Genomic DNA, 57671 nt, shown 5'->3' on the forward strand with positions numbered 1-57671 from the left:
CACGCCAAGGCGCTTGACGCCGGAGTCGAGTGATAGCGCATCGATTTTCTCGTCGCTCGACATCAGCGAGAGCAGATTGTCGATGCGTTGCGCGGCGGGCAGCGCCGGATTCTGAAAAGGGTAGGTGCGCGCCTCGTCCGCGCAGGCCCCGCGCGCGACCAGCAGGCACACCAGGATAGCTGGCACTGTCTGTTTCAACCGGCTCATTTTGTTCGTCTCCATATCCAAAGTTGATGCATTGGCAGCGCCAATACAAACGATTGCGTGTAAATCCCAGTCGTCCACTTTTTGTCACCATCTTTACCCAAAATCGATCAAATTCGCCGCTAGACGTCGAATGCAAACGATTGTTGTTTTTTTAAATTCCGGTTGACGTGGCGATCACATCGTACCAGAATTGCGCCAGCCGTGGGAGCGTTTCCACACATTTGTCGACGGGCGAATGGCGGCACTTCGGGCGGCGCCAAGCGGGTTTATAAAAACTTTGACGACAGTGGGAGACAGACAAAATGAAGAAGCCGAACGGCACCCCTTACCCGATTTCCCGGCGGCGCGATCCGCCATTGCGGGCCACCCCCATCGCGGCGGCCTGCTCGGCTTTGCTGCTGAGCGGAGCCGCCTATGCCCAGCAGGGCGCGTCCGGCGCCGAAGCGCCGGTCAAGAAGATCGACGACAACGCGGTGGTGGTCGTCAGCGGCCAGCGCGCGGCATTGCAGTCGGCGCAAAAGCTCAAGCAGAACGCCGACGAGGTCGTCGATTCGATCGTCGCCGACGATATCGGCAAGCTGCCGGACCGCTCCGTGACGGAAGTGCTCCAACGCATCGTCGGCGTCACCATCGACCGCAGCATGCCGAACGACCCGCAACACTATTCGGTCGAGGGCTCGAGCGTCGCCATCCGTGGCCTCGGTTACGTGCGCTCCGAGCTCAACGGGCGCGATTCCTTCTCCGCCAACGGCGGCCGCGCGCTCAGCTTCGAGGACGTTCCCCCCGAGTTGATGGCCGGGGTGGACGTCTACAAGAATCCTTCCGCCGAGCAGATCGAGGGCGCGATCAGCGGCTTGGTCAATTTGCGCACCGCCATGCCGTTCGACTACAAGGGATTCAAAGGCGCCATGTCGGCGCAAACCTCCTATTCGACCTTGAAAAAGGGCAAGGCGACGCCGTCGACCTCGCTGCTGTTGTCGGACCGCTGGAACACGCCCTTCGGTGAGGTCGGCTTGCTGGTCGATTTCGCCAAGTCGCGCAGCGACACCCGCACCGACAATTTCCAGGTCGATCCGTACTACCCGCGCAACAATCTGGTCGAGGGCCGCACCGTCTGGGTGCCGCAGGGCGTGACGTGGCGCAGCATGGAATTCGAACGCGACCGCCAGGGCAGATACGCGGCTGCGCAATGGCGCCCGAACCGCGACCTGACCACCTCGCTGACCTACTTCAAGTCCAGCTATTTCATGACCTGGTCGGAGCAGGCGCTGCTGATGGCGAACACCTCGCCGTACACCGTCAAGGTCGCCAACGGCACCTACGCCCCCAACGGCGCTCTGCTGACGGGCACGCTATCGGACCCCGAGCACGGCGGCATCACGCTGAACCCGGACCGCCGCGTCGCCGACCGCGATTCGGCGACCACCGACATCGCCTGGGACATGCAATGGCGCGTGGCGCCGCAGTGGACCCTGCGCACCGATTACCAGCGCGTGCGGGCCAGGACGCGCGGCTTCGATTCCGACGTGGCGACCGGTTTGCAGATGCCCAAGGAGGGCCTGGACCTGACCGGCAAGCTGCCACGGCTGACCTTCGACGCCGCCGACCGCGCTGCCCTTGCCGATCCCAACAACTACTATTGGGCCTACACGATGGAGCACCTGGACAAGTCCACCGCCAGCAACAATGTGTGGAAAACCGATCTCCAGTACGACTTCGACCATTCGGTGCTGCGCGACGTCCGCTTCGGCGTGCGCGTGACCGACCGCCAGTCGAACACCCACAACTCCAATCCGAGCTACAACTGGCAAGGCGTCACCCAGCCATGGATGGTCGGCTGGAACACTTCCGGATTGGCCTACCTGGGCGATCCGCGTTTCAGCAATCAAACGTCGATCCACTCCTTCAACAACTTCTTCAACGGCTCGGTGTCCGTGCCCACCACGGTGTTCCCGAACGACGTCCTGGCACGCGGCTATCCGAACAGTTATACGACCTTGCACAGCTACCACGACATCCTGTGCGCGGAACAAGCGGCCGCGCAGGGCTGGGGCAATTGCGAACCGTGGAAAGCCGCCACCTTCGGCGACGATCCGGCGGAAATGAACAACGTCAAGGAAAAGACCAAGGCGTTCCACACCCAGCTGCGCTTCGGCTTCGACAACCTGAAGTACCCGATCGACGGCAATCTCGGCATCCGCTACGTCAAGACCAACTCGAACGCGGCCGGCTACATGGTGTTCAATCCGGGCGTACTCGACATTCCACCCGGCGGCGTCCTGGTCGGCGAGACGATACCGGACATCGCGCCCTTCACCATCAAGGGGGATTTCAAGAACTCGTACAGCAATATCCTGCCCAGCTTGAACCTGCGGTTGAAGGCCAGCGATAAGCTGCAGTTCCGGCTGGCGTTGGCCAAGGCCATGTCGCCGCCGGACTTCTCGCAACTGCAGGCTTACACCACCTTGTCGCGCGACATCAGCTTCCTGCGCGACACCGCGACCAATGTCATCACCGTCGACAACGTCGCGTTGAACGGCAACGCTTCGGGCAACCCCATGCTCAAGCCGACGACGTCCACCCAGCTCGACCTGACGGCCGAATGGTACTTTGCCCACGCCGGCTCGCTGACCCTCGCCGTGTTCAACAAGAAGCTGAAAGACATCATCGTCTACCAGCAGGACAGCGTGCCGCGCGCCGACGTCAACGGCCAGATGCACCGCTTCACGGTCACCTCGCCGGTGAACGGGGCCAAGGGCCACGCGCGGGGCTTCGAAGTGGCGTACCAGCAATACTACGACATGCTGCCGTCGTGGATGTCGGGGCTGGGCGTGCAGGCCAGCTTCACGTTTGTCGACAGCAAGCGCAAGCTCTACAACCCGGTCTATTCGGAATACTGCTCCGGCGGCGACGGCGCGGCCAACCTGAACTTGAACCTGAACGGTTGCGATATCGACGGCCGGGTGTTCGGCAACCTGCCGCTGCAAGGGCTGTCGCGCCGCAGCGCCAACCTGTCGCTGATGTACGAGAAGGGACCGGTGTCCGCCCGCCTCGCCTATAACTGGCGCTCGCGCAACCTGCAGGCGGTCAACACCTGGGGCGCCCGCGGCACCAACGGTCTCGACAGCAATCCCGCCAGCCCGACCTTCGGCGCCGACAACAATGCCTGGGGCTTGCCGTTGTGGGCCGAGTCCTATGGCCAGCTGGACGCCTCGTTCTTCTACAAGTTCACCGACAAGCTGTCGGTCGGCATCGAGGCGCAAAACTTGAACAACGTCACTTTCCGGCAAACGGTTCAGCAACATATCGGCGACATGCAGCACACCTGGTTTGTCACGGGACCGCGCTACACGGCGCAAGTGCGCTACACCTTCTAGCTTTGCCAACCCTGTTGTATCGAGCGGACCGCGTGATCGCGGTCCTGCAAAACCCGCATCCTTCAAATAAAGGAAATTCGCAATGACACGTAAACCGATGATCGTCCTGCTGGCCGCCGTGCTGGCCGCCTACGCCTTGCCCGCCGGCGCCGCCGATGCGCAGCCGTGGATGAACCCGGCACTCGGCGCCGACCAGCGCGCCGCGCTGGTGCTCAAGGAAATGAAGCAGGAGGAAAAACTCGCCCTGGTGTTCGGCTACTTCGGCAATGATTTCGGCAAGCACAAAAAGCATGCGGAGGCGCTGCCGTTCTCGGCCGGCTACATCGCCGGCGTGCCCCGCCTGGGCCTGCCCGCCCTGTTCGAGACCGACGCCGGCATCGGCGTGGCCAGCCAGCCGTCGGCCACGCCGCGCGAGCGCACGGCCTTGCCGTCCAACCTGGCCATCGCGGCGACATGGGACCGTCAACTGGCGTACGCCGGCGGCGTCATGATCGGCGGCGAGGCGCGCGCCTCGGGCTTCAACGTGATGCTGGCCGGCGGCGTCAACCTGGTGCGCGAGCCGCGCAATGGGCGCAACTTCGAATACGGCGGCGAGGATCCGCTGCTGGCCGGCACCATGGTGGCCCAGCAGATCAAAGGCATCGAATCGAACCACCTCATTTCCACCATGAAGCACTTCGCCATGAACAGCCAGGAAACCGGCCGTGGCGAGCTGGACGCGCGTATCGACAACGTCAGCGCCCGCATGTCGGACCTGCTGGCGATGCAGTTGGTCATAGAACAGGCCAAGCCCGGCGCGGTGATGTGCGCGTACAACCGCGTCAACGGCGACTATGCCTGCGAAAACGCGTACCTGCTCAACGAGGTGCTGAAGAAGGATTGGGGCTTCCCGGGCTACGTCATGTCCGACTGGGGCGCCGTGCACAGCACCGTGGCCGCCGCCAACAACGGCCTCGACCAGCAGTCCGGTTTCGAGTTCGACAAGTCCCCGTATTTCGCCGGGGCGCTGGAGGACGCCGTGCGTACCGGCCGGGTGCCGCAGGCGCGCCTGGACGACATGGCGCGGCGCATCGTGCGAACGATGTTCGACAAGGGCGTGGTAGACCACCCGGTGGCCGCCGGCGGCGCCATCGACGTGGCGGCCAACGCGGTGCGCAGCCGCGAAACGGCGGAGGATAGCCTGGTCCTGCTGAAAAATGCCGGCGATGTGCTGCCGCTGGCCAAGGACGTCAAGACGATCGTCGTGATCGGCGCGTATGCCGACGTCGGCGTGCCGTCCGGTGGCGGCTCGTCCCAGGTGTATCCCGTGGGCGGCAATGCCGTCAAAGGCTTGTTGCCCGCCACTTGGCCGGGACCGGTGGTCTACTTCCCTTCGTCGCCGTTGCAGGCGATCAAGGCGCGCGCGCCGAACGCGCGGGTGCAGTTCGACGCCGGCGACGACCCGGCCAGGGCGGCGCAGCTGGCCGCAACGGCCGACGCGGTGGTGGTCTTTGCCCAGCAGTGGATCGGCGAGGCGAACGATGCGCGCAGCCTGTCGCTGCCGGACCGGCAGGATGCGCTGATCGCCGCCGTGGCCGAGGCCAACCCGCGCACGGTGGTGGTGCTGGAGACCGGCGGCCCGGTGGCGATGCCGTGGCTGGCGCGCACGGCCGCCGTGGTGGAAGCCTGGTATCCGGGCAGCAGCGGCGGCGAGGCCATCGCCCGCGTGCTGTTCGGCGAGGTCAATCCGTCCGGCCATTTGCCGGTCAGTTTCCCGCAATCGGAGGCGCAGTTGCCACGGCCGGTGCTCGATGGCGATCCGACCCGGTTCGACCAGCGCTTCGCCGTCGATTACCACGAAGGGGCCGCCGTCGGCTATAAGTGGTACGACCGGCAGGGGCTCAAGCCGCTGTTCCCGTTCGGTCATGGCATGTCCTACACCCGGTTCGCCTATTCCGATCTGGTGGCGGAGCAGACGCGGGGGCAATTGACACTGCGGTTCAAAGTCACCAATGTCGGCAAGCTGGCCGGCAAGGATGTGCCGCAGGTGTACGTGGCGCCGTTGGGAACGCGCTGGGAGGCGCCGAAGCGCCTGGCCGGTTGGGACAAGGTGGCGCTACAGGCAGGAGAGAGCCGCACGGTGAGCATACAGGTCGATCCGCGCTTGTTGGGCATGTTTGACGGCAAGAGCAAGACCTGGCGCATCGCCGCCGGACAGGTCAAGTTCAGCCTGGCGCACGATGCGGGCGCGGCCGCCGAAGCCAGTGCCGTGCTGCGACTCAAAGCAGCCACGCTCGATCTGGCCGGCCGTCCGGCTGGACGGTGAGGTCCGCTTGAGATGCCGGTTGCCTTAGCCGGTACGCGGTGAGCACAGCGGTGGTCGGGTTATCCCGAGCGCCGCTGTGTCCGGTGGCAGTCGTGGCCATCCGATTGAATCTTAATGGGGTTTCCCGGCTGGACTCAACCCTTCGGCCAGCACGACCAAGCCTTCGGTCGATCCGACACGCAACTTCTTTGCCTCGGTGTACTCGGCGGAATAGTAGAAGCGCTCGGCCTCGGCCATGTTGGGAAACTCGGCGATGACAGTCACCGCCTGCGCGTTCCCCTCAAGCTTGCGCGTGTTGTTATCGAAGACGATGACCTTGACGGCGTACTTCGGGGCAAGCGCGTTGGCGGCATCCAGGTACCGCTGGAACATCGCCTGGTCACGGATCACGTAATTACCGATGAGGTAGGCGCGCGCCGTCGCCTTGGCTGAAGCGGCCGAAGCTGGCTGCGCTTCCTGCGCCTGTCCCGTGGCCGTGGCGAACGCGATGGCGACTCCGAGGACTGTGCGTGCAATGAGGTTGTTCATAGTGTTTCCTGTTGAGTTACTGGTTGATCCAGCACTCAGTATCCCTGTCGATCAAGAAATACGTTTGCCGTTTCCGACCGCGTTTTTGCCTGATCTAAGGTTTCCTCAGCAACATCAATCGTGACTATCAGCCCAAGCCCGCTTGACGCTGCGGACCCTTGCGCTTATATTAATGACTTATAAGTAAGTTAAATGAAAACCACCCATGCAAGCCTCTCAAGACACCAAGCCACGCTGGGAGCGGCGCAAGGACGCGCGGCCGCAGGAGTTGCTGGCCGCCGCACTGGAGCAGTTCGTCGAACGTGGCTATGCCGCCACCCGTCTTGAAGACGTGGCCAAGCGCGCCGGCGTGTCCAAGGGCACCCTGTACCTGTATTTCACCAACAAGGAAGAGCTGTTCAAGGCCGTTGTGCGCGAGAACATCGTGCAAGCCATCGGCGAGGCCGAGCAGGACGCGGCCGTGTTCGAAGGCCACAGCGGTGAGCTGCTGCGCACCATCCTGATGGCCTGGTGGGACGAGATCTGCACCACCCACCTGGCGGGCATTACGAAGCTGATGCTCTCCGAAGGCCACAATTTCCCCGAACTTGCCAAGTTTTACAACGAAGAGGTGGTCAAGCGCGGCAGCGACCTGATCACCAGCGTGCTGGTGCGCGGCATCGGCCGGGGCGAGTTCCGGCCGGTCGATCCGGCCGTCATGACGCCGGTCTTGATCGCTCCGGTGATGATGTTGATGATGTGGACCAACTCCTTCATGCCGGCCTGCGAGATGCCGGCGATCGATCCGCGCGCCTTCATGGACACCTTCATCGGCACCACCTTGGGCGGGCTGGAAGCGGTCGCCCCGTGAGCGGCCCCGTGGCGTTTTCCGTCCAAGTTGCCAATTTGGTAGGTTCATCCCCCTTAAACTGCAGACTGTCGCAATTTTCCGCGATATGGCCGTCAACTCGTTAATATGTGCCTCCATGCCAGTTCAACGATAAAATGACGGATTATTTAATCCCGACCGAGTCATAAGATGAATATCGAACAAGCCCGTTTCAACATGATCGAACAGCAAATCCGTCCTTGGGACGTCCTCGACCCGGACGTTCTGGAGCTGTTGCACGTGGTTAAACGTGAGAATTTCGTACCCGCCGCGCACAAGGCGCTGGCCTTCGTCGACGCCGAGATCCCGCTGCCAGGCGGCGAATCGATGCTGATGCCTAAGATCGAGGCGCGCCTGCTGCAGGATGTGAACCTGAAAAAGCACGAGAACGTGCTCGAGATCGGCACCGGTTCCGGCTACATGGCCGCGCTGCTGGCGCACAAGGGCCGCCACGTGACGACGGTGGAAATCTCGCCGGAACTGAATGCGCTGGCGGAAAAGAATTTGGCCGACAACGGCGTGACCAATGTGAAGGTCGAGCTGGGCAACGGCGCGCAGGGCTGGCCGAACGGCGCCCCGTATGACGTGATCGTCGTGTCGGGTTCGCTGCCGGTGCTGCCGGAGTCGCTGTTGCAGCAGTTGAAGGTGGGCGGACGCCTGGCCGTCATCATCGGCCAGGCGCCGGCGATGAAGGCGCAATTGATTACCCGTACCGGCGAAGCCGGCTACGACACGCGCACCTTGTTCGAGACCAGCGTCAAGCCGCTGGCCTCGGCGACGACGCCGTCGGCGTTCCAGTTTTAAGCGACGGGCGGCGTATGCAGCATATTACCGCTCCGGAACTGGCCGCGTGGCTGGCCGACCAGGCGCGTCCCAAGCCGGTGTTGCTGGACGTGCGCGAGAATTGGGAATTCGAGACTTGCCGCATCGACGGCGCGGTGCAGATCCCGATGAACACGATACCGGCGCGCATCGACGACCTCGATGAGGACGCCGAGATCGTCTGCATCTGCCACCACGGCGCGCGCAGCCTGCAGGTGGCCGCCTTCCTGGAGCGTAACGGCTTCGGCAAGACGGTCAACCTGACCGGCGGCATCCACGCGTGGGCCTTGCAGGTGGACCCGGCGATGCCGAAGTACTAGCGGCGATCGACGCGGCAGGCGCGGCGCCAGGGTGGCAGTGTTTTTGATTTGATCAACTTTTTTGACGACTCCAACGGAGAATGCAATGCAGAGACCCCTTATCGCCGTGCTGATCACCAGCGCCTTTTTGACGCTCAACGCACAGGCGGCCGATCTTCTTCAAGTCTATCAGCAAGCGCTCGCGAACGACGCCACGTACGCCAGCGCCCGCTCTTCGGTTGAAGCTGGTCGCGAGCGGATCACGCAAGGGCGCTCCGGCCTGCTGCCGACCATCAGCGCCAATGGTTCGAACACCCGCAACACGGGCGACTTCACGCCGTTCAATGTCGGCCAGGTGGACGTCATCGGCGGCGTGCCGGTCGTCGCCAACAAGCGCAACACGGATTTCCATTCCAACACCTATACCGTGGCGCTGTCGCAGCCGCTGTTCAACTGGGGCCTGTGGCAGACGTATCAGCAGAGCAAGTTGTCGCAGGCGCAGGCCGAGGCCACGTTCGCCCAGGCGCGCCTGGACTTGATCACCCGCGTGGCGCAAGCTTATTTCGACGTGCTGACGGCGCAGGACAACCTGACCTCGACCCAGGCGCAGAAGGTAGCGACCACCGAGCAGCTGGCCTCGGCCAAGCGCAACTTCGAGGTCGGCACTCAGACCATCACCGATACCCACGAGGCGCAGGCGGCCTACGATCTGGTGGTGGCGCAGGAGTTCGCCGCCATCAACGATCTGGACAACAAGCGCACCGCGCTGCAGGTGATCATCGGCCAGGCGCCGGGTGAACTGGCGCCGCTGCGCGTCGGCGTGACCATCGCAGCGCCGGAGCCGGCCGCCGTCGATCCGTGGATCAGCTCGGCCGAAGGCCAGAACTTCGCCGTCATCTCGGCCCAGCTGTCGCTGGAGATCGCCAAGCGCGAAATCTCGCGCAACCGCGCCAACCACTTGCCGACCGCGAACCTGATCGCCCAGACCCAGCACACCAGCCAGACCGCGTCCGGCACGCAGAAGGGCAACGCCATCGGCGTGACCTGGAACATTCCGATCTTCAACGGCTTCGGCATCACCAGCAAGGTGCGCGAAACCATCGCGCTGGAAGATAAAGCGCGCAACGACCTGGAATCGACCAAACGGCTGGCGTCGCAAAACGCGCGCCAGGCCTTCCTCGGCATGAACAGCGGCCTGGCCCAGGTCAAGGCGCTGGAGGCGGCGGAATTGTCGAGCAAGTCGTCGCTCGATTCGAACAAGCTCGGCTACCAGGTCGGCGTGCGGATCAACATCGACGTGCTGAACGCGCAGCGCCAGCTGTACGCGACCCAGCGCGACCTGTCGCGGGCGCGCTACGACACCATCATGAACGGCCTGCGCCTGAAGTCGGCCGCCGGCACGTTGAAGGAAGAGGATCTGGCGCCGGTCAACGCGTTGTTGGCGCGTTAAACCTCCCCATCTCTTTGAAAATGCCGGTTCGCCGGCTGAGCCGCTCAGTGGGATTGGGCGGCTTTTTCTTGTCTACCGATTCGGCGAAGTTGCGGGACGAACGTCGGAAGGACCTTTGGAGTGCTTGAACGCGCACAACCACCACCTTGACAAGCTTGACCTGCCTGACATGCCTGCATATACTTCATGCTCTATTGGAGGAATAGCCATGTCTTCTACGGTCCTCAAAAAAGCATCTGTGTCCTCCGCATACCCGACGAGCCTTTTCGAGCAACTGGCCGGCCTGTTCGCCTCCCCATCTACAGGCAGTAAACTGAAACTGAAGTCCAAACAGTTGGATGCTTCGTTGAAAGCTCTACAGGGCGCTCCGGCGGATGAAGTTGCCGCCGTGAGTCATATCCTGGAACAGATTTCGGCACGCGTGCTCGAGCTTAGCGAAAATACCGGGAGTCTGAACAACGCGCGCGGACGCGGTAAGCTGAAAACGTCGGTAGCGGAAGAGAAAACCGCTAAAAATGAAGATTCGATCGTTCGCAGCGTCTTAGCCGGAGGGCGAAAAGAGTCGGTAGAACCGACTGCGGAGCAACAGCAGGCAAACGCGGAGATAATGGCGAAGTTGCGCCGGGAGGCTGCCGCAGTGTGCCAGCGGCGTATCGAGTGCAAGGAGCTGCTGCCGCCAAAAGAGTTTCAGGAAGCCTTGGGCATTAGCAGGCAATCAATCAATGAGGCAGTAAAGGCGCGCCGCATGTTCGCACTCCTCGGCCCTGCCGGCGAAAACTACTACCCGGCATTCTATGCCGATGGCGATCTACACCGGCGTGACCTCGAAAAGGTTGCGAAAGTACTGGGGGACGTGCCGGCAGCGTCCAGATATCACTTCTTTACAAGCAAATCGACGTATCTTGGGGCTGCCACGCCGCTTGAGGCGCTCAAGAAAGGCCGGCTGGGCGATGTGTTGATTGCGGCGGCGGCTTTCAGGGAGCGCTAATTGTGGCCAGGCTGCTGCCGCCTGGCGCAAATTTTTCCAAGCTGCCTCTCGACATTCAATTACTGAATCCGTCGGTGTGAATGACAGCGTGGCCGTTGTGTTGTTCGAGCGGGATCCGAAAAACCCGCTCCCGCTAAAGCCATCAAGCCCAGTCAGACTGTGTGCGCATCCGGAGTTCGCGGCAAGCGCACATCACTTGCGGCTCAGCGGCACCTGAGGCGCAGTTATAACCCCGCGCCCTGGCCGTCGAAACTGCGCTCGATCAATTCGATCTTGTAGCCGTCCGGGTCGGTGACGAAGGCGATCACCGTCGAGCCGCCCTTGACCGGGCCCGGCTCACGGGTGACGGTGCCGCCGTTGGCGCGCACCGCCGCCGCCGCCGCGTAGATGTCGTCGGCCGAGATGGCGATGTGGCCGTAGGCGTTGCCCATGTCGTAGCTGGTGGTGCCGTAGTTGTACGTCAGCTCCAGCTCGGCATGGTCGGGATTGGAACCGTAGCCCAGGAACGCCAGCGTGTACTTGTACTCCGGGTTGTCACTGGTGCGCAGCAGCTTCATGCCCAGCACTTTGGTGTAAAAATCGATCGAGCGCTGAAGGTCGCCGACTCGCAGCATGGTGTGCAAAATACGCATCGTGGTCTTTCGTTGGTGAAGTGAGAAACCGGGATTCTATGCGTTTTGCCGCATCCCTGCTTGCCCCGGCGTCAGCCCTGCAATTGCGCGTCGAGCGTGATCTCGGCGTTGAGCAGCTTCGACACCGGGCAGTTCAGCTTGGCCTTGAGGGCCGCCTCGTCGAATTTCTTCTGGTCGGCGCCGGGTATCGTGGCCACCAGGTTCAGGTGCACCTTGGTGATGGCGAAGCTGCCGTCGACCTTGTCCAGCGTGACCGTCGCCGTGGTCGCCAGATGCTTGGCCGTGATGCCGGCCTCGGCCAGGATGCCGGACAGCGCCATCGTGAAGCAGCCGGCGTGGGCCGCGCCGATCAACTCTTCCGGATTGGTGCCGGGGCCGTCCTCGAAGCGGGTGTGGAAGCCGTATTGCACGCCATCCATGGCGCCGCTCTCGGTGGAGATCTTACCGGCGCCGTCCTTGAGGCCGCCGCTCCATACTGCCGATCCTGCGCGTTCGTTGCTCATGATGTTCTCCGTGTGTTGGTCTGTCGATGGGAGTGTCATCATGGCGGCAGTGTGCGGCCGAGTCCGTTCGCTTCCGCACACTGACGCCGCCCGCTAGCGCGCCGCCGTTTTGGCGGCGGCCGGCGCCACGCGCCAGATGATGTTGCCCACGTCGTCGGCCACCAGCAGCGCGCCGGCCTTGTCGACCGCCACGCCCACCGGCCGGCCCTGCGCCTTGCCGTCCTTGTCGAGGAAGCCGGACAGGAAGTCCTGCGGCGGCCCCGACGGCTTGCCGCCGCTGAACGGCACGAACACCACCTTGTAGCCGCTGTGCGGCTTGCGGTTCCACGAGCCGTGCTGGCCGATGAAGACGCCGCCCTGGTAGCTCTGCGGGAACAGCTTGGCCTCGTAGAATGCCAGCCCCAGCGAAGCCGTGTGGCCGCCCAGCGCGTAGTCGGGCGCGATGGCCTTGGCCACCAGCTCCGGCTTGGGCGGCTTGACGCGGGCGTCGACCTTCTGGCCGAAGTAGCTGTACGGCCAGCCGTAGAAGCCGCCGTCCTTGACCGACGTCATATAGTCGGGCACCAGGTCGTTGCCCAGTTCGTCACGCTCGTTGACGGCGGTCCACAGGGTTTTGGTTTGCGGCTCCCAGCCCATGCCGTTGGGATTGCGCAGGCCGGTGGCGAACAGGCGCGACTTGTTGGTGGCCAGGTCCAGCTCCCAGATCGCGGCGCGGCCTTCCTCGACGTCCATGCCGTTTTCGCCGACGTTGCTGTTCGAGCCGACCGTCGCGTACAGGAATTTGCCGTCCGGGCTGGCGATGATGTTCTTGGTCCAGTGGTGGTTCAAGGTGCCGGCCGGCAAGTCCATGACCTTGACGCCGGGCGCGGTGATGCTGGTTTCGCCTTCCTTGTACGGGAAGCGCACGATGGCGTCGCTGTTGGCCACGTACAGGTTGTTGCCGACCAGCGCCATGCCGAACGGCGAATTCAAGCCCTTGAGGAAGACCGTGCGGGTCTGCGCCACGCCCTTGGCGTCGAGTCCGCGCAGCAGGGTGATGCGGTTGGCCGACTCGGTCACGGCACCGGCCTTTTTCATCTGGTGCTTCATGACGGCGCCCTTGATGCCCTTGCTGTCGTCCGGCTTGGGCGGGGCGTTGGTTTCGGCCACCAGCACGTCGCCGTTGGGCAGGGTGTAGACCCAGCGCGGATGGTCGAGCCCGCGCGCGTAGGCGGTGACGGCGAAGCCGGCGGCCGGCTGCGGGGTTTCCTGCGCGGTCCAGCGGTCCACCGGGGCGACGTTGACGGTGGGGATCAGCGATTTGTTTGGCTCCGGTAGCGCCGGGTTGGGGCCGTAGCCGACCGGGTAGGAGGCGCTTTGCGCCAGCGCCACTTGGGGCGCCAGCACGGCGCCGAGGATCAGAAGTGCGCTTGCGGTGGTGTTTTTCATGATGATGTTGTGACCCTGATGACTTGAATTGTTATATTGGTTGTGTGGAGCGGACGCTGGTTTGGTCGCCCTTTAATCACGTTTGGTGTGCGGTTGCGGCCGCGCCGTGGCGTCGCGCGGCACCGGCGTCTTGATATGCTCGACACCAGGTTTGTTGCGCGCGTCGGTGTCGACCATGCCGCTGTCGACGTCGGCGGCGGCCTGTTTCCCAACGGTACGCGGTTCGATGTCCTGGTCGTCGGGCGACTCGTCGCGCTCGTGCGGCAGGCGATCCTGGCCATCGTTTTTTACTTTGGCGTCGGTGTTGATTTGTTTGTCCTTCATCATGTTCTCCCTCGTGTCGTTGTTGTAACGATATTAGCGAGTTGGTTTTCCGTCGGTCGCTAGATTGAATTTCGACAACATCGGCGGGAACTCGTTTATCATTTAGTCTACTTTTCCTCCACCAGGATTGATCGCATGAGCACTGCCGCACATTCCCTCCCGGACAGCCACGCGCCGGCCGGCCGTTGCCCCAACTGCGAGGCGGTGCTCACCGGCGCGTTTTGCGCCAATTGCGGCCAGGAGGCCCACCTGCACCACGCCAGCACCCGCGAATTCCTGCACGAGTTCATCGGGCATTACGTGGCGATCGAGGGCAAGCTGTGGGGCACGATGTCGCGCCTGCTGTTCCGCCCGGGCGCGCTGACCAACGAATACATCCGTGGACGCCGCGTGCGCTTCGTGCAGCCGCTGCGCATCTATCTCACGCTGAGCCTGCTGTTTTTCGCGGTGCTCAAGTTCACCGGCGGTTTCGAGCCGGTGCTGGAGGAGAAGGCGGCGAGGCCCGAGGCCGCAGTGGCGTCCGCTCCGGCCACCGTGGCCGATGCCGACTTGGTGAAAAGCAAGTCGGCGGCCGAGGCGGCCATCGCCGCCATGGAACAGGATCTCAAGGCCGGGGTGCCCGAGGTGAAGGAAAACAAGCCGGCCAAATCGGACAAGCAATTCGGCCCCGAACAGATCGACGACATGCTCAGCGGTTGGCCGCGCCTGAGCCGCCAATGGCACGCGTTCGACGCGCTGCCGCAGGAGCGGCAGCAAAAGGTGTTCGCCGACGCCTTCTATAAATACGCGCCGTACGCGATTTTCTGCCTGATGCCGGTGTTCGCGCTGTTCCTCAAGGTCTTGTACCTGGGATCGGGGCGGCGCTTCGGTGAACACGTGCTGTTCGCGCTGCACACCAACGCCTTCGCCTATTTCGTCTTTTGCGTCATGCTGCTGGTGAGCGTCGGCATCATCCAGTTCCTGCTGTGGTGCTGGCTGCTGCTCTATCTGCCGTGGGCGATGCGGCGGGTCTACCACCGCAGCCGCTTCGGCACTTTCTGGCGGTGGGCGGTGTTGATGGTGTCCTTCATGATCTGCATCTTCGTCGCGAGCGCGCTGAGCGCGGCCAGCGGCATCATGACTTTGCATTGAGACGGCAGCGGTTCAAATGCGGGCCGGTGCTTGCAGTCTGGCGGCCCGCACACTATACTGCGGAAAATACTGTCTAAACGTACAGTAACGGGTGGGCCGACGGGTGATGGCAGAAGCCGGCGTTATGGGTTACCCTGCTGCGTGTCGTCGATCCCACCTTTTTGCCGAGACTTTTATGACCGCCACGCACGCCGATTTTCAAACCATAGCACTGGCCGTGCGCCCCAACACCGACGGCATCGCCGACTCGGTGGGCAGCGTGGTCGACTTCCTGCGCCGGGGCGGACGCACGGTGGTGTTCGAGGAGCAGACCGCCGAGCACCTGACGGGCGGCTTCGAAGGCGTGCGCGTGATGAGCGCCAGCGAGATCGGCGCCGAATGCGACGCCGCCATCGTCATGGGCGGCGACGGCACCATGCTCGGCATCGCGCGCCAGTTGGCCCCCTTCGACGTGCCGCTGATCGGCATCAACCAGGGACGCCTCGGCTTCATGACCGACATCCCGCTCGAGGGCATGCTCGACGTGCTGGCCAAGATCCTCGGCGGCAGCTACAAGGCCGAACGCCGCACCCTGCTCGAGGGGCGGGTGCGCCGCGACGGCAAGGACATCCACTTCGGCCTGGCCGTCAACGACGTCGTCGTCGCGCGCGGCGCCGGCGCCGGCATGGCCGAATTGCGGGTCGACGTCGACGGCCACTTCATGTACAACCAGCGCTCCGATGGCCTGATCATCTCCACCCCGACCGGTTCCACCGCGTACGCGCTGTCGGCCGGCGGCCCGCTGCTGCATCCGAGCCTGGGCGGCGTGGTGCTGGTGCCGATCGCGCCGCACGCGCTGTCGAACCGGCCCATCGTGCTGCCCGAGTCGAGCCAGATCGTCATCGAGATCGTGCGCGGGCGCGATTGCAGCGTGAACTTCGACATGCAAACCTTCGCCAGCCTGCAAACGCAGGACCAGATCGTGATCCAGCGCTCGCCGCACGCGATCACCTTCCTGCATCCGGAGGGCTGGAACTACTTCAACACGCTGCGCGAAAAGCTCCACTGGAACGAGTATCCGTCGGGCGAAGGCAAACTCAATTAACCATTCTCCAGGCATCCATGCTCCGTACCCTGTCCATCCGTGATTTCGTCATCGTCGACTCGATAGAACTGGAATTTTCCCCCGGCTTCACCGTCTTCACCGGCGAGACCGGGGCCGGCAAATCGATCCTGATCGACGCGCTGACCCTGGCGCTGGGCGGTCGCGGCGACGCCAGCGTGGTGCGCGAGGGCGCGGCCAAGGCCGACATCACGGCCGATTTCGCCGTCAGCGAGCAGGCGCGCGACTGGCTCGCCGCCAACGAGTTCTCGGTGGAGGAGGGCGGCGCGCTGCTGCGCCGCGTGATCGACAACGCCGGCCGCAGCAAGGCCTACATCAACGGCATCGCCGCCACCGCCTCGCAGCTGCGCGAGCTGGGCGACATGCTGGTCGACATCCACGGCCAGCACGCGCACCAGTCGCTGATGAAAACCGAGGCGCAGCGCCTGCTGCTCGACGGCCAGGCCGGCGCGGGCGCCGACGTCAAGGCGGTTGCGGCCAGCCACAAGGCCTGGCGCGCGCTGGCCAAACAGCTGCAGGAATTCGAAACCAACGCCGCCAACGTGCTGTATGAGCGCGAACGCCTGGAGTGGCAGGTCAACGAGCTCGAAAAACTGGCCGTCAAACCGGGCGAATGGGCCGAGGTGACCAATGAGCAGAGTCGCCTGTCGCACGCCGCCAGCCTGCTCGAAGGCGCGCAGGAGGCGCTGGCGGCGCTGTCGGAATCGGAGGACCATCCTATCCTGTCGCAGCTGTCGTCGCTCAACCAAAAACTCGGCAAGCTGGCCAACATCGACACCGGCCTGCAGGCCATCGTCGACCTGATCGAGCCGGCGCGCATCCAGCTGCAGGAGGCGGTGTACGCGATCAACGATTACCTCGACCGCGTCGACCTGGACCCGGAGCGGCTGCGCCAGGTGGAGTCGAGGATGGAGGCGATCCATTCGGCCGCGCGCAAGTTCCGCGTCACCGAAGAAGATCTGCCGGCGGAGCACGCGAAACTGGCCGAGCGCCTGACGCAAATCGCCGACGCCAGCGACATCGAGGGCCTGCGCAAGCAGGAGGAAAAACTCAAGGCGGCCTACATGGACGTGGCCGGGCGCCTGAGCGCCACGCGCGCGCAGGCCGCGCGCCAGCTGGGCGAGGCGGTCACCAAGGCGATGCAGGAACTGAACATGACGGGCGGGCGTTTCGAGGTCGCGCTCAACGCCGGCGAGCCGAGCGCGCACGGCCTGGAGCAGGTCGAGTTCCTGGTGGCCGGGCACGCCGGCGTGGCCGCGCGGCCGCTGGCCAAGGTGGCGTCGGGCGGCGAACTGGCGCGCATCTCGCTGGCCATTTCCGTCATCACGTCCAACGCCACGACCACGCCGACCTTGATCTTCGACGAGGTCGACAGCGGCATCGGCGGCGGCGTGGCCGAAGTGGTCGGCCGCCTGCTGCGCCGCCTGGGGCAGGAGCGGCAAGTGCTGTGCGTCACGCACCTGCCGCAAGTGGCCAGCCAGGCCGGCCAGCACTTCCAGGTCGCCAAAGGAACTTTGGACAACGGCAAGACCGCCTCGCGCATCGACGTGCTCGACGCCAAGGCGCGAGTGGAGGAAGTGGCGCGCATGCTGGGCGGCCTGGAGATCACCGCCACCACGCGCAAGCACGCGCGCGAGCTGCTCGCCTCCTGATTCCGGTAACTTCTGCCTACTTCTAAATCACGTAGGGCGGATTAGCGAAGCGTAATCGGCCATCTCCGAGCCGTCGGCGGCGCATAGATGGCGGATTACGGCGTTCCGCCTAATCCGCCCTACGAGATTCTTCTTCCCAACCTTGCCCTAAAGACCGGCACCGCTGTCGCCGGTACGTTTGCGCCTCGTCAGCGCCGCCCCGCCGCGTGCGCCTAGAGTTGAAGGCAGCACCGGAGACGCGTTCCCGACGCGATCCGTGTGGCCGCAGTGCAAGCGCCTGCTTGCGCGCATCTTCTTGCAAGGAGAAGCCATCATGCAACTTCAATCGATCCGCAGCACCGGAGCGCACCGCCGCTTCATCGCCGCCGCCATCGCCGTCTTGTTCACGTCGCTGCCGTCGTGGGCGGCCGAGCCGCAAGCCAAGCCCATCGACCAGCAGCGCGCCAGCCTCTACACGGTGATCAACCTGGGGCCGGAGCTGGCCAACGCCGTGCTCAACGAGCGCGGCCAGGTGGCGTTCACCGGCTTCAACGCCCCCGATACCGTCAGCCGCTTCTTCGACGGCGAGCGCATCTGGCCGATCGGCCCGACGGCGGGCGGCTTCACGTTTGTGTCCGGATTGAACGACCGTGGCGTGGTGGTGGGCTCCACGAGGAGCGAGACGGAGATGGACCCGCGAGCGTTCTCCTGGACGCTGGCCGGCGGCATCCGCTTGCTGCCCGGCGCCGTGCCGTCGGCCGCGCTCGACATCAACGAGCGCAACGAGATCGTCGGCTGGGTCTCGGCGCCCGACGTGCCCGCGCGCGCCATCCGCTGGAATCCGGACGGCAGCACGACATTGTTGGGGCCGCTCCCCGCCTCGGTATCGGAAGGAACCGCCATCAACAACCGTGGTGCCTCGACCGGCTACACGACGGTGGCCAACGGCGACATCCACGCCCATGCCACGTTCTGGGACCGGAGCGGCGCCCAGACCGACCTGGGCCCGTTCGACGGCGGGGACGGATTCGGCCTGCGCATCAACGAACGTAACGAAGTGGCCGGCGTGTTCAACTACCCGGCCACCGGCCGCATCGAGGGTTTTTTCTGGAGTCGTGAGACCGGGACCGTGCGCATCGATGCCGGCCCCGGATTCGGACTGGGCGACATCAACAACCGGGGCGAGATCGTCGCCAGCGCCGAGATCGCCGGCCGGCCCCGGGGCTTCTATTGGACCTTGCGGCGCGGCATCGTGCCGTTGCCGCTCGGCTTAGCCACCATCAGCCAGGCGTACGACATCAACGACCGGGGCGAGATCGTCGGCGCGACCGCCGCGGCCGAGGGCGCCCCCTGGCGCGCGGCGCTGTGGCCGTCGTACACCGCCGTGCCGATCGACTTGAACACGCAACTGTACCGGGCGCCGGCGGGCCTGGAATTGCGGGCGGCCTACCGCATCAACGAACGCGGCGACATCCTGGCGGACTCGAACGCCGGCCTGGTCTTGCTGCGCCCCGGCCGGCGCGGCACCGACGCGCCCGTGCTCGGCCCCATCATCGGCCTGCCGGCGGTGGTGGACCTCGGCCAGGATCCGACGATGACGCTCAATTTCTCAGACAGTAACACCGCGCAAACGCACACGGCCAGCGCGGTCTGGACGGACGGTTGCCCGTCGTCGTCGACCACGGTCGGCTCAGGCGGCGGCATCGGCCAGCTACGGCTGCAACATAATTTCTGCGCGGGGGGCTATCACACCGTCAAGGTGTTGGTCACCGATTCGGGCGGGCGCTCCACCGAAATCTGGCGCAACTTCCTGGTCGTGCCGTTCGCCGCGCCCGCGCTCGCCGGCCAAGGCACGCTGGCCGGTGCGGCGGCGGCCGGGGCCGGGGATCGGAGCACCGCGCTTCGCTTTGCGCTGTGGGCGCCGCTGGGCGAGGCGGCCGCCGCCGGCAAGCCGGTGGTCCGCTTCTCCGGTCCGTTCCAGTTCCAGGGCGAGACGGTAACGCTGGCGACATCGACCGACGCCCAGGCCCGGGTGGAGGGCACGGGCCGGCTCAACGGCCGGGACGGCTACCGCTTCGTCCTGGAGGCGGTCGATGGCGGTGCGGGGAACGCCGCCGCCGACCGGCTGCGGGTGCGGGTGACGCACCTCGACACCGCCAGCGGCGCCGAGGTGGTCGACTACGACAACGGCACGCCGGGCGCGGCCGCCGGCGCCGACCGCGCCGCCGTCGCGCAGGGCGGGCTGACGGTGCGCCGTTAGCGGCATCGAGGGTGTGGCGACCGGCGCGCTTGTTCCACGCGAGCCGGTCCCGTCGGCGCAGGCGCCCGCTTGCGCTAATCTTTTGCAAGGAAAATCCATCATGCACACTCCATCGATGTGCGGCATCGGCACGCGCCGGCGCGCCGCGTTAGTGGCGGCGTTGCTCGCGTCGCTGCCGTTCTGGGCCGGCGCGCAAACCACGCCGGCCGAGCCGAAAAACAACCAGGCGGGCCAGATGCACGCCGGCCTCTACACCGTGATCAACCTGGGACCGGAGCCGACCGCGGCGCTGCTCAACGAGCGCGGCCAGGCGGCGTTCACCGACGAAGATTTCCCCAACACTAGCAGTCGCTTCTTCGACGGCGACCGCATCCGGCCCATCGGCTCGCTCGGCGGCGGGTTTACGTCGGTGCTCGGATTGAACAACCGCGGCATGGTGGTGGGCGCCTCGACCGGGCCGGCCGAGACCGGTCCGCAGGCCTACGCCTGGACGCCGGCCGGCGGCATGCGCGCGCTGCCGGGACCGCCGCCGTCGGCGGCGCGGGACGTCAACAACCGCAGCGAGATCGTCGGCCAGGTGTCGGGTGCCGACGTCGCCTCGCGCGCGGTGCGCTGGAATCCGGACGGCAGCGTCACCCAGCTCGGCCCGCCGCTGGCGCCGTACGCCCAAGCCAACGCCATCAACCTGGTCGGCTACGCGACCGGCTTCACCAGCGGCGCCAGCGAAGATACCTTGCCGCACGCCGTCTTGTGGGACCGGGCGGGCGCCCAGACCGACCTGACACCGACCCCGGGCGGCTTGGGGTACGGCTTGCGCATCAACGACCGCAACGAAGTGGCCGGCATCATTGCCGACATGCCTTTCGCCAACTTCGATGGTTTGTTCTGGAGCCGGGCCACGGGCACGCTGCGGATAGCCGCCGGCGTCGACTACCGTCTCGGCGACCTGAACAATCGTGGCGAGCTGGTCGGCAGCGCCGAGACGGGCGGACAGCGCAAGGCGTTCCAGTGGACCCTGGGGCGCGGGTTGGTGCGGTTGCCGGTCGACGCGAGCCTGTTCAGCCACGCGGCCGATATCAACGAGCGCGGCGAGATCGCGGGCATGACCTTGCGCGCGACGGGCGAGGGCCGGCGCGCGGTGCGCTGGCCGTCGTTCACCGCCATGCCGGTCGACCTGAACACGCGCCTGTACCGGGCGCCGGCCGGCCTGGAGTTGCTGGAGGCGCTGGCGATCAATGACGGCGGCACGATCCTGGCGAACTCGAACGCCGGGTTGGTCATGCTGCGCCCCGGCCTGCGCGGCACCGATGCGCCGGTGCTGGGCCCGATCGCCGGCCTGCCGACCGTGGTCGAACTGGGCCGGGAACTGGCGCTGACGGTCAACTTCGTCGACAACGCCCGGGCGCAAACCCACAGGGCCAGCGCGATGTGGACCGACGGCTGCGCGTCGCCGGTGCCGACGGTCGCCGAGGCCGGCGGGTATGGCCAGGTGCGGCTGCGGCACCGGTTCTGCGCGGCGGGGGTGTACACCGTCACGGTGGTGGTCACCGATTCGGGCGGGCGCGCCACCGAGTTGCGGCGCCACGTCTACGTCGATGCGCCCGGACTGGCCGCGCTCAGCGGCGCGGGCGCGCTGGCCGGCGGCGTGGCGCCGGCCGGGCGCGGGCGCCACGGGCGTCAACAGGCGCCGTTGCGGTTCGCGCTATGGGCCCCGCTGGACGGAACGGCGCCCGCCGACGGCGCCGCCGCCGGCCCGCCCGTGGCCTGGTTCTCAGGCCCCTTCCACTTCCGCAGCGAGTCGGTGACGCGCGCCACCCTGACCGGCGAGGGGCGTGTGCAGGTGGCCGGCACGGGTCGGCTCGATGGCCGGGCGGGCTATCGTTTCGTGCTCGAAGCCGTCGATGGCGGCGCCGTGCAGGGCGCGGGGCTGGACCGCCTGCGGCTGCGGGTAACGCATGCCGACGCCGCCACCGGCGCCGAAGTGGTCGATTACGACAACGAGCCGGCGCGGCCGCTGGCCGGCGCCGATCGCACCGTCGTGGTGGAGGGCGGGCTGACGCTGCGGCGATAAGGGGAGAGCGGCAGATCGGGAGCTATCGTGGCGCTCGACCGTGCAGGTTTTTCGACTAGCTTGCGAGGGCAATGCATTCACCATACCGATTGAGGTAACTCAATTCAAGATGACTTTTCTCAATGAGGAACGCGCTATCATATGCACTTGCTAGAGAGGTGACGACATGAGCTCAGATACCGATCCCAAACCACCGCGTGAACCGCAGCGCGACCGGCCAGACCTTCCCAAAGAGCGCGGTAAACCCGAACGACGGCGTTTAAAGGCAGGAACCGAACTCGCCGCTTTTGGACGGCTCCACGGCGGCATCGATCTGAAAAACCTGCGCGATCAAACTCCGCCTGAGCCCGCAGAGGTTGAATGATCATCCTGGATACCAACGTCGTTTCGGAGCCGCTGAAGCCAAATGGAGATGTCCGCGTTCAACAATGGCTGGATCAGCAGCCGATTGAAACGCTCTACCTGACGGCGATCAGCCTTTCCGAACTTCTGTTGGGCATTAAATTACTTCCCGATGGCAAGCGCAAGAAGGCGCTGGATATTGGGCTGGGCGTTTTATTGGCGAGATTGTTCGGGCCTCGCATATTTTCTTTCGATAACACAGCGGCTGCAAGCTTTGCCTCATTGATGTGCGGCGCACGCGCTTTGGGCCGTCCCGTCTCGGTCGCGGATGGCCAGATAGCGGCAATTGCGTTCGTCCACGGGTTCTCGGTGGCCACGCGGGATACCAAGCCATTTGAAGCCGTGGGTGTGCATGTCATTAATCCCTGGATTGCTTAGACGGTAGGGGAGGCGGGCAACACAGCCCAGCGGGTTTCTTATCTATAATGGCGGCCTGTCCTATTCAAACCGCCATCGGCCCCCATGACCTTTTCCAAAGAACCTCCCTATAAGCACGGCACCGTCGGCCGCAGCGCGATCGTGCTGGTCAACCTGGGCACGCCCGACGCGCCGACCAGCTCGGCGGTGCGCCGCTACCTGAGGGAGTTTCTGTCGGACCGGCGCGTGGTGGAAATCCCGCGCGCGGTCTGGTGGTTCATCCTGAACCTGATCATCCTGCCGTTCCGCTCCGGCCAGTCGGCCAAGAAGTACGCCACCATCTGGACCCGCGAGGGCTCGCCGCTGAAAGTGCACACCGCCGCCCAGGCGATGTACCTGCTGGGCGCGCTCGGCGAGCGCGGCCACGAGAACCTGACCGTGGCCATGGCCATGCGCTACGGCTCGCCGTCGATCCCCGAGGTGCTGGCCAAGCTCAAGGCCGACGGCTGCGAGCGCATCCTGGTGCTGCCGGCCTATCCGCAGTATTCCGGCACCACCACCGGCTCGATCTACGACGCCGTGTTCCAGCACTACGGCTCGGTGCGCAACATCCCCGAGCTGCGCTTCGTGCGCAACTACCACGACCACGACGCTTATATCCGCGCCCTGCAGAACTCGGTGCTGACCCACTGGGAGGCCAACGGCCGTCCCGACAAGCTGGTGCTGAGTTTCCACGGCGTGCCCAAGCGTACCTTGATGCTGGGCGACCCCTACCACTGCGAGTGCCTCAAGACCGCACGCCTGCTGGCCGCCGCGTTGAAGTTGAAGCCGGAGCAGTACATGGTCACTTTCCAGTCGCGCTTCGGCAAGGCCGAGTGGTTGCAGCCGTACACCGCGCCCACCGTCGCCCAGCTGGCGCGCGACGGTGTCAAGCGCATCGACATCCTGTGTCCCGGCTTCATCAGCGATTGCCTGGAGACCCTGGAAGAAATCTCGATGGAGGTGCGGCACGACTTCGAGCAGGCCGGCGGCAAAGAATTCCACTACATCCCCTGCCTGAACGAGTCGCCCGACTGGATCGCCGCGCTGGGCGAGATCGCCGAGCAGCACATGATCGGCTGGCCGACCCAGATGTCGCCCGCCCAGCACGAGGAGCGCCGCAAGGACGCCGAAACCGGCCGCGCCGCCGCCTTGCAACTGGGCGCCGCCGACTAGGGCCGCGCCGGGGCGCAGCCCCCCAAACCGCTGAAAAAGTGACAACTACACCACACCCGCCCCGTTCCGCCATAATCAGCACTTGCGGTCGGTGAGTGCCAGCCTGTTAAAATAGCCAGCTGCTGGATCAGCCCGATGTCGCCCAGGCGCGGCGCGGGCGCGCGCCGGAGCTGACTAATCGGTGGGCAGAATAACCCTTGAAAACATAGGATATCGCCCCACTTGCAGCCAGTGCGGTAACAAAAGTAATGTCAAACAAATACGATAGTAGGAGTCTTTAGATGCAAGATCAGGAAAATCAAGCAGTACCTAATCCGGAAGCGGCCGCCGAGCCGGCCGCGCCATCGACTCCTGACCAGCAGCCTTCCCTGGAAGAACAGCTGGCCAGCACCGAAGCGCGCCTGGCGGAAATGCATGACGCCTTCATGCGCGCCAAGGCCGACGGCGAGAACATCCGCCGCCGGGCCCAGGAAGATGTTGCCAAGGCGCATAAGTTTGCGGTTGAAAGCTTCGCCGAAGCCATGGTGCCCGTCAAGGACAGCCTGGAGATGGCCCTGAAGGTCGAGTCGCCATCGATCGAGTCGCTGAAGGAAGGCGTGGAAATGACGCTCAAGCAGCTGACCGCCGCGTTCGAGAAAAACCGCCTGCTGGAGATCCAGCCGGCGCAGGGCGAGAAGCTCGATCCGAACAAGCACCAGGCCGTTGCCGTGGTGCCGGCGGACCAGGAAGCCAACACCGTAGTTTCCGTGCTGCAAAAAGGTTATATGATCGCGGACCGCCTGCTGCGTCCCGCCATCGTGACCGCCGCGCAAGCGAAGTAATGTCCGGGGCGGAAATTTATTTTCGCCGTCAGCCGAACTTAAGCACTTGAAAACATACAGCTTTTCCACATATTAGTACCATCTGAACTTAGCAAAGAGGAAGAAAAATCATGGGTAGAATTATCGGTATCGATCTGGGAACCACAAATTCCTGCGTTTCCATCATGGAAAATGGTCAGCCAAAGGTAATCGAAAACGCCGAAGGCGCGCGCACGACGCCATCGATCATTGCTTACCAAGAAGATGGTGAAATTCTCGTCGGCTCGCCGGCCAAGCGTCAGGCAGTGACCAATCCGAAGAACACCCTGTTCGCGGTGAAGCGTCTGATCGGCCGTAAGTTCGACGAAAAAGAAGTGCAGAAGGACATCGGCCTGATGCCTTACTCGATCATGAAAGCCGACAACGGCGACGCATGGATCGGCGTGCGCGACAAGAAACTGGCGCCGCCGCAAATCTCGGCCGAAGTGCTGCGCAAGATGAAGAAAACCGCCGAAGACTACCTCGGCGAAGAAGTCACCGAAGCGGTCATCACCGTGCCGGCATACTTCAACGACTCGCAGCGCCAGGCGACCAAGGACGCCGGCCGTATCGCCGGCCTGGACGTCAAGCGCATCATCAACGAGCCGACCGCGGCCGCGCTGGCCTTCGGCCTGGACAAGACCGACAAGGGCGACCGCAAGATCGCCGTGTATGACTTGGGCGGCGGTACGTTCGACGTGTCGATCATCGAAATCGCCGACGTGGACGGCGAGAAGCAGTTCGAAGTGCTGTCGACCAACGGCGACACCTTCCTGGGCGGCGAAGACTTCGACCAGCGCATCATCGACTACATCATCGACGAATTCAAGAAGATCAACGGCCTGGATCTGAAAAAAGATCCGATCGCCCTGCAGCGCATCAAGGCTTCGGCCGAGCGCGCGAAGATCGAACTGTCGTCGTCGCAGCAGACCGAGATCAACGAGCCGTACATCGCCATGGCCAACGGCGCGCCGGTCCACCTGACCCTGAAGATGACCCGCGCCAAGCTGGAATCGCTGGTCGAGGAACTGATCAACGCGACCATCGAGCCATGCCGCATCGCGATCAAGGACGCCGGCGTCAAAGTGTCCGACATCGACGACATCATCCTGGTCGGCGGTATGACCCGTATGCCGAAGGTGCAGGAAAAGGTCAAAGAGTTCTTCGGCAAGGATCCGCGCAAGGATGTGAATCCGGACGAAGCGGTCGCCGTCGGCGCAGCCATTCAAGGCTCGGTGCTGTCGGGCGAGCGCAAGGACTTGCTGCTGCTGGACGTGACGCCTCTGTCGCTGGGTATCGAAACCCTGGGCGGCGTGATGACCAAGATGATCCACAAGAACACGACGATTCCGACCAAGTTCTCGCAAGTGTTCTCGACGGCCGACGACAACCAGCCCGCCGTGACCATCAAGGTCTATCAGGGTGAGCGCGAAATCGCCGCCGGCAACAAAGGCTTGGGCGAGTTCAATCTGGAAGGCATCCCGCCGGCATCGCGCGGCACGCCACAGATCGAAGTGACCTTCGACATCGACGCCAACGGCATTCTGCACGTCGGCGCGAAAGACAAGGCCACCGGCAAAGAGAACAAGATCACGATCAAGGCCAACTCCGGCCTGACCGAAGCGGAAATCCAGAAGATGGTGAAGGACGCCGAAGTCAACGCCGAAGAAGACAAGAAAGTGAAAGAGCTGGCCGAATCGCGCAACCAGGCCGACGCGCTGGTGCACTCGACCCGCAAGTCGCTGACCGAATACGGCGACAAGCTGGAAGCGGGCGAGAAAGAGAAGATCGAAGCCGCGATCACCGAACTGGAAGCATCGATCAAGTCGGGCGACAAGGCCGACATCGACGCCAAGGTCGCATCGCTGTCGACCGCTTCGCAGAAGCTGGGCGAGAAGATGTACGCCGACATGCAGGCGCAGCAGGCTGCGGCCGGCGGTGGCGAAGCTGGCCAGGGTGCTCCGGGCGCCGGTGCGGAGCAGGCCAAGCCACAGGACGACGTGGTCGACGCCGACTTCAAAGAAGTCAAAGACAGCAAGTAAATTGTCCGCAAGAGCGCCGCTTCCCCTACGAAGCGGCGAGCGCCGAGCCGAGCGGCCGTGTAAGCGGTGCCGGCTCGGCTTTTTAGCGTAATCAGCACACAGTATAAATACAGCAAGGTCCCGACAAAATGGCAAAGCGTGATTTCTACGAGACACTTGGTGTCGCAAAAAACGCGTCGGAAGACGAGATCAAGAAGTCCTATCGCAAACTGGCGATGAAATACCATCCGGACCGCAATCCGGATAGCAAAGAGTCGGAAGAAAAATTCAAGGAAGTCAAAGAAGCCTACGAGATGCTGACCAATCCGGAGAAGCGCGAGGCGTATGACCGTTACGGTCACGCCGGCGTCGATCCGAACATGGGCGGCGGTGGCGGTTTTGGCGGCGGCGCAGGCGGTTTCGGCGACGCCTTCGGCGACATCTTCGGCGACATCTTCGGTGGCGGCGGCCGTGGCCGCGGCGCCGGCCCGCAGGTCTATCGCGGCGCCGATCTGCGCTACAACCTGGAGATCACGCTGGAGCAGGCGGCCCACGGCTTCGACACGACCATCCGCGTGCCGTCGTGGGACAAGTGCGACACCTGCCACGGTTCCGGCGCCAAGCCGGGCACCTCGCCGGTCACCTGCACCACGTGCGCGGGCCACGGCCAGGTGCGCATGCAGCAGGGCTTCTTCAGCATCCAGCAGACCTGCCCGAAATGCCACGGCACCGGCAAGATCATCCCCGAGCCATGCGCCGCGTGCGCGGGCCAGGGCCGCATCAAGCGTAACAAGACGCTGGAAGTGAAGATCCCGGTAGGTATCGACAACGGCATGCGCATCCGCTCTTCCGGCAACGGCGAACCGGGCACCAACGGCGGACCGTCGGGTGATTTGTATGTGGAGATCCACATCAAGCCGCACACGGTGTTCCAGCGCGAGGGCGACGACCTGCATTGCGAGATGCCGATCTCCTTCGCCAAGGCGGCGCTGGGTGGCGAGATCGAAGTGCCGACGCTCTCTGGTAAAGTATCGTTCACCATCCCCGAGGGCACCCAGTCGGGCAAGACCTTCCGCCTCAAGGGCAAGGGCATCAAGGGCGTGCGTTCCGGCTTCGCGGGCGACTTGTTCTGCCACGTCGCGGTCGAGACCCCGGTCAAGCTGACCGAGAAGCAGAAGGACATGCTGCGCGACTTCGAGAAGCTGACCACCGAGGGCGGCGCCAAGCACAGCCCGCAAAGCAAAACCTGGCGCGACAAGGTGAAGGACTTTTTTGAGTAACCGTTTTGTGTAACCCCGTCGTCACACAGGACGCGTAATATCGGACCGCCGTGCAGCCCATTTGTTGGGCGGCTCGGCGGTCTTCTTATGTACAAGAGGAGCATTCATGAGCGATCAAGACATCAGCAATTCCCCGTTGCGCGGCCTGTTGGAAAACAACCGCAAATGGGCCGAATCGGAAGTGGAACGCGATCCGGATTTCTTCAACCGCCTCGCCACGCAGGCGGCGCCGGAATATCTGTGGATCGGTTGTTCGGACAGCCGCGTGCCGGCGAACGAGCTGCTGGGCCTTGCGCCGGGCGACGTTTTCGTCCACCGCAATATCGCCAACGTGGTGGTGCATTCGGACCTGAACGCGCTGTCGGTGCTGCAGTTCGCGATCGACGTGCTGAAGGTGAAGCATGTGATCATCGTCGGCCACTACGGCTGCAAGGGCGTGCACGCGGCGATGACGGGCCAGCGTTTTGGCCTGGTCGACAACTGGCTGCGCCACGTGCAGGATGTCAACCAGAAGCACGAGCGCTACATGGGTGATGTGATGCCGAGCCAGGAGCGGTCGAAACGGCTGGTGGAGCTCAATGTGGTGGAGCAGGTGTCGAATGTCTGCCAGACCACCATTCTGCAGGATGCGTGGGACCGGGGCCAGGAAGTGACCGTGCATGGCTGGGTGTATGGTATCGAGGACGGCAAGCTGCATGATCTGGGCATGACTGTTACCGCCGCGCATGAGTTGGCGCCGCGTTCGGCGGTCAGGTTGGGTAAGTATGAGGATCAGCTGAGCTGACTCTGACAGTTAGCGATGACGCCTCGGATGGGCGTTGTCGCTTTGGGGTACCGTGCTGCGGATGCCGCGAACTTCCCCATACTACTTGGTGTTGTCATTGCTGGCCCCATTCAATACGCCATTTTCCATTAGATGAACAACGGGCGCCAAGGCTAGTTCAAAATCTGCCGTAAAAATACCATTCACCGTCTCCGCAGAACCACCTTCTGCGACACGCCTCGGCAGGTAATCAAACGCCATCTTCCTTTCCTGCGGCGTCATTCCACTGAAATGCATTTCATTGAGGCCGTCCAGACGCTCTTTATTGAACATCGAAAAACGGTCCAGGAAATCCTTATAGGAATTCATTTCATATAACGGTTTATGAAAACTGTAGAAGACCTAACCGTAACTTGCTGTGGCTAGGCTTGAGATGAGAGCACAACCACACGCACATTTATGCCCGTGCAAAGCGACCATGCGTCCGGCAATTAAGTAAGTCGTTGCTCCCTCGAGAATGATATTCACACCGTGCCCAGGTATGGGGCAGCTAACTTGATCGCCCATCCGGGCGATGCCTAAGCCTCCGATTCTGTGGGTGGGAGATGCTGAGATCACCGAGCCGCCATGTGAAGTGAAGTCTCCTAATCGAACAATAGGTAATGACATATTGATTCCTGTTTTGATATTTTTTGACTGCGTTCTCGTCACTGGTTAATTTGGAATCAAGGCGGATGCTTTGCCTTACCTGAAGTCTGGGGTTTGAAGTTTTTCCAGTCGCAACATTGCTGATTTCTTTTCTTTAACGTCATCAGACCTCAAAGATAAGTAAATAGACTTGTATAAGGGGTCTTCTGCGTCAAAATCTAAGCCGTGAACGACCATCAGTTTGGTGATCGCATTTGTGAGGGGAACTCGTTCCGCTTCCGTAAAAATCATGCTTTTTAGGGCGTCGACGAGGGCCGGTGTAATATGGTTTGTGGGTATGGCCGATGCGAATTCCGCTCTGATTTTAGGAAATTTGCTTTCGGAAAATTGGATGAATGAATTAACGTATTTTTCGTCGAACTCGGTTTTATTGACGTAGGACAGCATAAGTAATCTATTCCCTTCCAATGCTTCCTGCATTGCTGCGTAAGGGGAGATGGGGCAGGGTAACTCCAATGTGGTTTTGAAAAGCTCCACAGCTCTTAGGGGATCGATTAAGTAAAGTCCGGCTATGCAGTCTGTGGACAGCCAAAATTTTTCTTTAAGGAAATTCCATGCTTCTTCTCTCTCAGCTTGGTTAAGATCTGAAAAATAGCTATCATCAAGGCCCTGCAATCTTGCAGATCCTTTTTCGTCGAAAAAAGCATAAAGCCGTGCTAATTTTGGATTGGACGATGGAATCATAGGGGTTTGGTCTTTTCTAGTTTGAATAATGATTTAACATGGTTCTTGCTTAACGAAATAAAATCTCCGGTCGAACGATTCAGTTCGTACATATTTACTGCACTCACATCGCCCGACATCAATTTATCTTGTAAAGTGGTTTTTTCCACATGATGCCAAAGGGTTTCTGTGTTCCACATCTTTGTATGTGTCTGCACAACATTTACTTTTCCTAACGCGCCATCAGCATATTTTTGAGAGGCTCCCGACCATAAATCTTTCCCAAAAGGTGGATCCCCATAACGACTATCCCATGCATAACCGTCAAGCACGTCCCAATTGTCAATAATTCTTCCTCCAGCCGTGGTTTCTAACGTCACGCCGTTAATTTTCTCCGCGAATCTTTGTGCTGCTTTTGGATCGCCAGACCAAAAAACTGCACCATCTTTGGGTGACGAAACATCTAATCGTTTAATAACTTCATCCCATGTGTCATCAGGTTTTTTGGGTATGTATGGGAGCAAGATATTTTGGGCCGCTGTTTTCTTCTTCGCAGCGAGCGCTACCTCCCCTTTTTGTTCTGCTTCGCGTACCTCGTTAGATAGTTGGGTGATGCGTTCCCTATCTGCCGCCGCCGCAGCGTCGGCAACTGCTTGCTTCTTCGTATTAGTCCCATCATCAGGCGGCTTGACCCGATCAGGATTTTCTTTTAGCGGCGGATCGGGAACCGGTTGGGCAACTTTTGGCTTGGGTTTTGCGGCTGGCTTCGGCTTCGCTTCAGCCGCCAGAGCCGCGTCCTCCACCTTCCCCAGCACCTCGCCCGGCGTGTCCCTAACCCGCTGCTTTGCCGGGACCGCTGCCACCGTTTTGTCGGCCTGCACGCCACCGGACACCGTGTGCGCTTCCTTGGGCGCGGTCTGCGCCAACACCTTTCCCAGCCGGCCATCAAGTTCGACCAGCGCTTTCGGGATTTGTTTCAGCGCATCCTGCTGTACCGCGTAAAACTTCTTCTCCCACTCGACCAGCTTGGCAATGGCGGTCTTGGCGCTATCGAAGTACCGCAGACTTTCCAAGTGAACACGCAGCGACGTGACAATCTCCACCAGCTTAACGCTGATCTTGCTCAGCGCCTGAATCAGGGCTTTCTCGTACTGCGTAAATTTTACGGCACGCAAAAATTTTAAGATGTCACCCTTGATGAACTTTTGCAGAAAACGCACCAGTTCCACCAGCTTGGACGCCTCCTTGATCAACAGCAGCATGACCGCACGCAGCGCCGCGCCCAACTCCGAGCCGGCGATGCCGCCGACAATGGCGCCAACGCCTGCCGCCGCGACACCGCCCGCAGCCATCGCCAGCGGCAGCGCGATGACGATCAGGCAGGCACACAGCAACACCCACTCCATCAAGTCTTCGCGCTTCTCCGGATGCTTGGCCAGCCGCAGAACAACCGCGACCGCGTCGCGGACGCTGGTGACGATAACCACGCCCGGGAGAAAGCTCACCAACATATCGGCGATGACGGCCGACAGCGGACGATTGTCGGCAAACTCGCCAAAGAACACGGACTTGAGCCAGTCCATGCCGCCGACGACCTGCTCCCACGCGTCGTCCAGAATACCCTTTTCGTCCGGTTGCCGGGTCATGCTTGCCCCTCTTTTTTCGCGCCGCGCGGTGTCCAGTTCAGTAGCTCGTGTATGTCGTCGTCCAGTTCGGTACTGACAGTGGAACTCGCCTGCAATGGCTTGTAGTCATATTCAATCTTTACGCCAACGCCCGGTGGCACGTCGCTGATGCGGGCCACGCCCAGCGCGTCGAGCATGCCCTTGCGCACGCTTCCATCGCTCAATGTGGCTTTGTATGCGGCGCCCGCCAACGGTGCGCCCCAATCGGTCAGATGACGGAACTCGACATCGCTCTTCTGTAGCTCGGGTTTGGCCACATGCGGCATCACGTAGGACTTGGTCGCCGGTCCAGGCATGGTGTGCATCGACGCCTGCGCGCACCAGGTGCCGGGTGTGCCGTTGGTTATGCCGGAGCCGTTGATCTTGATAAATGAGCCGCCGGCGGAGATCGTTACTTCCTCTTTGGCATGGATTTCGATTCGCGACGTTGTCGACAACAGGCGCACCACCTTTTCGGCGATCAGATCGAGATCGTCGCTTTGCGCCTGGACTTCGACTTTGCCCTTGGCGGCAAAGAGTTTGATGCCGGCATTGAAGGCGAACAGGCTGATTTTCTCGGCGATGCTGGCAAGGAGGCTTTTGCCCGTCGCGATATTGATATCCGTGCCCGACGACAGCGTGACTTCGGCCCCCGCGTGCACATGCGTGCCTGTGGTGCTGGCCAGGCCGATACCTGCGGCCGACGCCGCCAGCAATATCGGCTCTTTGAACCGGTTGGCGCCATCTTGGCCGTCGCCTTCGTACCGGTCCTGCGTGGCATCGATGAATCGATTGAGCGCGTCCTGGCCGGCCAGCGCTTCCGCGCCCGCTTTCGAGGCTGTATCGGACAGGCTTTTGGTGAGCGACGCGCCCGCTTTAAGTTGCGTGTTGGCTTCAGTCGCATCAAGCTGGGTACCTTGCGGTCCCGGGCGGCCGAATGTGCTCAGGTACAGTCCCTTGTGCGTGACGACCGCGCCGAAATCATCGGTGCTGAGCGCAAACCCCGAGCCATAGAAGCCACCGCGTTTATTGCCGTGTTGGCTCACCAGATAGCCGAGGTTTAGCTGCGCATGGGCGTTGGTGCTATATAGCTGTGTCCTGTTTTGCGTGGTCGTGTCGTCGAACACCAACTGACTGAAACCGCTGCCTTTGTATTCCTTGGACTTGTAGCCCGACAGCCTGCCGTCCGTGTGCCAGTGGGGGGCCTGATCTTCGTTATACAGGCGCCCGGTGATGACCGGCCGGTCCGCGTCGCGATCGAGAAAAGTGACGATGACCTCCTGCCGGATGCGCGGCACGTTGACGCCGCCCCAGCCTTGACCGGCGTTGGGATAGCTGACGCGCACCCAGCACGAGGCGCGCTCGTCGCCGGGATTTTGCCGGTCCCAGCGAAATTGGACTTTGACGCGGTTGAGGTGGTCGGTATGGATCTCTTCATCCGGCGGGCCGACGACCACGGCGGTCTGCGGATGCAAAGTGGGCTTGGTATGCTCGAACGGGCTACGGAACGGTACTTTGCGGCGCTGGACTTCCATGCGGTTGTAACAGTGGCCGGTATGCTCGTTTCCGAGTCCCATGGAGGCTTTCGACGCATTCAACCGTGCCAGGAGGCTACCGGGGAAGTCTTTCAGCGTATTCGACAGCGGCAAATTATTTTCAATGCACCATTCCACCGCGATGACCAGGAACTGGCGGTCCTCGGGTGCATCAGGTTCATGCACCCGATGATCTTCGAAGGTGAACCACCCACCTGCTGGCAGAGAACGCACACCGGAAACGGCGGAGAACCGTTTCATGCCCGACTCCCATTGCTCCACCTTCAAGCGCGCCAGTTTGTCGCCGTGCTCCTGTTTTGAGTAGGTATAGGCGCCGGTGTATTCATAGACTTCCAACTGGACGGGCAGATCGCCATGCTCAGCACGAACGATGGTATTGCTCTGCTTGGAAACGTACGGTGCTTTGTAATCGTCGGTCCTGGTGGTGAGTTGACTGGGCGCCAGGCTGCGGTCCGCGCTCCAATGGGTGATCTTGTCCACTTCGTCTTCGGTGCCGCCTGCGTGGAAGTGAATTCGTTCCTGGGCGACCGGCCGGAGCTCGAACGCGGTATCGGTAATCACCAGCACATGCCCGGAACCGTCGGGCTGTTGCTCGTGATAGCTGTACCAGCCTTCTTCCTCCATTAACCGTTGGACGAAATGCCAGTCAGTCTCGTATTGCGTGCAATATGAACGCCGGAGCGCCGGCTCCCTCACATCGAAACGGAAATTCCCCTGCGCCTGAGGATGGACGTTAAAGACGTCGCGGAGGATGTCGTCGGCGGTTTTGTCTTGCCAGATGCGGGCATCTTTACGAAATTTCAGGAAGTGCAGCCACGGCGCAAATGACATCTGATAGAACGTGAGCCCGCCGTCGCTGCCCAGGCGCTTCATTGTGTGCACGTACCCGTGAACGGGAAGGTAACGCAGGTCCGTCTGTCGCACCCACAATGTGACAGGCTGCGCAAGGAGCTCTTTCAATGCGATGTCATGGCGTGTTGAGAAACAATCGACCGCGTATTCGTAGCCTCGGCCGAGGCGATCATGGGCGAGCACGCGTTGTGGCAGCAGGGTATCGTCGCCGAGCGGGGTGCTTAATTTGACGAGGCGATTGTGCTGTTCAAAAAGTGCGGGCTGCGGCGACAGGAGGGCATTGAGATCGGCCATAATGAACGGCTACCTTAGATGGACAAAGCACGGGCTGAGCATCGATTCTGCCCAGTACGCCAAGGCGTTGTCCATCGCCGTGTCCATCTTGCTTGCGGCCAGTCAAACGCGGCAGGCCGGGATCGGCGCAGCGGTCCGAATATCGATATCAGATAAGCCAGATTTCCCGGAAAGGCTTCCGGGCTGGGTGGAATGACCTGGGCGCGGGCGCGCCCGCTATGCGTCGCGAAGCGCCCGCGCGGCGTTCACCAGGTCTTTGGAAGGCGGCAGGCCGAACAGGCGGGCATATTCCCTGCTGAACTGGTTCGGGCTTTCGTAGCCGACGCTGAACGCGATCGACGTCGCGCTGCCCTGGCCGGCGATCAGTTGTGACCGCGCGTGCAGCAAACGGATGCGCTTCTGGTACTGCAACGGACTCAGCGCCGTCACCGCCTTGAAATGACGATGGAATGCCGACACGCTCAACGCCGCCATGTCAGCCAGCGCCTCGACCCTGATCTGTTCGGTAAAGTTGCGCCGTATCCAGTCGATGGCGACACCGATCCGCGAAAGCGCCGTGTCCGGCGACGCGACGTCGCGCAGCATCCAGCCGAGCGGCCCCTGCAGCACGCGGAACAAGATCTCGCGCTCGTAGGCGGGGGCGAGCACCGCGATCTCGTCCAGCCGGTCGATCAGCCGCAGCATACGAATCCAGGCGTCGAGCAGCTCGCCGTTGACCGGCGCGACCGAGAATCCCGAACCGGATAGCGTGCGGCAGACGTCCACCGGCAAGTCGCGGATCAGCGCCGCGACGATAGCGGGATCGAGCGTCAGGCTGACCGCCAGATACGGTTCGCCCGTCGCCGCCGGGTGGACGGCGCCGACGGCCGGGAGCCCCACGGACATGACGAAATAGGTCGCCGGGTCATAGTGGAAGGTCCGCTCGCCGACCGTCATCGTCTTGGACCCCGTCAGGATCAGGTTGATCATCGGATCGTAGACGGCGGCCAGCAGGTGCTCGGGGATTTCACCCTGCACCATGGCGACACGCGGAATGCCGGTCTCCGTGCGCCGGTTCTCGGCCCGGGAGGCCAGTCGCCTCAGTTCTTGCATTTGCTGTTCCATGGTCAGACACTAACAGAGGCCCCCTGGGCGTGCAACGCGAAAGCAGAAATAGGCAAGCTTTGAGGAGGATCGGGTGGGCGGGCCGTGATCGACGGTCGTACCATCAATCCCACCAGACAAACATGAGGGAACTCCATGCTCGACCACATTTTCATCTCCGTCAGCGATATCGATCGCTCGATCGCCTTCTACGAGCAGGCGCTCGCGCCGCTCGGCATCACCCATGCGCTGGACTATGACGGCAGGCAAGGCCCCGCCGGCCATCCCGATCTGAAGGGGTTCGGCGCGAACGGCCGCGTGTTCTTCTGGCTGCGCGAAGGTACGGTGGAAGGCCGCGCCGCGCACGTGGGCTTCGTCGCGAATGACCAGCGCGCTGTCGACGCGGCCTTCGCGGCGGCCATGGCCGCGGGCGCGACCGAAATCCACCCGCCCGGACCGCAGCTTCACTATGATCCGCGCTATTACGCGGCGCAGGTGCGCGACCCGGACGGCTACAGTCTTGAATTCGTCCACAAGGAATGGCAGCACATTGTCGACGCCTGAGGAGCAGCCATGAAAAAGCTTGTCGACACATTCATCCGGACCGCCAACGCCTTCGACGTCGACGGCGCGCTGGCCCTCTTCGCGTCCGATGCTGTCATCGAAGACGTTTCGGTTGGCGAGGCCTTTGTCGGCACAGATGGAATTCGCCTTTACCTCGAGCGCTTCTTCGTTGGCTATAAAACCTCCAGCCAGCTTCTGTCGCTCGAGCGACTGGATGATTTCGCGGCCATCGCACGCGTCGATTTCACCGGCGACTTTGGCCATGAGATCGGGTCCCTCAAGATCCAGGCCGACGCTGACGGTCTGATCGAGCGTATCGACGCGGATCTCGAATAGCGCGGTGGTGCCGATAACATCTGGCGCGCCGGCGATCCCGCTACTCTTTCTGTCATCCAGCGTTAACCGCATATGGATATCGGATAAGCTTCGTTTTGTTTATATGGCGGACGGCATAGACTGGGCGACTACTCATTTAATGGGCGTGTGCCATGTCTGCCGTTCTCCAATCCGCTTTTGACATCGAATTGTTCGATGCGCCGCTCGGCGCCGAGATCCTCGGCCTGGACCTGAGCCGTCCGCTGTCGCCGCGCCAGTTCCAGCGTATCCACAAAGCCCATCTCGATCACCACTTGCTGGTGTTCCGCGACCAGCGCATCACGCCACAGCAGCAGGTCGATTTCAGCCGCCGTTTCGGGCCGCTGCAAATCCACGTGCTGCGCAACTTCCAGCTGCCGTCGCACCCCGAGGTGCTGATCATCTCCAACATCATCGAGGACGGCCAGCCGATCGGCCTGGGCGACGCCGGCCACTTCTGGCACTCGGACCTGTCGTACAAGGAGAAACCCAGCCTCGGTTCCCTGCTGCACGCGCAGGAGCTGCCGGCGGAGGGCGGCGATACGCTGTTCGCCAATATGCATCTGGCGTGGGACACCTTGCCCGCCGCCCTGCGCCACGCGGTGCAGGACGCGCGCGCCGAGCATAGCTACCTGACCCAGTACGATGAACTGCGCCGCCGCAGTCCCTTCCGCCCGGCGCTGACGCAGGCGCAGATCGACGAGGTCAAACCCGTGACTCATCCGGTGGTGCGCACCCATCCCGAAACCGGCCGCAAGGCGTTGTTCGTCAGCGAGCATTTCACCACGCGCATCGTCGGCATTCCGGAGGACGAAAGCCGCGCGCTGCTGGCCGAATTGTTCGCCCACAGCGTGCTGCCGGCGCATATCTACCGCCACCGGTGGGCTCCGCATGATCTGGTATTCTGGGACAACCGCTCGCTGATGCACCTGGCTGGCGGCACGCCGGACCATCTGCGCCGCAAGCTCTATCGCACCACCATAGAGGGCGACGCGCCTTTCTGATATCTCCACATATTTAGAGGAATCCGATGTCCAGACTTACTTCCCGCACCCTTGCAGCCGCTGTCGCATCCACCCTTGTCCTGAGCCTTGCGGCCACTTCGAGCGCGCGGGCCGAAGGCAGTATCCGCATCGCCCAGCAGTTCGGCGTGGTCTACCTGCTGCTCAACGTCGCGCAGGATCAGCAACTGATCGAGAAGGAAGGCAAGAAGCACGGCGTCGACGTCAAGGTCGAGTGGAAGCAGCTGTCGGGCGGCGCCGCCGTCAACGACGCGCTGCTGTCCGGCGCGGTCGATATCGCCGGCGCCGGCGTCGGCCCGCTGCTGACGATCTGGGACCGCACCGCCGGCCGGCAGAATGTCAAGGGCGTGGCCTCGCTGGGCAGCTTCCCTTATTACCTGGTCAGCACCAATCCGCAGGTGAAGACGATCGCCGACCTGACCGCGAAGGACCGCATCGGCCTGCCGGCGGTGACGGTGTCGGTGCAGTCGCGCATCCTGCAGTACGCGGCGGCCAAGCAGTGGGGCGACAAGGAGTTCGCGCGGCTCGATAAATTCACCCAGACCTTGCCGCACCCGGATGCGGCGGCCGCCGTCATCGCCGGCGGTACGGAGATCAACGGCCACTTCGGCAGCCCGCCGTACCAGGACCAGGAACTGGCCGGCAATCCGAACGCGCACATCATCCTCAACTCCTACGATGTGCTGGGCGGTCCGAGTTCGGCCACCGTGCTGTACGCGACCGAGAAATTCCGCAACGAGAATCCGAAGACCTATCGCGCGTTCACCGGCGCGCTGGCCGAGGCGGCGAAGTATGCGAGCGCCAATCCGGAAGGCGCGGCCGATGCCTACATCCGCGTCTCGAAGAGCAAGGTCGATCGCGATCTGCTGCTGAAGATTTTCAAGAACCCGGAGGTGCGCTTCAGCGTCGAGCCGCAGAATACGCTCGGCCTCGCGCAGTTCCTGCACCGCGTCGGCGCGATCAAGAAGAAACCGGCCAGCTGGCGCGATTACTTCTTCGACGATCCCGTCATCACGAAAGGCGGGTGACGTCATGGCCTTCCAGGTGGTTCGTCCCAATACCGGCGTCGCGCCGCTGCTGATCGCCGATGGCGTGAGCCTTGAATACGGCGCCACGCGCGCCACGCACGACGTCAGCTTCAACGTCTATCGCGGCGACCGGTTCGTGCTGCTGGGGCCTTCGGGCTGCGGCAAGTCCTCTCTGTTGAAGGCGGCGGCGGGCTTCATCAAGCCCGCCGCCGGCAGCATCAGCATCGACGGCCGTCGGATCGACGGGCCGGGGCCGGACCGCATCGTCGTGTTCCAGGAGTTCGACCAACTGCCGCCGTGGAAGACGGTCAAGGAGAACGTCATGTTCCCGTTGCTGATGACCAAGCGGCTGAACCGCCACCACGCCGAGGAGCGCGCGAGGCACTGGATCGCCAAGGTGGGACTGGGCGGATTCGAGGACGCGCATCCGCACACGCTGTCCGGCGGCATGAAGCAGCGCGTGGCGATCGCGCGCGCGCTGGCGATGCAGCCGGAGATTTTGCTGATGGACGAACCCTTCGCCGCGCTGGACGCGCTCACGCGTCGCAATATGCAGGAGGAACTGGGGCGATTGTGGGAGGAGTTGCGTTTCACGCTGCTGTTCGTCACCCATTCGATCGAGGAGGCGCTGGTGGTGGGCAACCGAATCCTGCTGCTGTCGCCGCACCCGGGGCAGGTGAGAGCGGAACTGAACAGCCACCAGTTTGGCCTGGACAGCGCCGGCGGCGCCGACTTCCAGGCGGCGACGCAGCGCATCCACGGGCTGCTGTTCGGCGCTCCCGCGCAGGGACAACCGGCCGCCGTGCCGGCGAGCGCGCCCGCCGGCACCGGTGCGCCGCATGAGAGGAGCCACGTGTCATGAGCCTCGTCCTCGATCCGCCGGTGCGCCAGGAGTACGTCTACACCACCAACACGGCCGCCCCGCGCGCCGTCGACATCCCGCTGCCGTTCCCGCGTCGCCTGTGGCAACAGGCATGGCTGCGCAAGAGCCTCATCCTGATCCTGCTGGCGGTGCTGTGGGAAGGCGTCGCCCGCTGGCAGGACAACGACCTGCTGCTGCCGGGTTTCGTGCAGACGGCGCACGCCTTCGTCAGCGGCATCGCCAGCGGCGAGTTGCTCGACCGCGTGCGCATCTCGCTGGCCGTTCTGCTGCAGGGCTATGCGGCCGGCATCGCCGCCGCCTTCGTGCTGACGGCGCTGGCCGCGTCCACCCGCGTCGGCCGCGACCTGCTGGAGACCCTTACGTCGATGTTCAACCCGCTGCCTGCGATCGCGCTGCTGCCGTTGGCGCTGCTGTGGTTCGGCCTGGGCAAGGGCAGCCTGATCTTCGTCATCGTCCATGCGGTCCTGTGGCCGCTGGCGCTGGGCGCCTATGCCGGCTTCCAGAGCGTGCCGGAGACGTTGCGCATGGCCGGCCGCAATTATGGCTTGAGCGGCCTGCGGCTGGTACTGCACATCCTGGTGCCGGCCGCGCTGCCGTCCATCCTGTCGGGACTCAAGATCGGCTGGGCGTTCGCCTGGCGCACCCTGATCGCCGCCGAGCTGGTATTCGGCACCACCGGCGGCCAGGGCGGGCTTGGATGGTACATTTTTCAGAACCGCAATGAGCTCTACACCGACAAGGTGTTCGCCGGGCTGGCCGCCGTGATTCTCATCGGACTGCTGGTGGAAAACGTGGTATTCCGACCACTCGAAAGCGTCACCGTCAAGCGCTGGGGCATGCAACGATAATTTGAACGCTGGCAGGATTTGGCCTTTGTGCCTTAGAATCTGCGCATGCACATCAAAATTATCGGTTTGGTATGACCATGCGTAATTTACGTATCGTGGTTGTCAACGCCATCATCCACGCCGGCGACGAGGATGATGAGTCGTTGCGCGCCCAGGTCGAACGGGCCAGGGTGCTGCGTATCGGCCTGCTGGAAGCGGGCTACGACATCGTCGCCTCGCTGCCGCCGGACATGTACCTGCCCGAGCGGATCGCCCAGCTGCAGCCCGATATGATCATCGTCGACGCCGAATCGGACGCGCGCGACGTCCTCGAACACATCGTCATCGCCACGCGCGACGAGCGCCGCCCCATCGTCATGTTCACCGAGAGCGCGGACACCGAGAGCATGGAGGCGGCGATGGCGGCCGGCGTGTCGGCCTATATCGTGGCCGGCCTGCAGGGCGAGCGCATCAAACCGGTGCTACAGGTGGCGCTGGCGCGCTTTAAACGCGAGCAGAAGCTGCTCGACGAGCTGTCCGACACCAAGAGCAAGCTGGCCGAGCGCAAGGTCATCGAACGCGCCAAGGGCCTGCTGATGGAGCGCCAGCGCTTCACCGAGGAACAGGCCTACCAGAAGCTGCGCGGTATGGCGATGAGCAAGAACCTCAAGCTCTCCGAGGTCGCCCAGCGCATCCTCGACGTCGAGGATTTGCTCGGCTGATAGCGCCGTGTTAGTACTTTATTTTATTCTCCGTCCAAAATGATGCGATGCGCACCGCCGGTGCGCTTTTTTCGCCGCGAACCAGCCATTTGGCGGTGCGCGGGCCGATGCCGCTTTCTTTTCCTCCCTCTGTAAACAGTGCTGGCACGGACATTGCATAGTCTGTAGGCAAGCGCAATGATGCGCCGATGAGCCCTGCCAACGGCGGTGGGGCACACCAGACAACGACGTCTACCGAACATGAATGCGTTCATGCGGGGTAGGCGTTTTTTTTGTCCGAACGGTTTTACTGTCTACAGAGGGATAGTCATGAACGATAAGAAGCTACCAGCAGATTCCGCCTTGCCACCAGCCGCCAGCGACGTTAATGTTTCGCGCAGAGCGGCAATTCAAAAAGTGATTCATGGTGCGGGTTTAGTAGCGGGAGGAAGTATGTTGGGTTTATCGACGGGTGGCGTGTGGGCGGCGGGTTCGGACAAGCCGGAGAAGGAAGAAATCAAGATCGGCTTCATTCCACTGACCGATTGCGCGTCGGTGGTCATGGCGTCGGTGCTGGGCTTCGACAAGAAGTACGGCGTCAAATTCGTGCTCAGTAAAGAGGCCTCGTGGGCCGGTGTGCGCGACAAGCTGGCCAACGGCGACCTCGATGCGGCGCATGTGCTGTATGGCCTGCTGTACGGCGTCCAGATGGGCATCGGCGGCCAGAAGAAGGACATGGCGGTGCTCATGGGCCTCAATAACAACGGTCAGGCGATTACGCTGTCGAAGAAGCTGGCCGACAAGGGCGCCGTCGATGGCGCCTCGCTGGCGAAGCTGATGAACTCCGAAAAACGCGAGTACACCTTCGCCCAGACCTTCCCGACCGGCACCCACGCCATGTGGCTGTACTACTGGCTGGCGGCCAACGGCATCAATCCGATGAAGGACGCCAAGGTCATCACCGTGCCGCCGCCGCAAATGGTGGCCAATATGCGGGTCGGTAACATGGACGGCTTCTGCGTGGGCGAGCCGTGGGGCCACCGCGCCATCATGGACGGCATCGGCATCACCGCCACCACCACCCAGGACATCTGGAAGGACCATCCGGAGAAGGTGCTCGGCTCGACCTTGGAATTCGCCAAGAAGAACCCGAACACCTGCCGCGCGATGATGGCCGCCATCCTCGAGGCGGGCAAATGGATCGACGCCTCGCTGGCCAACAAGAACAAGATGGCCGAGGTCATCGCCGACAAATCCTACGTCAACACCAGCAAGGACGCGATCGACCAGCGCATCATGGGCCGCTACCAGAATGGCCTGGGCAAGACCTGGGACGACCAGAATCACATGAAGTTCTATAACGACGGCCTGGTGAACTTCCCTTATCTGTCGGACGGCATGTGGTTCATGACGCAGCACCGCCGCTGGGGCCTGCTGAAGGACGATCCGAACTACCTGGCCGTGGCCACCTCGGTCAACCAGATCGATTTGTACAAGGACGCGGCGACGATGACCAAGACGCCGGTTCCGAAAAGCCCGCTGCGTGCGTCGAAGTTGATGGACGGCTCGGTGTGGGACGGCAAAGACCCGAAAGCGTACGCCGCCTCGTTCAAGATCAAAGCCTGATTTCTTCCCTAGCCAGATAGAGGAATGCCATGAACGCCATGCTCAAACCCGATAGCGCCGCCCCGGTAGCGGCTGCACTCGACACCAAACCGGCGCGCCGTCCACGCCGCCCGCTCGCCGCCAATTCGACGGCGCGGGCGCGCAAGCAGGTCTCCGCCACCGCCCTGAAGATCGCCGCCCCGCTGCTGGGCGCCGCGCTGCTGGTGCTGGTGTGGCAGATCATCACCGTGAAGAACACCTCCTTCCCGACCCCACTGGTGACGCTGCAGGAGGCTATCAAGCTGTTCTCCGACCCGTTCTACCGCAACAGCATGAACGACCAGGGCATCGGCTGGAACCTGCTGGCGTCCCTGCAGCGGGTGGCGATCGGCTTCGGTCTGGCCGCCATGGTCGGTATTCCGTTGGGATTCCTGATCGGCCGCGTGCAGTTCATCGGCAATATGTTCAGCCCCATTATCAGTTTGCTCAAGCCGGTGTCGCCGCTGGCCTGGTTGCCTATCGGCCTGCTGGTGTTCCAGTCGGCCAATCCTGCCGCGATCTGGTCGATCTTCATCTGCTCGATCTGGCCGATGATCATCAACACCGCCGTCGGCGTACAGCGCGTGCCGCAGGATTATATGAACGTGGCGCGGGTGCTCAACCTGTCGGAGTGGAAGGTGCTGACCAAGATCCTCCTGCCATCGGCGCTGCCTTACATCCTGACCGGCGTGCGCCTGTCGATCGGCACCGCGTGGCTGGTCATCGTCGCGGCGGAGATGCTGACCGGCGGCGTGGGCATCGGCTTCTGGGTCTGGGACGAGTGGAACAACCTGAACGTCCCCCACATCATCATCGCGATCGTGGCGATCGGCTTTGTCGGTTTGCTGCTGGAGCAGGCGCTGATGGCGCTGGCCCGTGCTTTCACCTACGAACAAGTATCCAACTAAGGAGCACTGTCATGGACGATCCAAAATTCATCGATGTCGAAGGCGTGGAGATGGTCTTCCACACCAAAAAAGGTGTGTTCCACGCGCTGCGTGAAATCGATCTGACGGTGCGCAAGGGTGAATTCATCACCCTGATCGGTCACTCGGGTTGCGGCAAATCGACCCTCCTCAACCTGATCGCCGGGCTGCTCAAGCCGACCGACGGCGTGCTGCTGTGCGCCAACCGGGAGATCGCCGGGCCGTCGCCGGAGCGCTCGGTGGTGTTTCAGAACCATTCGCTGCTGCCCTGGCTGACCTGTTATGAGAACATCCATCTTGGCGTCGAACGGGTGTTCGGCAAGGCCGAATCGAAGACGCAACTGCGCGAGCGCACCATGCAGGCGCTGGCGCTGGTGGGCCTGACGGCCGCCGAAACCAAGCGTCCGCACGAGATCTCGGGCGGCATGAAGCAGCGCGTCGGCATCGCCCGGGCGCTGGCGATGGAGCCGAAAGTGCTGCTGATGGACGAACCGTTCGGCGCCCTGGACGCGCTGACCCGCGCCCATTTGCAGGACGAGCTGCTCAAGATCGTCGCCGCCACCAAGTCCACCGTGGTGATGGTCACGCACGATGTTGACGAGGCGGTGCTGCTGTCGGACCGGATCGTCATGATGACCAACGGCCCGGCCGCCACCATCGGCGAAATCGTCGACGTGCGGCTGGAGCGTCCGCGCGACCGCGTCGCGCTGGCGCAGGACGCGCGCTATACGGAGTACCGCACGGCCGTGCTGGAGTTCTTGTACCGGAAACAGGCGCATCCCGCGAAGGAAGCGGCGTAATGGACATGTCCACGGGCGCCCTGGCGCCGGCCGGCACCGCCAACAAGGCGTTGACCGGCGAGGTATTCAGCGCCTTGATCAACCTGTCGGGGCGGCGCCGTTTCACGTCGCAGCGCATCGTGCTGTACGCGCTGCTGGCGTCGCAGGGGCAGGAAGAGGGCGCGAAGACGGCGCAGGAAGCCCTGGCGTTGTTCCGGGGCGCCCACAAGTCGCTTTTGAGCGAAGCGGACGGCCTGCCGGGCGTGTTCTGCCCGGAGCTGCGGGAAGCCTATTTCGGCAAAATGGACGGCGACCGCCAGATCGTCGCCTTCGCCGACCTGGGCGAGCGCACGCTGAACGCGATCGCGCGCGGTTCGGGGCAGGCGGTCGAACTGCTGGCGGAGCTGGTGCGTATCACAACGCCAACGTTGGGAATACTGAACCAGATCACCGGCATCTACGAGGAGCAGGCCAAGCGCAACGCGCGCCTGGTGCGCAAGCAGCTGCGCGGCGTGATCACCGATATCGAGACGATCAACCGCCAGGCGCGGATGGTCGCCTTCAACGCCCGCATCGTCGCCGCGCGCGCCGGCGCCGCCGGCAAGGAGTTCTCGGTGGTGGCGGGCGTCCTGTCCAATATCAGCGGCGAGATCGACGAGATGGTGGCCGCGGCGCTGGCCGCCGCCGGCTAACCCCCCTGGGGGTCAGTGCCGACATTCGGACACGAGCTGGACTTTCTTGCCGTCTGCGTGGATGTGCTCGTGTCCGAATGTCGGCACTGACCCCGCTGGTGGATATGTATATGGCAACGCACCGCCATCGCGCACCGTGAGCGTGCATCATGCACCGCAACATCGCACCACGATAAGCTTGCAATTTCTTTACTGAAACCCCAAACCCGCATTCTCCCTCTGTAGCACCTCTCTCCCGACCATTGGCACGCCTCTTGCATTAGAAGGAGCAGGGGATCAACGGCGATCCCCCCCAAATACATACCGCTGGTCCAAAGAAGGACCGGCAGGACAACGGCGTCCGCCCGACCTGGTTTCTATCACCTTGGTTGCGCGGACGCCTTTTTGTTTTCTGAACGGGATAAAAAAATGGCCAGCAAAGCTACCAGCATCAAGCTCTTCTCGATCTCAACGCCGCAAATGCGGGCGTTCCACCTGACCTGGATGGCGTTCTTCGTCTGCTTCTTCGCCTGGTTCGCCTGCGCGCCGCTGATGCCGGTCATTAAAGGCGAATTCGGCCTGAGCGTCGCGCAGATCGCCAACATCAACATCGCCGCCGTCGCCATCACGATCCTGGTGCGCCTGATCGTCGGCCCGCTGTGCGACCACTTCGGCCCGCGCAAAGCCTACACCGGCCTGCTGCTGCTCGGCTCCATCCCGGTGATCGGCGTGGCCTTCGCACAGAGCTATGAGAGCTTCCTGTTCTTCCGCCTGGGGATCGGTGCGGCCGGCGCCAGCTTCGTCATCACGCAGTACCACACGTCGGTGATGTTCGGTCCTAAAGTGGTCGGCACCGCCAACGCGGCGGCCGCAGGCTGGGGCAACGCCGGCGGCGGTGTCGCGCAGGCTGTGATGCCGCTGCTGATGACCGCGATGGTCATGCTGGGCGTCTCCGAGACCTTCGGCTGGCGCGCGGCGCTGATCGTGCCGGGCATCCTGATGATCATCATGGCCGGCGTCTACTACCGCTACACCCAGGACTGCCCGCAAGGTAACTACAGCGAGCTGCGCGCCGCCGGCATCGCCATCGAAGGCGGTAAAAAAGGCGGTTGGGACAGTTTCAAGCTGGCCGCCGCCAACTACCGCGTATGGCTGCTGTTCATCACCTATGGCGCCTGCTTCGGCATCGAGATCTTCATCCACAACATCGCCGCGATCTACTACGTCGACCACTTCAAGCTGACCCTGGGCCAGGCCGGCATGGCCGCCGGCAGCTTCGGTTTGCTGGCGCTGTTCGCCCGCGCACTGGGTGGCTGGGCCTCGGACAAATTCGCCGCCAAGGGCAACCTGAATAACCGCGTCACCTTGCTGTTCGTGCTGATGCTGGGCGAAGGCGCCGGCCTGCTGATGTTCGCCCACGCCGGTACCGCCGCGCTGGCGATCGGCGCGATGCTGATCTTCGGCCTGTTCACCCACATGGCTTGCGGCGCGACCTACGCCGTCGTGCCGTTCGTCGACAAGCGCGCCCTGGGCGGCGTGGCCGGCATCATCGGCGCAGGCGGCAACGTCGGCGCGGTGGCCGCGGGCTTCCTGATGAAGGGCCTGGGCGACACGCAGCAGACGCTGAGCATCCTGGGCATCGTCGTTGCCGCGACCGCGCTGTGCGCACTGGCCGCCCGCTTCAGCAGCGCAGCCATCGAAGAATCCGCAATCGCCAACAAACTGGCAGCTTAAAGTTCAAAGGAACCCGCTATGAAAATCATCGTTATCGGCCACGGCATGGTCGGCCACAAATTCCTGGAAAGCCTGGCCGCCAGCGGCAAGACCAACCTGCAGGTGACGGTGCTGTGCGAGGAAGTGCGTCCCGCCTACGATCGCGTGCACCTGTCGGAATTCTTCTCCGGTAAAACGGCGGAAGACCTGTCGCTGGTGAAGCCGGGCTTCTTCGAACGCGACGACATGGTGCTGCGCCTGAACACCCGCGCCACCGCCATCGACACCGCCGCCAAGACCGTCACCACCGGCGACGGCGACGTGCTCCCTTACGACAAGCTGGTGATGGCCACCGGTTCCTATCCGTTCGTACCACCGCTGCCGGGCAAGGAGCGCAAGGATTGCTTCGTCTACCGTACCATCGAGGATCTGGAAGCGATGATGGAGTGCGGCCAGCGCTCCAAGACCGGTGTCGTCATCGGCGGCGGCCTGCTGGGTCTCGAATGCGCCAAGGCGCTGCGCGACCTGAAACTGGAAACCCACGTGGTCGAATTCTCGCCGCGCCTGATGGCGGTGCAGGTGGACGATGGCGGCGCGCGCGTTCTGCGCCGTAAAATCGAAGACCTGGGCGTGACCGTCCATACCGGCAAAAACACCACCGCCATCGTTGACGGCGTCGACGGCACCCACCGCATGGAGTTCGCCGACGGCGGCCACCTGGACGCCGACATGATCGTCTTCTCGGCCGGTATCCGTCCGCGCGACATGCTGGCGCGCGAATGCGGCCTGACCGTCGGCCCGCGCGGCGGCATCGAGATCAACAACAACTGCGTCACCTCCGACCCGGACGTCTACGCCATCGGCGAATGCGCGCTGTGGGGCGGCTTGATCTTCGGCCTGGTGGCGCCGGGCTACGAAATGGCGCGCGTCGCGGCCAAGCACATGCTGGGCGAAGTGGGCGAATTCGCCGGCGCCGACATGAGCACCAAGCTGAAATTGATGGGCGTGGACGTGGCCAGTATCGGCGACCCGCACGGCAGCGTCGCCGGCAGCCGCTCGTACCAGTTCACCGACGAGCGCAAACAGATCTACAAGAAGATCGTGGTCTCCGACTGCGGCAAGTATCTGCAAGGCGCCGTGATGGTCGGCGACGCCGCCGAATACGGCACCTTGCTGCAGATGATGTTGAACAAAATCGAACTGCCGGAATCGCCGGAGTTCCTGATCCTGCCGCAATCGGACGGCGCCGCCAAGCCTGGCCTGGGCGTGGACGCTTTGCCGGAGAGCGCGCAAATCTGCTCCTGCAACGACGTCTCCAAGGGCGCCCTGTGCGCGGCGGTGGCCGCCGGCGCCTGCACCATCGGCGATCTGAAAAGCTGCACCAACGCCGGCACCTCGTGCGGCGGCTGCGTGCCGCTGGTGACGCAGGTGATGAAGGCCGAGATGAAAAAGCTCGGCATGGCCGTCAACAACCACGTGTGCGAACACTTCGCCTACTCGCGCCAGGAGATGTTCCACCTGATCAAAGTCGGCCAGATCAAGTCCTTCGACGACCTGCTGGAAAAGCACGGCAAGGGTCTCGGTTGCGACGTGTGCAAACCGCTCGCCGCCAGCATCCTGGCGTCGGTGTGGAACGACTTCGTGCTGAAGAAGGAACACGCCAGCCTGCAGGACACCAACGACTACTTCCTCGGTAACATCCAGAAGGACGGCACCTACTCGGTGGTGCCGCGCATGCCGGGCGGCGAAGTGACGGCCGATGGCCTGATCGCGGTCGGCATGGTCGCCAAGAAGTACCAGCTGTACACCAAGATCACCGGTGGCGCCCGCGTCGACCTGTTCGGCGCCCGCGTCGAGCAGCTGCCGCTGATCTGGGAAGAGCTGATCGCCGCCGGCTTCGAATCCGGCCACGCCTACGGCAAGTCGTTGCGCACGGTGAAGTCCTGCGTCGGCTCGACCTGGTGCCGTTACGGCGTCGACGATTCCATCGGGCTGGCTATCGAGCTGGAAAACCGCTACAAGGGCCTGCGCACGCCGCACAAGATCAAGTTCGGCGTGTCCGGTTGCACCCGCGAGTGTGCCGAAGCGCAGGGCAAGGACGTGGGCATCATCGCCACCGAAAAGGGCTGGAACCTCTACGTTTGCGGCAACGGCGGCATGAAGCCACGCCACGCCGAGCTGCTGGCCACGGACCTGGACAAGGCCACCCTGGTCCAGTACATCGACCGCTTCCTGATGTTCTACACCCGCACCGGCGACCGCCTGCAGCGCACCAGCACCTGGCGCGAGAACCTGGAAGGCGGCCTCGATTACCTGAAGCAGGTCGTCGTGCAGGACAAGCTGGGTATCGCCGCCGAGCTGGAAGCCGACATGCAGCACGTCGTCAACACCTACGCGTGCGAGTGGAAAGAAGCCGTCGAGAATCCGGAAACCCGCAAACGCTTCCGCACCTTCGTCAACAGCGAGAAGGGCGACGACAACGTCGTCTTCATGGAAGAACGCGGCCAGATTCGTCCAGCCACCGTGGAAGAACGCAAACGCGTGATTCCGATCGCCGTCAGCGCAGCTTAAGGAGAATACAAATGCATCGCGATATTCAAACTGATAACTGGATCGCCGTCTGCAACCTGGACGACATCGTGCCCAACACCGGCGTCTGCGCACTGCTGAACAACGCGCAGATAGCGGTCTTCCACGTCAACGACGGCGGCCCGCGCGTGTTCGCCATCGATAACTACGATCCGAACTCGGAAGCTGCGGTGCTGTCGCGCGGCCTGGTGGGCAGCCTGGGGGAGCGCACCGTGGTCGCCTCGCCGATCTACAAACAGCACTTCGACCTGCAAACCGGCGAGTGCCTGGAAGCGCCGGCCAACTCGGTCGGCACCTACCCGGCCCGCGTGGCCGACGGCAAAGTCTGGGTAGGCCTATGAAATCCCCGGAGCGCGTGGAATCGAAGCCTGCGCTGGTCGTCATCGGCAACGGCATGGCCGGCATGCGCACGGTCGAGGAACTGCACAAGCTCGATCCGGACATGTACGACATCACCGTGTTCGGCGCCGAGCCGCATGGTAACTACAATCGCATCCTGCTGTCGCCGGTGCTGGCCGGCGAGAAGACGATGGACGACATCATGCTCAACACGCGTGAGTGGTACGTCCAGCATGGCATCACCCTGCACGCGGGCGACCCGGTCGAGCATATCGACCGCCGCAAGCGCGTCGTGCGCGCCCGCTCCGGCCTGGAAGTACGCTACGACCGCCTGCTGATCGCCACCGGCTCCAAGCCGTTCATCATCCCGGTGCCGGGCCACCAGTTGCCCGGCGTGCTGGCCTTCCGCGATATACAGGACGTGGAGTCGATGCTGGAGGCGGCGCGCAACCACAAGCACGCGGTGGTCATCGGCGGCGGCTTGCTTGGGCTTGAGGCGGCCAACGGCCTGCAGCGCCAGGGCATGTCCGTCACCGTGGTCCATGTGACCGACGCGCTGATGAACCAGCAGCTCGACAAGCCCGCCGCCCAGTTGCTGCAAAAGGCGCTGGAAGACAAGGGCATGACCTTCATGCTGAACGCGCAGACCGCCGAAATCGTCGGAACCGACCGCGCCACGGCGGTACGCTTCAAGGATGGAACCGAGATCCCGGCCGACCTCGTGGTGATGACCGCGGGCGTGCGTCCGAACATCGAGCTGGCCAAGTCGGCCGGCCTGCACTGCGACCGCGCCATCATCGTCGACGACACCTTGCAAACCTACGATCCGCGCATCTACGCCGTCGGCGAGTGCGTGCAGCACCGCAGCGCGACATTTGGGCTGGTGGCGCCGATTTGGGACCAGGCCCGCGTTTGCGGCGCCCATCTGGCCGGCGCCGGCGTGCGCCGCTACGTGCAGCAAACTTCGCCCACACGCCTGAAGGTCACCGGTGTAGACTTGTACTCGGTCGGCGATTTTATCGGCGGCGAAGGCACCGAGGACCTGGTGCTGCGCGATGCGCGGCGCGGCGTTTACAAGCGGCTGGTGTTGAAGAACAACCGCGTCACCGGCGCCGTGTTGTATGGCGACGTCAAGGATGGTCCTTGGTATTTCGGCCTGATCCAGAACAACACCGACATCGCCTCGATCCGGCAAACCCTGTTATTCGGCGAGGCGCTCAGCGCCAGGGCCGCGTGATTCAATAGTCTAAGCGAGCGAATTTTGAACCTGTCCCAAGACCATCTGTCAGTCCGCACCACCTGCGCATATTGCGGCGTCGGTTGCGGTGTGAGCGCCACCCCCAAGGGCGACGGCACGGTCTCCATCGCCGGCGACAAGCTGCACCCGGCGAACAAGGGGCGCCTGTGCGTCAAGGGTTCCGCGTTGGGCGAGACGGTGAGCCTGGACGGCCGCCTGTTGTACCCGCAGGTGCGCGGCGATGAAGGCCTGCGCCGCGTCTCGTGGGACGAGGCGCTCGACAAGGTCGCCGGCACTTGGCGCGCCATCATCGACGAACATGGCCCGGACGCCGTGGCCTTGTACGTGTCGGGCCAACTGCTGACCGAGGACTACTACGTCGCCAACAAGCTGATGAAGGGTTACATCGGCAGCGCCAACATCGACACCAATTCGCGCCTGTGCATGTCGTCGGCGGTGGCCGGCTACAAGCGCGCCTTCGGCGAAGACCTGGTGCCGCTGTGCTACGACGACCTGGAACTGGCCGACATGGTGGTGCTGGTCGGCTCCAACACCGCGTGGTGCCATCCGATTCTGTTCCAGCGCATCCTGAAGGCCAAGGAAAGCCGGCCGGAGATGAAGATCGTCGTCATCGACCCGCGCCGCACCGCGACCTGCGAGCTGGCAGACCTGCATCTGCCGGTGAAGGCGGGCACCGACGTCTGGCTGTTCAACGGTTTGCTCAGCTATCTGAACCGCATCGGCGCGGTCGATCCGGCCTTCGTCGCCGGCCACACCAACGGCTTCGACGCGGCGCTCGCCACCGCCAACGCCGATTGCAGCGATCCGGCCGCCGTGGCGAAGATCTGCCGCATCGAACTGCCGGTGCTGATGGAGTTCTACCAACTGTTCGCGGCCACGCACAAGACCATCACCGCCTATTCGATGGGCGTGAACCAGTCGTCTTCCGGCACCGATAAGGTCAACAGCATCATCAACTGCCACCTGATCGGCGGTCGCATCGGCCAGCCGGGCATGGGACCGTTCTCGATCACCGGCCAGCCGAACGCCATGGGCGGGCGCGAGGTGGGCGGCCTGGCCAACATGCTGGCCGCGCACATGGACCTGGACCGCGCCGACCACCGCGAGGTCGTGCAGACTTTCTGGGAGTCGCCGGCGATGGCCGACAAGCCTGGCCTGAAGGCGGTCGACCTGTTCAAGGCGATCGAGGATGGCAAGGTCAAGGCGGTGTGGGTGATCTCCACCAATCCGGTGGTCAGCATGCCGGACGCAGACCAGGTGCGGCGCGCGCTGGAAAAGTGCGAGCTGGTGGTCGCCACCGACATCATGCAGAACACCGACACCAACGCCTACGCCGACGTGCTGCTGCCGGCGCTGGGCTGGGGCGAAAAGGAGGGCACGGTCACCAATTCCGAGCGCCGCATCTCGCGCCAGCGCGCCTTCCTGCCGGCGCCGGGCGAGGCCATGGCCGACTGGAAGATCCTGGCGCTGTTCGCGCAGCGCATGGGCTTCAGCGGTTTCGACTTCGCCGGCGCTAACAGCGTGTTCGATGAACACGCGCGCCTGAGCGGCTTCCGCAACAGCGCCGCCGACGTGCCGCGCGCTTTCGACATGTCCGGCCTGGCGCAATTGAACAAGAACGAGTACGACGGTCTGGAGCCGATCCAGTGGCCGGTGCGCCGTGGCGCCGACGGCGGCATGGAGGTCGAAGCCCGCCTGTTCGCCGACAAGCGTTTCGCCCACGCCGACGGCAAGGCGCGCTTCATCGTCACCGTCCCGCGCGCGCCGGCCAACGCCATCAGCGAGGACTTCCCGCTGGCGCTCAATACCGGCCGCGTACGCGACCAGTGGCATACGATGACGCGCACCGGAAAATCCTTCACGCTGGCCGATCACATCTCCGAATCGTTCGTCGACATCCACCCGCAGGACGCGCTGCTGCACGGCGTGCGCGAGGGCGATCTGGCGCGCGTCAGCTCCGAATGGGGCGCGATGGTGGCGCGCGTACAGCACGGCGGTGGCATCCCGCGCGGTACGGTGTTCATTCCGATCCACTGGTCCGGCCAGACGTCGTCCGACGCCCGTGTCGGCGCGCTGGTCAATCCGGTGGTCGATCCGGTATCCGGCGAGCCGGAATTCAAGCACACGCCGGTGCGCATCGAGCAGTTCCGCGTCAACTGGCACAGCTTCATCCTGAGCCGCACGGAAGTGGACCTGGACAGCGTGGCCCATTGGACCCGCATCCAGGGCCGCGAATTCGCCCGCTACGAGCTGGCCGGCCGCAACACCATCTCCGATTTCGGCCAGTGGGCGCGCGGCGTGCTGGGGGTGCAGGATCTGGACGCCGACTGGCTCGAATACGAGGACCGCACCGCCGGCGTGTACCGCGCAGTGCACGTGGTGAACGACCGCATCGAACAGTGCATCTTCCTGTCGCCGCGCCAGGACATGCCGTCGCGCGCATGGCTCGCCAGCCTGTTCGTCAAGGAGCAATTGAGCGAAATCGACCGCGTCGGCCTGCTGGTCGGCATGCCGGTCGAGAAGGGCGCCGACACCGGTCCGACCGTGTGCTCGTGCTTCGGCGTGGGCCGCAACACGATCTGCAACGCCATCATCGAGAAGGACCTGCAGACGGTCGCGCAGGTGACGTCCTGCCTCAAGGCGGGCGGCAATTGCGGCTCCTGCGTCCCCGAAATCAAGAAGATTCTTGTGCAAACGCGGGTGGAGGCGGCGGAGGCAAGGTTGTAAATATGGTAAATTAGACTATCGATCGCTTGATCATCACTACAGAGAGCGAACATGTCTATCCGTGAAAACTTCTCCGATGCCGATATGGATCAGTGGCTCAACGAGAACCGAGTCACTGAAATTGAATGCCTGGTGCCCGACTTGACGGGCGTCGCGCGCGGGAAAATCCTGCCGCGCGCGAAATTCACCCAGGAGCGCGGCATGCGCATCCCCGAGGCGGTGCTGGGCATGACCGTCACCGGCAACTACCCCACCGAGAACGCGGCCTACGACCGCGCCATCTCCTCCACCGACCGCGATATGATCCTGCGCGCGGACCCCGGCAGCATCACCACCGTGCCGTGGGCGGTCGATCCCACCGCGCAGGTTATCCACGACTGCTACTTCGCCGACGGCACCCTGGTCGACTTCGCGCCGCGCTCCGTGTTGCGCCGCGTGTTGAAGCTGTACGCGGAACGCGGCTGGAAGCCCGTGGTGGGCCCGGAGCTGGAGTTCTACCTGACCGAAAAGAACATCGATCCCGATCTGCCGTTGCGGGCGCCGGTGGGCCGCAGCGGCCGCGCCGAGACCAGCCGCCAAGTCTACAGCATCGACGCCGTCAACGAGTTCGATCCGCTGTTCGAGGATATCTACGACTACTGCGCGCTGATGAACCTCGACGTCGACACTTTGATCCACGAGACGGGCGCCGGCCAGATGGGCATCAACTTCCAGCACGGTGATCCGCTGGCGCTGGCCGATAACGTGTTCTACTTCAAGCGCACCTTGCGCGAGGCGGCGCTCAAGCACGACATGTACGCCACCTTCATGGCCAAGCCCATGGCCAACGAGCCAGGGTCGGCGATGCATGTGCACCAGAGCGTGAGCGACGCCGCCACCGGCCGCAATATCTTCAGCGCGCCGGACGGCTCGCCGTCCGCGAACTTCCGCCACTATATCGGCGGCCTGCAACGCTACACGCCGGCGGTCATGGCGATCATGGCGCCGTACGTCAATTCGTACCGCCGCATCGTGCGCCACACCGCCGCGCCGATCAACGTCCAGTGGGGGAACGACAACCGCACCGTCGGATTCCGCATTCCCATCTCCGGCGTCGAGCAGCGCCGCGTCGAGAACCGCATCATCGGCGCCGACGCCAATCCCTACCTGGCGATGGCCGTGACGCTGGCTTGCGGCTATCTTGGCATGGTCGACAAGCTGGAGCCGACGCCGATGATCACCGGTAGCGCCTACGATCACGTGTCCGAGCTGCCGCAGGGATTGCCCCAGGCGCTTGAATGGCTGCGCCGCGAGGACCGCATCCGCGAGGTGCTGGGCGAGCGCTTTGTCGACGTCTACACGGCGATCAAGGAAGTCGAGCACCAGGAGTTCATGACCGTCATCAGCCCATGGGAACGGGAACACTTATTGCTGCATGTATAGGCGACAATAAGTGGCAGCATTTATAATCACGTGTCCAAAAATCGGGCGGCCGGCGGCGATGTCCCGACCCGCGTTCCAGATATACTATTAATATCATTTATATTTTTATAACATGACCATAGAGCGAGCTGCTGAACCCTTCCTCCTGATCCGCAATCTGGTTAAGGAATTCGACGGTGCCCGCGCTGTCAACGACGTGTCGGTCGCCATCAACAAGGGCGAGATTTTCGCGCTGCTGGGCAGCTCGGGCTGCGGCAAATCGACCCTGCTGCGGATGCTGGCCGGGTTCGAGACGCCGACCCAGGGTCAGATCACGCTAGCCGGCAAGGATATCGTCAGCGTCCCACCGTATCAGCGCCCGATCAACATGATGTTCCAGTCGTACGCGCTGTTCCCGCACCTGTCGGTATGGGACAACATCGCCTTCGGCCTGCGCCGCGACGGCTTGCCGAAGGACGAAATCGCCGCGCGCGTGGAGCAGATGCTCAATCTGGTGCAGCTGACCGCCTACGGCAAGCGCAAGCCGCACCAGCTCTCCGGCGGCCAGCAGCAGCGGGTGGCGCTGGCGCGCAGCCTGGCCAAGCGGCCACAATTGCTATTGCTCGACGAGCCGCTCGGCGCCCTGGACAAGAAGCTGCGCGAGCGCACCCAGATGGAACTGGTCGGCATCATCGAGGAAGTCGGCGTCACCTGCGTGATGGTCACGCACGACCAGGACGAGGCGATGAGCATGGCGACCCGCATCGCCGTCATGAGCGAAGGCCGCATCCTGCAGGTCGGACCGCCGGGAGAAATCTACGAAACGCCGAACTGCCGCTTCGTGGCGGACTTCATCGGCAGCGTCAATCTGTTCAACGGCAGCGTGGCGGTCGATGAACCGGACCACGTCATCATCGACACGCCCGAGGGCCGCCACTACGTCACCCACGGCATCACCGGCACGATGGGCATGCCGGTGGCGGTGGCCGTGCGCCCCGAAAAGATCGCCCTGCAAACGGAGGCGCCCACCCTGGAGCAGCGCGCCAACGCCGGCGAGCATGGCTACAACTGCGTGCAGGGCGCGATCACCGCGATGGCCTACTTCGGCAACGAGACCTTGTACCACGTGCGCCTGGACAGCGGCATGGAGATCAAGGTCTCGCGCACCAACGCCGCCCGCCACGACGACGCCGCGCTCAAGCGCGACCAGCGCGTCTACGCATGGTGGGACGGCGCGGACGTCGTCGTGCTGACCAGCTAAGGCGGAACCGGCATGAACTTCCTGAAAAACCTATTGACATTGCAATGGCTGACCGGCCGCCGCGTTGTCATCGCCGTGCCCTTCCTCTGGCTGACATTCGCCTTCCTGGTGCCGTTCCTGATCGTCCTGCGCATCAGCTTCACCGAGTCGGACATGGGCAATCCGTTCGGCACCTTGATGACACTCGTCGACGGCGTCATCACGCTCAAGGTCAAGATATCGAACTACCTGTTCATCGCCGAGGACGAGCTGTATGTGCTGACGTATCTCAGCTCCCTCAAGTTTGCCGCCATCACGACCGCGCTATGCCTGATCATCGGCTACCCGTTCGCCTACTTCATGGCGCGCGCCAAGCCGACCGTCCGGCCGGTGCTGCTGATGCTGGTGATGCTGCCGTTCTGGACCTCCTTCCTGCTGCGGATCTACGCCTGGAAGGGCATCCTGGCCACCAACGGCATCGTCAACAACTTCCTGATCGGGATCGGCGCCATCAGCGAGCCGCTGCACCTGATGAACACCCAGTTCTCGCTGATCATCGGCATGGTCTATGCCTATCTGCCCTTCATGATCCTGCCGCTGTACGCCAATCTGGTGAAGATGGATACGCGCTTCCTGGAGGCGGCGGCCGACCTCGGGGCCACACCATTGCAAGCCTTCTGGCGCATCACGGTGCCGCTGTCGAAGTCCGGCATCATCGCCGGCTCGATGCTGGTGTTCATTCCGGCCATCGGCGAATACGTGATCCCGGAATTGCTGGGCGGTCCCGAGACCCTGATGATCGGCCGCCAGCTGTGGGACGAATTCTTCACCAATAACGATTGGCCGCTGGCGTCGTCGGTGACGGTGGTGGTGATCCTGCTGATCCTGGTGCCGATGGCGATCTTTAATAAATACAAGGCAGAGCAGGAGGCCCGCTCATGAAAGGCAATACCACGTTTATGCAGCGCTGGTTCGGGCGCGGCTGGCTGTCGATGGGCTATCTGTTCCTGTATCTGCCGATCGTCGTGCTGGTGGTCTTCTCGTTCAACAGCTCGCGTCAGGACATGGTGTGGAGCGGCTTCTCGCTGCAATGGTACGCGGCGCTGATGAACGACACGGAGATCATCAGCGGCCTGGGACTGTCGCTGCGCATCGCGCTGATGACGGCTTGCGCGTCGGTGGTGCTGGGCACCTTCGCCGCCTTCGTGCTCAATCGCTATCACCGTTTTACCGGCCGCACGCTGTTCGCCGGCATGGTCAGCGCGCCGCTGGTGATGCCGGAGGTGATCATCGGCCTGTCGCTGCTGCTGATGCTGGTGTCGGTGCAGAAGGTGTTCGGTTTCCCAGAGCGCGGCCTGATGACGATCTGGATCGGCCATACC

The 57671-nt window shown here is 63.3% G+C and carries 52 protein-coding genes (2 of these 52 cut by a window edge); 39 read left to right on the forward strand and 13 right to left on the reverse strand.

Annotated elements, in window-relative coordinates:
* A protein-coding gene (locus tag AC07P1_RS27660; protein WP_494698855.1) for a glycoside hydrolase family 3 C-terminal domain-containing protein crosses the window boundary here: on the reverse strand, nt 1-207 show its 5' portion. 1995 nt of this gene lie to the left of the window's left edge; the window shows 207 of its 2202 coding nt (coding positions 1-207); the start codon lies at nt 205-207; its stop codon lies off the left edge, out of view.
* 302 nt (nt 208-509) lie between these two features.
* On the opposite strand from AC07P1_RS27660, the gene AC07P1_RS27665 reads away from it, so the two are divergent.
* Both AC07P1_RS27665 and AC07P1_RS27670 read left to right on the forward strand, forming a co-directional pair.
* Complete coding sequence (locus tag AC07P1_RS27665; RefSeq protein ID WP_494698856.1) at nt 510-3584, forward strand: TonB-dependent receptor; 3075 nt, start codon at nt 510-512, stop codon at nt 3582-3584.
* An 82-nt stretch (nt 3585-3666) separates the two neighbouring features.
* Nucleotides 3667-5889: a glycoside hydrolase family 3 C-terminal domain-containing protein gene (locus tag AC07P1_RS27670; RefSeq protein WP_494698857.1), complete on the forward strand. Its 2223-nt coding sequence runs from the start codon at nt 3667-3669 to the stop codon at nt 5887-5889.
* A 111-nt stretch (nt 5890-6000) separates the two neighbouring features.
* Here the strand turns inward: AC07P1_RS27670 and AC07P1_RS27675 are convergent, their stop codons facing one another.
* Nucleotides 6001-6417: a DUF1330 domain-containing protein gene (locus AC07P1_RS27675; RefSeq protein WP_494698858.1), complete on the reverse strand. Its 417-nt coding sequence runs from the start codon at nt 6415-6417 to the stop codon at nt 6001-6003.
* 205 nt (nt 6418-6622) lie between these two features.
* Here AC07P1_RS27675 and AC07P1_RS27680 point away from each other — a divergent pair, with 205 nt between their 5' ends.
* The 5 genes from AC07P1_RS27680 to AC07P1_RS27700 all read left to right on the forward strand — a co-directional run bounded on the left by AC07P1_RS27680 (nt 6623) and on the right by AC07P1_RS27700 (nt 10844).
* Nucleotides 6623-7267, forward strand: coding sequence for a TetR/AcrR family transcriptional regulator (locus AC07P1_RS27680; RefSeq protein ID WP_494698859.1), 645 nt, complete (start codon nt 6623-6625; stop codon nt 7265-7267).
* 168 nt (nt 7268-7435) lie between these two features.
* Nucleotides 7436-8089: a protein-L-isoaspartate O-methyltransferase family protein gene (locus AC07P1_RS27685; RefSeq protein ID WP_494698860.1), complete on the forward strand. Its 654-nt coding sequence runs from the start codon at nt 7436-7438 to the stop codon at nt 8087-8089.
* A 14-nt stretch (nt 8090-8103) separates the two neighbouring features.
* Entirely contained in the window at nt 8104-8427 is a 324-nt protein-coding gene (locus AC07P1_RS27690; protein WP_494698861.1) for a rhodanese-like domain-containing protein, read from the forward strand.
* 85 nt (nt 8428-8512) lie between these two features.
* On the forward strand, nt 8513-9856 hold the full coding sequence (locus tag AC07P1_RS27695) for a TolC family outer membrane protein (protein ID WP_494698862.1): 1344 nt from the start codon (nt 8513-8515) through the stop codon (nt 9854-9856).
* Between the two features lie 208 nt (nt 9857-10064).
* Nucleotides 10065-10844, forward strand: a complete 780-nt coding sequence (locus AC07P1_RS27700) for a hypothetical protein (RefSeq protein WP_494698863.1) — start codon at nt 10065-10067, stop codon at nt 10842-10844.
* A 224-nt stretch (nt 10845-11068) separates the two neighbouring features.
* Here AC07P1_RS27700 and gloA read toward each other — a convergent pair whose 3' ends face one another.
* The 4 genes from gloA to AC07P1_RS27720 all read right to left on the reverse strand — a co-directional run bounded on the left by gloA (nt 11069) and on the right by AC07P1_RS27720 (nt 13731).
* On the reverse strand, nt 11069-11476 hold the full coding sequence (gloA, locus tag AC07P1_RS27705) for a lactoylglutathione lyase (protein ID WP_330923657.1): 408 nt from the start codon (nt 11474-11476) through the stop codon (nt 11069-11071).
* A gap of 71 nt (nt 11477-11547) precedes the next feature.
* Nucleotides 11548-11979 carry an OsmC family protein gene (locus AC07P1_RS27710; RefSeq protein ID WP_494698864.1) on the reverse strand — a complete coding sequence of 144 codons (432 nt, stop codon included), beginning with the start codon at nt 11977-11979 and terminating at the stop codon, nt 11548-11550.
* A 93-nt stretch (nt 11980-12072) separates the two neighbouring features.
* Entirely contained in the window at nt 12073-13407 is a 1335-nt protein-coding gene (locus tag AC07P1_RS27715) for a PQQ-dependent sugar dehydrogenase (protein WP_494698865.1), read from the reverse strand.
* 72 nt (nt 13408-13479) lie between these two features.
* Entirely contained in the window at nt 13480-13731 is a 252-nt protein-coding gene (locus AC07P1_RS27720; RefSeq protein ID WP_494698866.1) for a hypothetical protein, read from the reverse strand.
* Nucleotides 13732-13866: 135 nt separating this feature from the next.
* On the opposite strand from AC07P1_RS27720, the gene AC07P1_RS27725 reads away from it, so the two are divergent.
* The 12 genes from AC07P1_RS27725 (at nt 13867) to can (ending at nt 28824) form a co-directional block, all read left to right on the forward strand.
* Nucleotides 13867-14862 carry a DUF3667 domain-containing protein gene (locus AC07P1_RS27725; protein ID WP_494698867.1) on the forward strand — a complete coding sequence of 332 codons (996 nt, stop codon included), beginning with the start codon at nt 13867-13869 and terminating at the stop codon, nt 14860-14862.
* Between the two features lie 175 nt (nt 14863-15037).
* Nucleotides 15038-15946: an NAD kinase gene (locus AC07P1_RS27730; protein ID WP_494698868.1), complete on the forward strand. Its 909-nt coding sequence runs from the start codon at nt 15038-15040 to the stop codon at nt 15944-15946.
* A 17-nt stretch (nt 15947-15963) separates the two neighbouring features.
* On the forward strand, nt 15964-17616 hold the full coding sequence (gene recN / locus AC07P1_RS27735; protein ID WP_494698869.1) for a DNA repair protein RecN: 1653 nt from the start codon (nt 15964-15966) through the stop codon (nt 17614-17616).
* Between the two features lie 313 nt (nt 17617-17929).
* A complete protein-coding gene (locus AC07P1_RS27740; RefSeq protein ID WP_494698870.1) occupies nt 17930-19855 on the forward strand; it encodes a hypothetical protein in 1926 nt (641 codons plus the stop codon).
* Nucleotides 19856-19955: 100 nt separating this feature from the next.
* On the forward strand, nt 19956-21926 hold the full coding sequence (locus tag AC07P1_RS27745; protein ID WP_494698871.1) for a hypothetical protein: 1971 nt from the start codon (nt 19956-19958) through the stop codon (nt 21924-21926).
* 166 nt (nt 21927-22092) lie between these two features.
* A complete protein-coding gene (locus AC07P1_RS27750; protein WP_494698872.1) occupies nt 22093-22290 on the forward strand; it encodes a hypothetical protein in 198 nt (65 codons plus the stop codon).
* Complete coding sequence (locus AC07P1_RS27755) at nt 22287-22706, forward strand: type II toxin-antitoxin system VapC family toxin (RefSeq protein WP_494698873.1); 420 nt, start codon at nt 22287-22289, stop codon at nt 22704-22706. Before AC07P1_RS27750 ends, AC07P1_RS27755 begins: the two co-directional genes overlap by 4 nt.
* Nucleotides 22707-22790: 84 nt before the next feature.
* A complete protein-coding gene (gene hemH / locus AC07P1_RS27760; protein WP_494698874.1) occupies nt 22791-23900 on the forward strand; it encodes a ferrochelatase in 1110 nt (369 codons plus the stop codon).
* A 281-nt stretch (nt 23901-24181) separates the two neighbouring features.
* Nucleotides 24182-24721 (forward strand): nucleotide exchange factor GrpE, encoded by a 540-nt coding sequence (gene grpE, locus AC07P1_RS27765; RefSeq protein WP_494698875.1) that lies wholly within the window; start codon nt 24182-24184, stop codon nt 24719-24721.
* A 110-nt stretch (nt 24722-24831) separates the two neighbouring features.
* A complete protein-coding gene (gene dnaK, locus AC07P1_RS27770) occupies nt 24832-26781 on the forward strand; it encodes a molecular chaperone DnaK (protein WP_494698876.1) in 1950 nt (649 codons plus the stop codon).
* A 128-nt stretch (nt 26782-26909) separates the two neighbouring features.
* Nucleotides 26910-28040 carry a molecular chaperone DnaJ gene (gene dnaJ, locus AC07P1_RS27775; RefSeq protein WP_090325230.1) on the forward strand — a complete coding sequence of 377 codons (1131 nt, stop codon included), beginning with the start codon at nt 26910-26912 and terminating at the stop codon, nt 28038-28040.
* 106 nt (nt 28041-28146) lie between these two features.
* Nucleotides 28147-28824 (forward strand): carbonate dehydratase, encoded by a 678-nt coding sequence (can, locus tag AC07P1_RS27780; protein WP_494698877.1) that lies wholly within the window; start codon nt 28147-28149, stop codon nt 28822-28824.
* 81 nt (nt 28825-28905) lie between these two features.
* Here the strand turns inward: can and AC07P1_RS27785 are convergent, their stop codons facing one another.
* From AC07P1_RS27785 to AC07P1_RS27810, 6 genes are all read right to left on the reverse strand, one after another.
* Entirely contained in the window at nt 28906-29172 is a 267-nt protein-coding gene (locus tag AC07P1_RS27785; RefSeq protein WP_494698878.1) for a hypothetical protein, read from the reverse strand.
* Between the two features lie 33 nt (nt 29173-29205).
* On the reverse strand, nt 29206-29472 hold the full coding sequence (locus tag AC07P1_RS27790; protein WP_494698879.1) for a PAAR domain-containing protein: 267 nt from the start codon (nt 29470-29472) through the stop codon (nt 29206-29208).
* A 75-nt stretch (nt 29473-29547) separates the two neighbouring features.
* On the reverse strand, nt 29548-30195 hold the full coding sequence (locus AC07P1_RS27795) for a hypothetical protein (RefSeq protein ID WP_494698880.1): 648 nt from the start codon (nt 30193-30195) through the stop codon (nt 29548-29550).
* Nucleotides 30192-31820: a hypothetical protein gene (locus tag AC07P1_RS27800; RefSeq protein WP_494698881.1), complete on the reverse strand. Its 1629-nt coding sequence runs from the start codon at nt 31818-31820 to the stop codon at nt 30192-30194. Before AC07P1_RS27800 ends, AC07P1_RS27795 begins: the two co-directional genes overlap by 4 nt.
* Complete coding sequence (locus AC07P1_RS27805) at nt 31817-34540, reverse strand: type VI secretion system Vgr family protein (protein ID WP_494698882.1); 2724 nt, start codon at nt 34538-34540, stop codon at nt 31817-31819. The genes AC07P1_RS27800 and AC07P1_RS27805 overlap by 4 nt, the downstream gene beginning before the upstream one ends.
* Nucleotides 34541-34756: 216 nt before the next feature.
* Nucleotides 34757-35644, reverse strand: coding sequence for an AraC family transcriptional regulator (locus AC07P1_RS27810; protein ID WP_494698883.1), 888 nt, complete (start codon nt 35642-35644; stop codon nt 34757-34759).
* A gap of 135 nt (nt 35645-35779) precedes the next feature.
* Here AC07P1_RS27810 and AC07P1_RS27815 point away from each other — a divergent pair, with 135 nt between their 5' ends.
* The 7 genes from AC07P1_RS27815 (at nt 35780) to AC07P1_RS27845 (ending at nt 41023) form a co-directional block, all read left to right on the forward strand.
* Nucleotides 35780-36187, forward strand: coding sequence for a VOC family protein (locus AC07P1_RS27815; RefSeq protein WP_494698884.1), 408 nt, complete (start codon nt 35780-35782; stop codon nt 36185-36187).
* A gap of 9 nt (nt 36188-36196) precedes the next feature.
* Entirely contained in the window at nt 36197-36523 is a 327-nt protein-coding gene (locus tag AC07P1_RS27820; protein ID WP_494698885.1) for a nuclear transport factor 2 family protein, read from the forward strand.
* Between the two features lie 152 nt (nt 36524-36675).
* The gene (locus AC07P1_RS27825; protein WP_494698886.1) at nt 36676-37545 is read left to right on the forward strand and encodes a TauD/TfdA dioxygenase family protein; all 870 of its coding nucleotides are present in this window, start codon (nt 36676-36678) and stop codon (nt 37543-37545) included.
* A gap of 26 nt (nt 37546-37571) precedes the next feature.
* The gene (locus AC07P1_RS27830; protein WP_363509695.1) at nt 37572-38591 is read left to right on the forward strand and encodes an ABC transporter substrate-binding protein; all 1020 of its coding nucleotides are present in this window, start codon (nt 37572-37574) and stop codon (nt 38589-38591) included.
* Nucleotides 38592-38595: 4 nt separating this feature from the next.
* Nucleotides 38596-39453 carry an ABC transporter ATP-binding protein gene (locus tag AC07P1_RS27835; RefSeq protein ID WP_494698887.1) on the forward strand — a complete coding sequence of 286 codons (858 nt, stop codon included), beginning with the start codon at nt 38596-38598 and terminating at the stop codon, nt 39451-39453.
* Complete coding sequence (locus tag AC07P1_RS27840; protein WP_494698888.1) at nt 39450-40322, forward strand: ABC transporter permease; 873 nt, start codon at nt 39450-39452, stop codon at nt 40320-40322. The genes AC07P1_RS27835 and AC07P1_RS27840 overlap by 4 nt, the downstream gene beginning before the upstream one ends.
* Before the next feature lie 77 nt (nt 40323-40399).
* Entirely contained in the window at nt 40400-41023 is a 624-nt protein-coding gene (locus AC07P1_RS27845; protein WP_363509701.1) for an ANTAR domain-containing response regulator, read from the forward strand.
* A gap of 10 nt (nt 41024-41033) precedes the next feature.
* On the opposite strand, the gene AC07P1_RS27850 is transcribed toward AC07P1_RS27845, so the two are convergent.
* Entirely contained in the window at nt 41034-41177 is a 144-nt protein-coding gene (locus AC07P1_RS27850) for a hypothetical protein (protein ID WP_494698889.1), read from the reverse strand.
* A 278-nt stretch (nt 41178-41455) separates the two neighbouring features.
* Here AC07P1_RS27850 and AC07P1_RS27855 point away from each other — a divergent pair, with 278 nt between their 5' ends.
* The 13 genes from AC07P1_RS27855 to AC07P1_RS27915 all read left to right on the forward strand — a co-directional run.
* Entirely contained in the window at nt 41456-42628 is a 1173-nt protein-coding gene (locus tag AC07P1_RS27855; RefSeq protein ID WP_494698890.1) for a CmpA/NrtA family ABC transporter substrate-binding protein, read from the forward strand.
* Nucleotides 42629-42657: 29 nt separating this feature from the next.
* Entirely contained in the window at nt 42658-43554 is an 897-nt protein-coding gene (ntrB, locus tag AC07P1_RS27860) for a nitrate ABC transporter permease (RefSeq protein ID WP_494698891.1), read from the forward strand.
* A gap of 11 nt (nt 43555-43565) precedes the next feature.
* Nucleotides 43566-44372 (forward strand): ABC transporter ATP-binding protein, encoded by an 807-nt coding sequence (locus tag AC07P1_RS27865; protein WP_494698892.1) that lies wholly within the window; start codon nt 43566-43568, stop codon nt 44370-44372.
* Nucleotides 44372-45043: a methyl-accepting chemotaxis protein gene (locus tag AC07P1_RS27870; protein ID WP_494698893.1), complete on the forward strand. Its 672-nt coding sequence runs from the start codon at nt 44372-44374 to the stop codon at nt 45041-45043. Before AC07P1_RS27865 ends, AC07P1_RS27870 begins: the two co-directional genes overlap by 1 nt.
* Nucleotides 45044-45451: 408 nt before the next feature.
* Nucleotides 45452-46756 (forward strand): MFS transporter, encoded by a 1305-nt coding sequence (locus AC07P1_RS27875; RefSeq protein WP_494698894.1) that lies wholly within the window; start codon nt 45452-45454, stop codon nt 46754-46756.
* Between the two features lie 18 nt (nt 46757-46774).
* On the forward strand, nt 46775-49306 hold the full coding sequence (nirB, locus tag AC07P1_RS27880; RefSeq protein WP_494698895.1) for a nitrite reductase large subunit NirB: 2532 nt from the start codon (nt 46775-46777) through the stop codon (nt 49304-49306).
* Between the two features lie 11 nt (nt 49307-49317).
* Nucleotides 49318-49665, forward strand: a complete 348-nt coding sequence (gene nirD, locus AC07P1_RS27885) for a nitrite reductase small subunit NirD (protein WP_494698896.1) — start codon at nt 49318-49320, stop codon at nt 49663-49665.
* Nucleotides 49662-50900, forward strand: a complete 1239-nt coding sequence (locus AC07P1_RS27890; RefSeq protein WP_494698897.1) for an NAD(P)/FAD-dependent oxidoreductase — start codon at nt 49662-49664, stop codon at nt 50898-50900. Before nirD ends, AC07P1_RS27890 begins: the two co-directional genes overlap by 4 nt.
* A gap of 24 nt (nt 50901-50924) precedes the next feature.
* The gene (locus tag AC07P1_RS27895) at nt 50925-53648 is read left to right on the forward strand and encodes a molybdopterin-dependent oxidoreductase (RefSeq protein WP_494698898.1); all 2724 of its coding nucleotides are present in this window, start codon (nt 50925-50927) and stop codon (nt 53646-53648) included.
* Between the two features lie 51 nt (nt 53649-53699).
* Complete coding sequence (locus AC07P1_RS27900; RefSeq protein WP_494698899.1) at nt 53700-55070, forward strand: glutamine synthetase family protein; 1371 nt, start codon at nt 53700-53702, stop codon at nt 55068-55070.
* A gap of 112 nt (nt 55071-55182) precedes the next feature.
* Nucleotides 55183-56310 carry an ABC transporter ATP-binding protein gene (locus tag AC07P1_RS27905; protein ID WP_494698900.1) on the forward strand — a complete coding sequence of 376 codons (1128 nt, stop codon included), beginning with the start codon at nt 55183-55185 and terminating at the stop codon, nt 56308-56310.
* 12 nt (nt 56311-56322) lie between these two features.
* Nucleotides 56323-57231 (forward strand): ABC transporter permease subunit, encoded by a 909-nt coding sequence (locus tag AC07P1_RS27910; protein ID WP_494698901.1) that lies wholly within the window; start codon nt 56323-56325, stop codon nt 57229-57231.
* Nucleotides 57228-57671 carry the 5' portion of an ABC transporter permease gene (locus tag AC07P1_RS27915; protein ID WP_494698902.1) on the forward strand. It continues 402 nt past the right edge of the window, so only the first 444 of its 846 coding nucleotides appear in the window; it begins with the start codon at nt 57228-57230; its stop codon lies off the right edge, out of view. Before AC07P1_RS27910 ends, AC07P1_RS27915 begins: the two co-directional genes overlap by 4 nt.

The sequence above is a fragment of the Duganella sp. GW821-FHT07F09 genome, assembly GCF_059418705.1.

Coding starts and splice junctions, on each gene's coding strand:
- AC07P1_RS27815 (WP_494698884.1), top strand. CDS start 35,780: ATGCTCGACCACATTTTCATCTCCGTCAGCGATATCGATCGCTCGATC.
- AC07P1_RS27820 (WP_494698885.1), top strand. CDS start 36,197: ATGAAAAAGCTTGTCGACACATTCATCCGGACCGCCAACGCCTTCGAC.
- AC07P1_RS27870 (WP_494698893.1), top strand. CDS start 44,372: ATGGACATGTCCACGGGCGCCCTGGCGCCGGCCGGCACCGCCAACAAG.
- AC07P1_RS27875 (WP_494698894.1), top strand. CDS start 45,452: ATGGCCAGCAAAGCTACCAGCATCAAGCTCTTCTCGATCTCAACGCCG.
- recN (WP_494698869.1), top strand. CDS start 15,964: ATGCTCCGTACCCTGTCCATCCGTGATTTCGTCATCGTCGACTCGATA.
- AC07P1_RS27840 (WP_494698888.1), top strand. CDS start 39,450: ATGAGCCTCGTCCTCGATCCGCCGGTGCGCCAGGAGTACGTCTACACC.
- AC07P1_RS27790 (WP_494698879.1), bottom strand. CDS start 29,472: ATGTCATTACCTATTGTTCGATTAGGAGACTTCACTTCACATGGCGGC.
- AC07P1_RS27680 (WP_494698859.1), top strand. CDS start 6,623: ATGCAAGCCTCTCAAGACACCAAGCCACGCTGGGAGCGGCGCAAGGAC.
- AC07P1_RS27670 (WP_494698857.1), top strand. CDS start 3,667: ATGACACGTAAACCGATGATCGTCCTGCTGGCCGCCGTGCTGGCCGCC.
- AC07P1_RS27685 (WP_494698860.1), top strand. CDS start 7,436: ATGAATATCGAACAAGCCCGTTTCAACATGATCGAACAGCAAATCCGT.
- AC07P1_RS27825 (WP_494698886.1), top strand. CDS start 36,676: ATGTCTGCCGTTCTCCAATCCGCTTTTGACATCGAATTGTTCGATGCG.
- AC07P1_RS27745 (WP_494698871.1), top strand. CDS start 19,956: ATGCACACTCCATCGATGTGCGGCATCGGCACGCGCCGGCGCGCCGCG.
- AC07P1_RS27675 (WP_494698858.1), bottom strand. CDS start 6,417: ATGAACAACCTCATTGCACGCACAGTCCTCGGAGTCGCCATCGCGTTC.
- nirD (WP_494698896.1), top strand. CDS start 49,318: ATGCATCGCGATATTCAAACTGATAACTGGATCGCCGTCTGCAACCTG.
- AC07P1_RS27700 (WP_494698863.1), top strand. CDS start 10,065: ATGTCTTCTACGGTCCTCAAAAAAGCATCTGTGTCCTCCGCATACCCG.
- AC07P1_RS27785 (WP_494698878.1), bottom strand. CDS start 29,172: ATGAATTCCTATAAGGATTTCCTGGACCGTTTTTCGATGTTCAATAAA.
- dnaK (WP_494698876.1), top strand. CDS start 24,832: ATGGGTAGAATTATCGGTATCGATCTGGGAACCACAAATTCCTGCGTT.
- hemH (WP_494698874.1), top strand. CDS start 22,791: ATGACCTTTTCCAAAGAACCTCCCTATAAGCACGGCACCGTCGGCCGC.
- AC07P1_RS27845 (WP_363509701.1), top strand. CDS start 40,400: ATGCGTAATTTACGTATCGTGGTTGTCAACGCCATCATCCACGCCGGC.
- AC07P1_RS27805 (WP_494698882.1), bottom strand. CDS start 34,540: ATGGCCGATCTCAATGCCCTCCTGTCGCCGCAGCCCGCACTTTTTGAA.
- AC07P1_RS27795 (WP_494698880.1), bottom strand. CDS start 30,195: ATGATTCCATCGTCCAATCCAAAATTAGCACGGCTTTATGCTTTTTTC.
- AC07P1_RS27830 (WP_363509695.1), top strand. CDS start 37,572: ATGTCCAGACTTACTTCCCGCACCCTTGCAGCCGCTGTCGCATCCACC.
- AC07P1_RS27850 (WP_494698889.1), bottom strand. CDS start 41,177: ATGTCCGTGCCAGCACTGTTTACAGAGGGAGGAAAAGAAAGCGGCATC.
- dnaJ (WP_090325230.1), top strand. CDS start 26,910: ATGGCAAAGCGTGATTTCTACGAGACACTTGGTGTCGCAAAAAACGCG.
- AC07P1_RS27890 (WP_494698897.1), top strand. CDS start 49,662: ATGAAATCCCCGGAGCGCGTGGAATCGAAGCCTGCGCTGGTCGTCATC.
- AC07P1_RS27725 (WP_494698867.1), top strand. CDS start 13,867: ATGAGCACTGCCGCACATTCCCTCCCGGACAGCCACGCGCCGGCCGGC.
- AC07P1_RS27690 (WP_494698861.1), top strand. CDS start 8,104: ATGCAGCATATTACCGCTCCGGAACTGGCCGCGTGGCTGGCCGACCAG.
- AC07P1_RS27695 (WP_494698862.1), top strand. CDS start 8,513: ATGCAGAGACCCCTTATCGCCGTGCTGATCACCAGCGCCTTTTTGACG.
- AC07P1_RS27755 (WP_494698873.1), top strand. CDS start 22,287: ATGATCATCCTGGATACCAACGTCGTTTCGGAGCCGCTGAAGCCAAAT.
- AC07P1_RS27730 (WP_494698868.1), top strand. CDS start 15,038: ATGACCGCCACGCACGCCGATTTTCAAACCATAGCACTGGCCGTGCGC.
- AC07P1_RS27665 (WP_494698856.1), top strand. CDS start 510: ATGAAGAAGCCGAACGGCACCCCTTACCCGATTTCCCGGCGGCGCGAT.
- gloA (WP_330923657.1), bottom strand. CDS start 11,476: ATGCGTATTTTGCACACCATGCTGCGAGTCGGCGACCTTCAGCGCTCG.
- AC07P1_RS27910 (WP_494698901.1), top strand. CDS start 56,323: ATGAACTTCCTGAAAAACCTATTGACATTGCAATGGCTGACCGGCCGC.
- AC07P1_RS27865 (WP_494698892.1), top strand. CDS start 43,566: ATGGACGATCCAAAATTCATCGATGTCGAAGGCGTGGAGATGGTCTTC.
- nirB (WP_494698895.1), top strand. CDS start 46,775: ATGAAAATCATCGTTATCGGCCACGGCATGGTCGGCCACAAATTCCTG.
- AC07P1_RS27750 (WP_494698872.1), top strand. CDS start 22,093: ATGAGCTCAGATACCGATCCCAAACCACCGCGTGAACCGCAGCGCGAC.
- grpE (WP_494698875.1), top strand. CDS start 24,182: ATGCAAGATCAGGAAAATCAAGCAGTACCTAATCCGGAAGCGGCCGCC.
- AC07P1_RS27810 (WP_494698883.1), bottom strand. CDS start 35,644: ATGGAACAGCAAATGCAAGAACTGAGGCGACTGGCCTCCCGGGCCGAG.
- AC07P1_RS27855 (WP_494698890.1), top strand. CDS start 41,456: ATGTTGGGTTTATCGACGGGTGGCGTGTGGGCGGCGGGTTCGGACAAG.
- AC07P1_RS27740 (WP_494698870.1), top strand. CDS start 17,930: ATGCAACTTCAATCGATCCGCAGCACCGGAGCGCACCGCCGCTTCATC.
- AC07P1_RS27900 (WP_494698899.1), top strand. CDS start 53,700: ATGTCTATCCGTGAAAACTTCTCCGATGCCGATATGGATCAGTGGCTC.
- AC07P1_RS27835 (WP_494698887.1), top strand. CDS start 38,596: ATGGCCTTCCAGGTGGTTCGTCCCAATACCGGCGTCGCGCCGCTGCTG.
- can (WP_494698877.1), top strand. CDS start 28,147: ATGAGCGATCAAGACATCAGCAATTCCCCGTTGCGCGGCCTGTTGGAA.
- AC07P1_RS27720 (WP_494698866.1), bottom strand. CDS start 13,731: ATGAAGGACAAACAAATCAACACCGACGCCAAAGTAAAAAACGATGGC.
- AC07P1_RS27905 (WP_494698900.1), top strand. CDS start 55,183: ATGACCATAGAGCGAGCTGCTGAACCCTTCCTCCTGATCCGCAATCTG.
- ntrB (WP_494698891.1), top strand. CDS start 42,658: ATGAACGCCATGCTCAAACCCGATAGCGCCGCCCCGGTAGCGGCTGCA.
- AC07P1_RS27710 (WP_494698864.1), bottom strand. CDS start 11,979: ATGAGCAACGAACGCGCAGGATCGGCAGTATGGAGCGGCGGCCTCAAG.
- AC07P1_RS27715 (WP_494698865.1), bottom strand. CDS start 13,407: ATGAAAAACACCACCGCAAGCGCACTTCTGATCCTCGGCGCCGTGCTG.
- AC07P1_RS27800 (WP_494698881.1), bottom strand. CDS start 31,820: ATGACCCGGCAACCGGACGAAAAGGGTATTCTGGACGACGCGTGGGAG.